Source organism: Pseudomonas sp. CAN1 (genome assembly GCF_030462585.1).
Classification (GTDB): domain Bacteria; phylum Pseudomonadota; class Gammaproteobacteria; order Pseudomonadales; family Pseudomonadaceae; genus Pseudomonas.
Window position 1 is genome coordinate 228,428 of the sequence record NZ_JASMRU010000004.1, and the last position, 55,493, is coordinate 283,920.

Consider the following 55,493-nt stretch of genomic DNA (forward strand, 5'->3'; position numbering starts at 1 on the left):
GCCCCTCGAAGAGCAGGACGATGCGCTGGCCGGTTTCCTTCACCCAGCTCTGTACCTTCAGCAGCTCGATCTGCAGCTCGGCCTTCTGCTTCTCGTAATCCTTGCGCTGCAGGCGCTTGCGGTAGGGATAGCCGGCGGGCAGCTCGGCCGCGGTGGAATCCTCATTGCTGCCGCGCGGGGCCATGGCGACGGTGAGCGCCACCGGGCCCTGGCTCTGCGCCTGGATCTGCGCTGCGCCCTCGCTGGGGGCTTCGGGCATCGGCACGGCGGCAGGTTTGCTGGCTATGGTTTGCGGCTTGGGCTCCTGGGACATGGTCTCCTCCTGTGAGACGCGGGGACGGCCCTCCACTGTGCAACCCATGCCGCGGGCGTTTCTTGACCCGCATCAAGCCCCGCCTAGAGCCAGCCTTTGTACTTGAACCAGTAGTACGGAATGATCGCCGAGACCACCATCGCCACCAGCGCCATGGGGTAGCCCTCGGCCCAGGCCAGCTCGGGCATGTGGGTGAAGTTCATGCCGTACACCGTGCCCACCAGGGTCGGCGGCAGGAACAGCACGGCGGCGATGGAGAACACCTTGATGATGCTGTTCTGCTCGATGTTGATCAGGCCCAGGGTGGCATCGAGCAGGAAGGTGATCTCCCCGGCCATCTTGGTCTGGTAGTCGCTCAGCGAACGCACGTCGCGCTCCACCGACTTCATGCCCAGCTTCACCTCGTCGCTGATCCAGCCATTGCTGCCCTGGCGGAAGTAACCCAGCGGCCGGCTGATGCTCAGCAGGCTCTCATTGAGCTTGGACAGCAGGGAGTTCTTGCGCCCCAGCTGCTTCACCACTTCCTGCAGGTCAGCCTTCTCGGCGGCGGCCTGGCCTTCGCGGAAGATGCTGTTGCCCAGGCTGTCGAGCTGCTTCTGCACGTTCTCCAGCACGTCGGCGATGCGGTCCACCACGCTGTCCATCAGGGTCACGAACAGCTGGTCGCTGCGTCCTTCGCAGCCGCCACGCTGGGTGCGCGTCTCGAAGGTGCGGAAGGCCATCAGATCGGTGTAGCGCACCGTCACCAGCCAGTGCGGGGTCAGCACGCAGGTGACCTCCGAGGTGGTGGGGTTGTGTTCGCGGATGCCGCCGACCACGGTGGTGGTCATGTACAGCGCGCCGTTGCTCTCGTAGAAGCGCGAGGAGTCCTCGATCTCGGCCATTTCCTCGCGGGTCGGCACATCCACCGCGATGATCGACTCCAGCAACTGCTCCTCTTCCGCCGTGGGCTGGAACAGGTCGATCCACAGCGTGTCCTTGGGCATGCCGTGGCACTCGCTGCCGTTGTGGCGCACCAGGCGGTCGCCGACGAGGGTGTAATAGGTGATCATGTCGCCCGACAATCCTTTTACGCACCTGAAGTTGCCCCGCAGGTTGGCCAACTTCCCGGCGCTTCACAAGCCCAGCGGAGCATCCCGTGATGAGCGAACAAGACGACAGCGAAGAATCCTTCGCCGAAGACACCCTGGTCCAGGCCATCGAAAACCAGATCGAAAGCGAGAGCCCGCCGGCCGCCCGCGCGGTGTTCAACAAGCTGACCCTGGTCGGCTACGAGCGCGAGGATGCGCTGCACCTGATGGCCCTGGTGCTCGCCCACGAGATCGAAGCGATGCTCGCCGAAGACCGCCCATTCAATGGCGAGTGGTACGAGCAGGCCCTGCGCGCGCTGCCGACTCTGCCCGACGGCACTGTTGCCGAATGAGACAGCGGCATCAAGACCGCTTGCCGAACCGGCCGGACTTGAGACTACACTGAGGCCTCATTGACCATCGGGAGTTAGAAGAATGGCTTTCACGAAAGAAATGGTTGAGGAACTGGACCTGCTGGCGCTGTTTGACCTGGAGAACAGCCAGGCGGGCTTGAAAGTCCACCACGACGCTTCCGCCGCAGCCCAGGCGGCAGCCGGCCGGCTGCACGCCAAGGGCCTGATCGACAAGCAGGACGGCGGCTATCTCACCAACCTCGGCCTCGACGCCGCCGAGCACGCCCAGGTCCTTCTCGGCATCCTGCGCAGCTGACCTCAAGTTCCCCCCTGGGCGGGCGATAAACTGGCACACTTCCGAGCGCCGCATTCCCTGATGCGGCGCCGCTGGCCAGACAGCAGTACGCCATGACGCTCACCCACGAAATCCGCCCGGACCTCGACGACGGCATCGACCGAAAAGTGCTGGCGCAGCTGCGTCAGCGTTTTCTCAAGGTCAACCAGGCGCGTCTGCAACGGGCCAGCGAGGCACTGTCCACACGCCAGGAGCTGGTGCTCAAGCTGCTGCCGCTGCTGCTGGACGTGAACCACCCGCTGCTGCCCGGCTACGTCTCGGCCAGCACACCCGCCGGGCTGTCCAACTTCGTCCCGGACGACGAGATTCTCGCCGAGGCCCAGCGCCTGACCCGCTCCTTCAGCTACAAGACCCGTCGCGGCAACCCACCGCTGCCGATCCATGGGCTGTTCCTGATGGGCAGCCTGGGCACCGTCGCCCAGGCCGAACAGAGCGACCTCGACCTGTGGGTCTGCCACGCCTCCGACCTCACCGAGCGCGAGCTGACGGAGCTGCGCCGCAAGTGCGAGCTCTTGGAACAATGGGCCGCAACCCAGGGCGCCGAGGTGCACTGCTTCCTCGTCGACCCGCTGCGCTTCACCCAGGGCGCGCGCGAAGCCCGGCTGACCTCCGACGACTGCGGCACCAGCCAGCACTACCTGCTGCTCGACGAGTTCTACCGCACCGCCATCTGGCTCGGCGGGCGCACGCCGCTGTGGTGGCTGGTGCCGGTCTATGAAGAAGGCCGCTACGCCGAGTACTGCCAGACCCTGCTGAGCAAGCGCTTCATCCGCGCCGACGATTTCCTCGACCTCGGTCACCTGGCGCACATTCCCCCCGGCGAGTTCATCGGCGCCGGCATGTGGCAGCTGTTCAAGGGCATCGAGTCGCCCTACAAATCGGTGCTCAAGCTGCTGCTCACCGAGGTCTACGCCAGCGAGCACCCGAAGGTTGCCTGCCTCAGTCTGCGCTACAAGCAGGCGATCTACTCCGGCCAGCTGGACGTGGAAGAACTCGACCCCTACGTGATGCTCTACCGCCGCCTGGAGGAATACCTGGTGGCGCGCGGCGAGCAGGAACGCCTGGAGCTGATCCGCCGCTGCCTCTACCTGAAGGTCGGCAAGAAGCTCAGCCGACCGCCACGCCAGGGCCACAAGAGCTGGCAGCGCAAGGTCATGGAGCGCGTCTCGGCACCGTGGAAGTGGGACAGCCGCGCCTACGGGGCGCTGGACAGCCGCAGCCAGTGGAAGGTCCGCCAGGTGCTGCTGGAGCGCCGCGCGCTGGTCAACGAACTGACCCACAGCTACCGCTTCCTCTCGCAGTTCGCCCGCCTGCAGCAGGCCGCCAGCGGCATCAACGCCCGCGACCTGGGCATCCTCGGCCGGCGCCTGTACGCCGCCTTCGAACGCAAGGCCGGCAAGGTCGAGTTCATCAACCCCGGCATCGCCCCGGACATGGCCGAGGACATCCTCACCCTCGCCCACCTGCCCGCTGGCGAAGCGGGCAAGCCGCCTTACTGGGCGCTGTTCGGCGGCAACCTGTCGCTGCAGGAAATGGCCGACTTCGCCCCGCTGCGCCGCGCCCGCGACCTCATGGAGCTGCTCGCCTGGAGCCACCGCAACGGCGTGATCGACGCCACCACGCGGCTGTCGCTGCAACCGGGTAGCAGCGACCTCAGCGAGTTCGAACTGCAGAACCTGCTGGGCTGCCTGCAGCAGGCCGTACCGCTGCCGCTGCACGAGGTGCCGGAAAGCGCCCTGCTGCGCAGCGCGGTGCCGTCCCAGGTATTGCTGCTGGTCAACGTCGGCATCGACCCGCTGCGCCAGCACAGCCAGATGAACGTGCACATGACCACCGAGCGCACCGACTCCCTCGGCTATTCCGGCGTGCGCGAGAACCTGGTGCTGACCCTCGACCAGATCACCCTGAACAGCTGGAACGAGCTGCTGGTCAGCCGCTACTCGGGGCCCCACGCGCTGCTCGACTGCCTGCGTGAATTCCTCAACGCCGTGCCCGGCGATGCACCGCCGCCACGCCTGCTGGTGCGCTGCTACTGCCGCAACCGCGCCACGGCGATTGCCCAGCGCGTGGAGGAACTGTTCCGCGACGCCCATGCGCAGCTCGCCAGCGGCAAGGGCGGGCGCTACCTGCTGCAGGTGCGCCAGCACTTCCACCTGCTGCACCTGGTGCCGGGCAACGTCAGCCACCGGGTGATCGACGGGCTGCCGGCGCTGGTCGAGCACCTGGGCGACACCCAGGACGACAGCGGCTTCCTGCAACTGGACCGGCACGCGCTGGAGGGCGACGACCTCGCCATGATCCTGCCGCTGGGCCGCGCCAACACCGTGCAGGTGTTCTACCGCCTGGACGAAGGCAGCGCGGAAATCACCATCCTCGACGAGCGCAACGCCCTCTGGCGGCGGCGCCAGGAATACGACAGCGAGGAAGGCCTGCTGCTGCCGCTGCAACGCTTCCTGCAGTCGGTGCAGTACCGCCGCAACGCGGTGATCTCGCTACTGGAGGCCCAGGGCCCGGTAGGCGCCGACATTCTCTTCTACGAACTGGTGACCAACGGTCACCAGCGTGCCCAGCGCATCGAACGGCGCAACGCTCCACAAGCGCTGGAAGCGCTGCCGTTCTACAACGTGCAGGCGATCGTCGAACCGGGCGAAGGCCAGCGCGCGCGCACCACGCTGTTCTGCAACCACCGCGAGTTCTCGGAACTGGAGTTCGGCAGCGAGCTGTTCCAGGCCGTGGCCCGGCACATCCTCGATCGGCGGCGCGGACAGGAGCGCTACCCGTGCTACATCACCGACATGGACCTGTCGGCCATGCGTGAAGGCGGAGAGCTGCAGACGGTGCATTTCCTGCGCTACAAGCAGAGCCTGGAGCAGGCTCTGAACCGGGCGCTGGCCGAAGCCTGAACGGCTGGACCGGGCGCCCGGGGAGGGAGGTTCCCGACGGGAACTCAGCGATCGAAGTCGCCGGCCGCCTCGGGCTGGTATTCCACTTCCAACAGGGTCAGCTTCAGCGTCTTGCCGCTGGGAGCCGGCCAGTCGATGGTCTGCCCGGTAGTCAGGCCCAGCAGCGCGGTGCCGACCGGCGCCAGGATCGACACCTTGCCCTCGCCCTTCATGTCGGCCGGGTAGACCAGGGTCAGGTGGTATTCCTTGCCACTGCCTTCCTCGCGGCAGCGCACGGTGGAGTTCATCGTGACCACGCCCGGCGGTATCTCGTCGTGGCCGACGACCGTGGCACGGGCCAGCTCGGCCTCCAGCGCCTCGGCAGCGGGGCCGTACTCATCCAGGCTGTCGAGCATGCGCTCCAGACGTTGCAGGTCGAGTCGAGTAACGGTGATGGGTGTCGTGGTCATGATGGTTGGCAGTCTCCTTACAGGAGAGCCCCGGACGCTCGCGCGTTCGGGGCCCTGGGTGTTCTGGCAGTAAAGACGTTCGCGGGCGAACGCGCAGTGAATTCCAAAAAAAGAAAAACCCCGCCCAAGGCGGGGTTTTTCTGGACACTAACACAGCACAGAAAATAAGCAACACCGACCAGTCACCACTTCGGTGAGTGGTTGTTTCGGCGCTTTTCGCAGTCCGCCAGGATCGCCCGGCGGCGCTCGCCGTCCGCCTCGTTCCACTCCAGGATTTCGCCCAGGGTGCGCCCGCAGCCGACGCAGATATCCGCATCGTCCAGGCAGCAGCGCCGGCAGCAGGGCGAGGCGACGCTCGCCTGCGGTTCAGATGCCGGGGAAGTCGACATCCTCGCCCGCCTGCTCCAGGGTCGCGCGATTGAGCAGCGCACCCAGCGGTTCGCGGGTGCTGTCGCAGATCCACAGCGAGCCGGATTCGTCGTAGTCGAAATGGAAGCCCCCGGAACGCGCCGCCACCCACAGCTGGCGCAGCGCCGGCTGGCGGCTGAGGATCAGCTGGGTGCCATTCTCGAAGCGTACGGTCAGCACGCCGCTGGAATTCTCCAGGTCGAGGTCCAGGTCGCTGTCGTCGAAGGCGTCCTCCACCGTTACCTGCAGGGCGTCCACCAGGTCATGGAAGCGGGCTTCGCTCAAAGTGCTCATGCATCGTCCTCGGGATCAGTCAAAGGCACCAGTTTACGCCGGTATTCGCCCAGACTCTGCCCCGTCCAGCGTCGGAACGCACGGGCGAGCGAGCCGGCTTCGCTGAAGCCCAGCAGGTAGGCGATGTCGGCGCTGTCCAGTGCGGGGTCGCGCAGGTAGTGCAGCACCAGCTGCTGGCGGGTTTCGTCCACCAGCTGGCTGAACGACAGGCCGGTGTCGCGCAGCCGCCGCTGCAACGTGCGCGGACTCAGCGCCAGGGTCTGCGACAGGCGCTCAAGATCGGCGCCCTGCTCCGGCAGCTGCCTCGCCAGCTCCAGGCGCGCACGGTCGAGGACGTTGTCGCCCTTGTTGATCTCCACCAGCAGGCGTTCGGCGTAGGCATCCAGGGTGCGCTGCACCTGGGCGTCGGCCTGACCCAGAGGCAGCGAGAGCAGGCGTTTGGGGAAGACCAGGGCGTTGTCCGCCTGATCGAACAGCACCGGGCAACGGAAGATGCGCTGGTGCTCGCTGATATCGGCCGGGGCGCTGTGGCTGAAGCGCACTTCCAACGGCGCCTCGTCGACGCCGCTGACCCAGTGGCCGAAGCTGACCCAGCCGGCCAGCGTCTCCTCGCTCATCTGCCTTTGCTGCTGCGGCAGCAGTGGCTCCCAGCTGTGCTTCACCAGCGCCTCGCAGCCTGGGCGCGGCGGCTCGTCGGCCAGCTCGACACGGCCGAGGTTGCCCACCAGCGCGGCATAACGCGCCTGCCGGTGCAGGGCGTCGGAGAGGGTCGCGCAACTCATGATCAGGTAACCCAGCACACCGTAGTAGCCGGGGCGGACGGCCTCGCCCAGATGCAGGCCGAGGTTGTCGTCGCCGCTCAGGCGCACGCCGGCACCCACCAGCTCCAGATAGGCGCTGGCGGCGATACGCTGGTCGCGCTGGGCAAGAATCGAGGGTTCCAGGTGCACGGTGGCCAGCAACTGCGCCGGTTCCACACCCTGGCGCTGCAGATGTTCGACCAGGCCCTGCAGGTAGGCCACCGACACCGAGCTGGGCAGGGGATCGCGATAATCCATCGGCATTTCCATTTTTGCCGCCATCATAGGGCCACTGGCCCTTCCGGCGCGAGCCGCAAGCCCCGCCGGGCGGGCGCCCGCTTGAATAGGCAAGGCGGCGGGGGGTCGGTATACTCCGGGGCAATTGACGCTTTATTACAAGGATTCCGCCATGAAGCGACTGCTGCTTCCCTTCGTCGCGCTCGCCGTGTTCACCGCCGCGCTGGCCGGCTGCGGCCAGAAAGGCCCGCTGTACCTGCCGGATGACCAAAAGGCCAAGAACGAACACAGCAAGGACCGCTACGGTCTCTGAGGGCGCTTCCCATGGACGCCTTCAACGTCCGCGACGGGCAACCGGTCGTGGGAGTGGCGCCGTTTTCGGTGTACGCCCCGCGTTTCGACCTGCCGTTCTGTGTGACCGGTGAGCCCCGCTCCCGGCTCCGCAGCCCCGCCCCGGAAGAAGGTGACCTGCTGGCCGTACCTGCGGTCGGCGCCTATGGTTTCGTCATGAATTCCAACTACAACACCCGGTGCCGCGCCGCCGAGGTGCTGGCGGATCGCTCGGCCGCGCAGGCGTCACATCGCCGCGGGCCACATCAAGAGCGACTCGCCAGCGTAAGCCTGCAGCCGGACTGAGGCCGAGACGACGATGCTTCTGCGCTTTACCAAGATGCATGGGCTGGGCAATGACTTCATGGTCCTCGACCTGGTCAGCCAGCACGCCCATGTGCAACCACGCCACGTCAAACAGTGGGGCGACCGCAACTTCGGCGTCGGCTTCGATCAACTGCTGATCGTCGAGCCGCCGAGCACCCCGGACGCCGACTTCCGCTACCGCATCTTCAACTGCGACGGCACCGAGGTCGAACAGTGCGGCAACGGCGCGCGCTGCTTCGCCCGCTTCGTGGTCGACAAGCGCCTGACCGCGAAGAAGACCATCCGCGTGGAAACCAAGGGCGGCATGATCGAACTGACCATCGCCAATGACGGCCAGGTCGTCGTCGACATGGGCCCGCCGCGCCTGACGCCGGCACAGATACCGTTCCAGGCCGAAGCTGAAGCGCTGAGCTACAGCCTCGAAGTGGAAGGCCAGGCCTACGAGCTGGCAGCCATCTCCATGGGCAACCCGCACGGCGTGCTGCGCGTGGATGACGTGGACAGCGCGCCGGTGCGCACCCTGGGGCCGAAGCTCGAAGTCCATCCAAGCTTCCCGCAGAAAGCCAACATCGGCTTCCTGCAGGTGGTGAACCCGAACCAGGCGCGCCTGCGCGTCTGGGAACGTGGCGCCGGCGAGACGCTGGCCTGCGGCACGGGCGCCTGCGCCGCCGCGGTCGCCGGCATCCGCCAGGGCTGGCTGCAATCACCGGTACAAATCGACCTTCCCGGCGGACGGTTGTCCATCGAGTGGGCAGGACCGGGTGAGCCCGTTATGATGACCGGGCCCGCCGTGCGGGTGTTCGAAGGCCAGGTACGTCTATAACCGGGACGCTTATGACCGATACTCCGCAGGACCCCACCGTTACGCTCGAAGCCGAACAGGTCGCCGATTATCTTCGCCGGCACCCTGAATTCTTCGTCGATCATGACGAGCTGATCCCGGAGATGCGCATTCCGCACCAGCCGGGCGATGCCGTGTCGCTGGTGGAGCGCCAGGTCCGCCTGCTGCGCGAGCGCAACATCGAGATGCGCCATCGGCTGTCGCAGCTGATGGACGTCGCCCGCGACAACGACCGCCTGTTCGACAAGACCCGCCGCCTGGTGCTCGACCTGCTCGACGCCACCAGCCTGGAAGAAATCGTCAGCACCACGGAAGACAGCCTGCGTCACGAATTTCTCGTGCCCTACGTCAGCCTGATCCTGTTCAGCGACAACAACCTGCCGGTCGGTCGTTCGGTGAGCAGCGCCGAAGCGCACCAGGCCATCGGCGGCCTGCTGTCGGGTGGCAAGACCGTCTGCGGCGTGCTGCGCCCCCACGAACTGGCTTTCCTGTTCTGCGAAAGTGAACGCGAGCAGGTCGGCTCCGCCGCCGTGGTGCCGCTGACCTTCCAGGGCCTGCATGGCGTACTGGCCATCGGCAGCCCCGACCCGCAGCACTACAAGAGCTCGCTGGGCACCCTGTTCCTCGGCTACGTCGCCGAAGTTCTCGCCCGGACCCTGCCGCGCTTCTCCACGCCACTGCGCTCGGTGCGCTGATCCCGCCGGGCCTTCACCGCTGGGAGCTGATCGCTTGTCGCTCGAAGCCGATCTGGATGCCTACCTGGAACACCTGCGCAGCGAGCGCCAGGTGTCCGTCCATACCCTCGACGGCTATCGCCGCGACCTGCTGCGCCTCGCCGCACTCTGCGAAAAATCCTCGCTGAACGAGTGGCCTGCGCTGCAAGTGCGCGACCTGCGCATGTTCGTCGCCCGCCTGCACCAGCAGGGCCTCGCCAGCCGCAGCCTGGCGCGCCTGCTGTCGGCCACCCGCGGGCTGTTCCAGTACCTGATCCGCGAGGGCCGCTGCCGGCACAATCCCGCTCACGGCCTGTCCGCGCCCAAGGGCGCCCGCAAGCTGCCACGCACGCTGGATACCGACCGCACCGCGCAGTTGCTCGATGGCGGCGTCGAGGACGACTTCATCGCCCGCCGCGACCAGGCGCTGCTGGAGCTGTTCTATTCCTCGGGCCTGCGCCTCTCCGAACTGGTCGGCCTCGACCTGGAGTGGCTGGACCTCAAGGATGGCCTGGTGCGCGTACACGGCAAGGGCAACAAGGTCCGCGAACTGCCAGTCGGCCGCGCCGCACGGCAAGCCATCGAGAACTGGCTGCCACTGCGCGCCCTCGCCTCGCCGCAGGACAACGCCGTGTTCATCGGCCGCAGCGGCAAGCGCCTGACGCCCCGTGCGATCCAGCTGCGCGTGCGCGAAGCCGGCGTGCGCGAGCTGGGCCAGCACCTGCATCCGCACATGCTGCGGCACTCCTTCGCCAGCCACATGCTGGAGTCGTCCCAGGACCTGCGCGCGGTGCAGGAGCTGCTCGGCCACGCCGACATCGCCACCACGCAGATCTACACCCACCTGGACTTCCAGCACCTCGCCACGGTCTATGACCAGGCGCACCCACGCGCACGCCGTAAACCCGGAGCAGAAGAATGAGTATCCGCCTGGTCACCTTCGACCTCGATGACACGCTGTGGGACGTCGCCCCGGTGATGAACAGCGCAGAAGCCACCCTGCGCGACTGGCTGGCGGTGAACGCCGCGCAACTGGGCCCGGTGCCCATCGAACACCTGTGGGCGATCCGCTCGCGGCTGATGGAGCAGGACCCGATGCTGCGCCACCGGCTGAGCGAGCTGCGCCGGCGCATCCTGTTCCACGCCCTGCTCGATGCGGGTTACCCACAGGCCGAGGCCAGCGATCTGGCCGAAGCCGGCTTCCAGACCTTCCTCCAGGCGCGGCACCAGGTAGCGCTGTTCCCCGAGGTACACCCGACCCTGGAGCAACTGGCCAACCGCTTCATCCTCGGCGTACTCACCAACGGCAACGCCGACGTGCGCCGCCTGGGCCTGGCCGACTACTTCCAGTTCGCCCTGTGCGCGGAAGAGCTGGGCGTCGGCAAGCCCGATCCGCACCCCTTCCAGGAAGCACTCAAGCGCGGCGGCGTCGCGGCGGAACACGCCGTGCACATCGGCGACCACCCCAGCGATGACATCGCCGGCGCACGCCGCGCGGGCATGAAGGCGATCTGGTTCAACCCGGCGCGCAAGCCGTGGGATGGCGAAGAGGCGCCCAGCGCGATCATCCACAACCTCTCAGAATTGCCGGACGTTCTCGCCAAACTCTGACGGCTTTTCGTAGGAGCGAGCTTGCTCGCGAACCAAAGCTCCCGGCCAGCACGGGATTCAAACGGTTCGCGAGCAAGCTCGCTCCTACAGGTCCGTTACAAACGGACATGAAAAAGCCCCGCCACTCCTCTCGGAGCAGCGGGGCTTTTCGTATCGCGTCAGATATCAGATAGGGCGGCTGCCGTATTTGCTATCCGGCTTCTTCGGCGGGTCGGCCACGACGTTCGGCTCGATCTCCTGCACCTTGCCGCCGCGAGTGAGGAATTCCTCCATCGCACGGGCCAGTGCATCACGATCCTTCTGCTTGGCTTCGACCGAGGGCAGTTCCTCTTCTTCCGCAGCGGCCTTGGCTTTCTTGCCACCGCCCTTGGGAGAAGGGGCTTCATCCCCATCGCCGCTGTCTGCTTCGGCGTCGCTGTCGTCCGCTGCGGCGAGTTCCTCGCCATCGTCCTCGTCAGCGCCGTCCAGCTCGTCCTGTTCCAGTTCTTCGTCGCTCATCGTTCAACCTCTGTGGTGCTGCAAAGCACGTTAGTTATAGCCCAGCTGCGCGCTTTGACGAACGCCGCCGGAAAAAATTCATACAAGCTCGCCCTGCCAGGTCGCCACTATGCTGCGCGGGCCGCCGTGGTCACGGTGCTCGCCCAGATAGATACCCTGCCAGGTGCCCATTGCCAAGCCTCCCCCCTGTATCGGCAGCGTCAGCTGACAGCCCAGCAGGCTCGACTTGAAATGCGCCGGAAGGTCGTCAGGACCTTCGTAGTCATGTTCATAGCCGCTCTCGCCCTGGGGCACCAGGCGATTGAAGAATCGCTCGAAATCGCGGCGCACCGAGGGGTCGGCATTCTCGTTCACCGTCAGCGAGGCGGAGGTGTGCTGCAACAGCAGGTGCAGCAGGCCGACCCGGCACTTCGACAGCTCTGGCAGCGCAGCCAGGATCTCGTCGGTGACCAGGTGGAAACCTCGCGGGCGAGGGCGCAGGGTGATGCTCTTCTGCTGCCACATGGCGGGCAATCCTTCCGTCGCTAACGGTGATGCGCGCGCATTCTAGCGTGCTGTCAAAAAAAACAAAGGGCGCCCGAGGGCGCCCTTCGTCGAACTTGCGCTAACCCTTACAGGTTGTAGCCACGCTCATTGTGCAGGGAGAGGTCCAGACCCACGGTTTCCTCTTCCTCGGTGACGCGCAGGCCCATGACCAGGTCCAGGACCTTGAGGATCACGAAGCTGACGATACCGGTGTAGACGATGGTGAAGGCCACGCCCTTGAACTGGGTGAACAGCTGCGCGCCGATGTCGGTCACGGTGCCGAAGCCGCCCAGGGCCGGTGCTGCGAACACGCCGGTGAGCAGGGCGCCGACGATACCGCCGACAGCGTGCACGCCGAAGGCGTCCAGGGAGTCGTCGTAGCCGACGGCACGTTTGAGGCTGGTGGCGGCGAAGAAGCAGATCACGCCAGCGGACAGACCGATGACGATGGCGCCCATCGGGCCGCAGGTACCGGCAGCCGGGGTGATGGCGACCAGGCCGGCAACCACGCCGGAAGCGATGCCCAGGGCGCTCGGCTTACCGTGGGTGATCCACTCGGCGAACATCCAGCCCAGGGCGGCGGCGGCGGTGGCGATCTGGGTGACCAGCATGGCCATGCCGGCGGTGCCGTTGGCGGCAGCGGCGGAACCGGCGTTGAAGCCGAACCAGCCGATCCACAGCAGGGCGGCGCCGATAAGCGTGTAGCCCAGGTTGTGCGGAGCCATGGCTGCGGTCGGGTAGCCCTTGCGCTTGCCGAGCACGATGCACGCTACCAGGCCAGCGATACCGGCGTTGATGTGCACCACGGTGCCGCCAGCGAAGTCGAGCACGCCCCAGTCCCACAGCAGGCCGCCGTCACCGCTCCAGACCATGTGGGCGATCGGTGCATAGACCAGGGTGAACCACAGCGCGGTGAAGATCAGCATGGCCGAGAACTTCATGCGCTCGGCGAAGGCGCCGACGATCAGGGCCGGAGTGATGATCGCGAAGGTCATCTGGAACATCACGAAGACGCTCTCAGGGAACAGCGCGGCGGCGGAAGTCAGGCCGCTGGTGGTCAGGCCGCTGAGGAAGGCCTTGTCGAAGCCACCGACGAAGGAGGCGAAGTTGACCACGCCCTTTTCCATGCCGACGGTATCGAAGGCCAGGCTGTAGCCGTAGACGACCCAGAGGATGCTGATCAGCGCGGTGATCGCGAAGCACTGCATCATGATCGACAGGACGTTCTTGGCGCGCACCATGCCGCCGTAGAACAGCGCCAAGCCAGGGATGGTCATCAGCAGCACCAGGGCGCTGGAAATCAGCATCCAGGCCGTGTCACCGCTGTTCAGGACGGGGGCCGCAGCCTCGTCGGCCAAGGCCAGACCGGGCATTGCGAGAGGCAATAGGGCGCCTAGCCCTGCGTATTTGCGCAGAGTCATTGTTGTTTCTCCTGGGGCGTGGGGTTCGGTGTGGGCTTGGCTTAGATCGCGTCGGTGCCGGTTTCGCCGGTACGGATACGAATCGCCTGTTCCAGATTTACGACAAAGATCTTGCCGTCACCGATCTTCCCGGTGTTGGCGGCCTTGGTGATGGCTTCGATAACACGATCCAGCTGGTCATCGGCGATGGCGACGTCGATCTTCACCTTCGGCAGGAAATCGACAACGTATTCCGCGCCACGGTACAGCTCGGTGTGACCCTTCTGCCGGCCGAAGCCTTTGACTTCGGTCACAGTGATGCCCTGCACGCCGATCTCGGACAGCGACTCACGAACGTCGTCCAGCTTGAACGGCTTGATGATGGCTGTGACTAGCTTCATGTAACTCTCTCCCGTGTTTTGGTGGACCCGCCCCAGGAAGAACGAACCCGGAGACAAGTCTAAGCGCAGTGTCTGGCTTTTGTAATGCGCCGGCCGCCCTACCTCAGCACTCCGACTGCCTTGTTCGAAGCGATCCACCGCCTCGCCTGCCGCACCGGAACTGCATCGGTGCACGCCATGTATGCCCCAAAGCATGAAGCTTGCCAGTTCGTGAAAAGGCCCGTGGCATCAGGCACTTGGCCTTAAACCGGGCTTTCTGGCGAATCGCCAGCGCCGCTCTGGCGCACCGAAAGCGCGCACGCCAAGCGGGCACACTGCTCAAAAAGCGTGCAACCCCGCACGCCGCAGCGGCCGCTGGCTGCGTGATAGACTGCGCTCTGATTCAATCCGGAACCCATGAACCATGCTGCCGCCCAAAGCCTTCCTCGATGCCATCAGCCAACAAGCCGGACGCCTGTTCGGTGGCGAATCGCCCCTGCCGAAGGCCGAGCTGGAAGCCCAGTTCAAGGTTCTGATGCAGAGCGCCTTCAGCAAGCTCGACCTGGTCAGCCGCGACGAATTCGACGGCCAGATGGTCGTCCTGGCGCGCACCCGCGCCCGCCTCGAAGCGCTGGAAGCCAAGGTCGCGGAAATGGAAGCCAGGCTCTCGCCCGCCGCACCTGCCCCCGCCGCCGAAGAATAAGCCCCGCCTGGCGGGCGGCATGGAATCCAGGAGTGATCCATGTCCCTCGCCATCGTCCATAGCCGCGCCCAGGTCGGCGTGGAAGCGCCCGGCGTCACCGTCGAGGCGCACCTCGCCAACGGCTTGCCTTCACTGACCCTGGTCGGCCTGCCCGAAGGCGCCGTGAAGGAGAGCAAGGACCGCGTGCGCAGCGCCCTGCTCAACTCCGGCTTCGACTTCCCCAACCGACGTATCACCCTCAATCTCGCCCCGGCCGACCTGCCGAAAGATGGCGGGCGCTTCGACCTGGCCATCGCCCTGGGCATCCTCGCCGCCAGCGGCCAGTTGGCCGACGCTGCCGGGTTGGATGAGCTGGAATGCCTGGGCGAACTGGCGCTCTCCGGCACATTACGACCGGTGCCCGGCGTACTGCCCGCCGCACTGGCGGCCCGTGCCGCCGGCCGCGCCCTGGTGGTGCCGAAGGAGAATGCCGAGGAAGCCAGCCTCGCCAGCGGCCTGACCGTCTACGCTGTCGGCCACCTGCTGGAGCTGGCCGCGCACTTCAGCGGCCAGGAGCGCCTGCGCCCCTACGAGGCCAACGGCCTGATGCGGGTGACACCGCCCTACCCCGATCTCTCGGAAGTGCAAGGCCAGGCCGCTGCCAAGCGTGCGCTATTGGTAGCCGCCGCTGGCGCGCACAACCTGCTGTTCAGCGGGCCGCCTGGCACCGGCAAGACCCTGCTCGCCAGCCGCCTGCCCGGCCTGATGCCGCCGCTGGATGAAGACGAGGCGCTACAGGTGGCGGCGATCCACTCCGTCGCCGGGCGCGGGCCGCTAACCCACTGGCCGCAACGCCCATTCCGCCAGCCCCACCACACCGCTTCCGCGCCCGCACTGGTCGGTGGCGGCAGTCGCCCGCAGCCGGGAGAGATCACCCTGGCCCACGAAGGCGTGCTGTTCCTCGACGAGCTGCCGGAGTTCGATCGCAAGGTATTGGAGGTGCTGCGCGAGCCGCTGGAAGGCGGCGAGATCGTCATCGCCCGCGCCAACGGCCGGGTGCGCTTCCCGGCGCGCTTCCAGTTGGTGGCGGCGATGAACCCCTGTCCCTGCGGCTATCTCGGCGACCCCAGCGGGCGCTGCCGCTGCTCGCCGGAGCAGATCCAGCGCTACCGCGCCAAGCTCTCCGGGCCGCTGCTGGACCGCATCGACCTGCACCTCACTGTCAGCCGCGAAAGCACCAGCCTCGCGCCCAGCGGGCCGAGCACCAGCAGCGCCGAACTGGCCGTCCAGGTCGCCGCCGCACGCCAGCACCAGCTCACCCGCCAGGGCTGCGCCAACGCCTTTCTCACCCTGAAGAAGATGCACCAATATTGTGCACTGACCCCGGAAGACCAGGCCTGGCTGGAGAAGGCCGGCGAGCGCCTGAACTTGTCACTGCGCGCCCTGCACCGGATTCTCAAGGTCGCCCGCACCCTCGCCGACCTGCAGCAGGCGGACGCTATTGCCCGCCCGCACCTGGCCGAAGCGCTGCAGTACCGCGCGGGGCACTAGCCGGGCAGGTCCTGCGCGACGGCGAGGAGGTTCAGCTCGACCGCCGCGCCCTTCGGCAGTTGATAGACGCCGACCGAAGTGCGCGTGTGCACGCCGGCCGTACCCAGCACTTCGTACAGCACCGCCGAAGCGCCATCGGCCACCTCGCTCAGCTGGGTGAATTGCTCGGCGCACTGCACGAACACGTTGAGCTGCAGCACCCTGCGCACCCGGTCGAGATCGCCCAGTGCCTGGCGCACCAGAGCCAGGGCACGCATCACGCAGACCTTGGCCGCCCGCTGGGCATCGGCCAGCGATACCTCGCTGCCCACTCGACCGGTGACGACGATCTCATCACCCACCCGAGGAATCTGCCCACTGATGTGCACCTGGTTTCCGTCGATGAGGAAGGGCACGTAGTTGCCGCCGATCTTCATTTCACCGCTGAAGTCGTAGCCGAGTTCGGCGGCGATCCTTTCGAACGCAGCAGCGCGCGTCTCGCTCATAAGCACTCCCTGTAGGGTCAATTTCTGATCAGCAGCGCCAGAACGGCCGCATCGCTTCGATCACCGCCTGCTCGCGGGTCACGCCGATATCCTTGAGCTGCGCATCGGACAGCTCCAGCAGCTGCTTGCGCGTGCGCACGCGGCGCCAGAACTGCTGCCAGCGGTTTTCCTGCGGGGCGCGCGAGGCTTCGCGCACGCCGGGGATTTCCAGCAGTTCCTGTTGGTAAAGGGTCAGCCGCACATCGCTCAGGCCGCTCATGACGTCGCTCCTCCAGTCGGGTCTTTCAGACGTGTGACTAGCGTGACGAATCGGCGAAAAGCATTACAGATTCAACCTGAGGAAGTTTTTTCCATACAGAAACGGGCGAAATCCTTCTGAATGGCGTATTTTCTGCCGATCTGTACTGCATTCCGTCGAGCCGATCCGGCACGGGAGATCTGTCATGAAACGCTACGCACAGCTGGCCGCCACCCTTGGCGAGCGCATCGAGCAGGGCCTGTACCGCCCCGGCGACCGCCTGCCCTCGGTGCGTGCGCTGAGCGAGGAGCACGGCGTCAGCATCAGCACGGTGCAGCAGGCCTACCGCGTGCTGGAGGACTCCGGGCTGGTGGAGCCGCGACCGAAGTCCGGCTATTTCGTGCCCGAACGCCGCGAGCTGCCGCCGATGCCGGCAATGACCCGCCCGGCGCAGCGGCCGGTAGACGTATCGCAGTGGGACCAGGTGCTGGAACAGGTACGCCGGGCGCCGGGCGGCGATTTCGTCCAGCTCGGGCGCGGCACGCCGGACATCGCCAGCCCGTCGCTCAAGCCGCTGCAGCGCGCGATGGTGCACGCCGCGCGCAAGACCGACCTGCAGAGCCTGGGCTACGAAGGCATCCAGGGCTCGCTGCCGCTGCGCGAGCAGATCGCCCGGCTGATGCTGGACTCCGGCTGCCAGGTGCCGCCCAGCGAGATCGTCATCACCACCGGCTGCCAGGAAGCGCTGGCCATCACCCTGCGCGCCATCTGCGAGCCGGGGGATATCGTCGCCATCGACTCGCCGAGCTTCCACGGCGCCATGCAGGCGCTCAAGGCGTACGGCCTGCGGGCGCTGGAAATCCCCACCGACCCCACCAACGGCATCAGCCTGGAAGCGCTGGAACTGGCCATGGAACAGTGGCCGGTGAAGCTCATCCTGCTCACCCCCAACTGCAACAACCCGCTGGGCTACATCATGCCCGACGCGCGCAAGCGCGCCCTGCTGACGCTGGCGGCGCGCTATGACGTGCCGATCCTGGAAGACGACGTCTACGGCGAACTGGCCTATGCCTACCCGCGCCCGCGCAGCATCAAGTCCTTCGATACCGACGACCGCGTGCTGCTGGCCAGCTCCTTCTCCAAGACCGTGGCGCCCGGCCTGCGTACCGGCTGGGTGGTGCCGGGGCGCTACCTGGATCGCATCCTCCACTTCAAGTACATCGCCAGCGGCACCTGCGCACCGCAGCCGCAGATGGCCCTGGCCGAGTTCGTTGGCGGCGGTCACTACGAGCCGCACATCCGCCGCATGCGCGCGCAGTACCAGCGCCATCGCGACCTGATGACCGAATGGGTCGGCCGCTACTTCCCCGAGGGCGCGAGGGTTACCCGGCCGCGCGGCGGCTTCATGCTCTGGGTCGAGTTCGACCCGCTGTTCGACAGCGTGCGGCTGAACCAGGAGCTGCGCCGCGACACCGTGCAGGTGGCGGCGGGTAACATCTTTTCCGCATCGGGCAAGTACCGTAACTGCGTCCGCATGAACTACTCGAACCGCGACCTGGCGGTGATCGAGGATGCGGTGCGCAAGGTCGGCGCCTGCGCCAGGCGGCTGACCGCCGAGCTGCGCGAGCAGCAGGCCGAGCCAATGCCGGCCTGAGGCGAAACATTTATCCACAGCCCGGCGCTGCCGCGGGGCAGCGCCCTGCTGTACCTTGGTTTCCTTTTGCCAGGCACCCGCTTTGACCAGTCTCACCCTCGGCCCGCTGGCCATTCCCCTGCCCCACGTGCTGCTCTACCTCGGCTTCTTCGGCGCCCTGCTGGCCGGCTGGCTGGCCGGGCGCAAGCGCGGCGCCAACCCGGAAGGCGCGCTGTTCGCCATGCTCATCGGCGGCCTGCTGGTGGCGCGGCTGGCCTTTGTCGCACGCTACTTCGAGCAGTACGCGGCGACGCCACTGAGCATCGTCGATATCCGCGATGGCGGCTTTCTCGCCCTGCCGGGGGTGATTGCCGCCGCGCTGATCGGCGCGCTGCTGGCCTGGAAGCGGACAGAGCTGCGCCGCCCACTGGCCGTCGCCGCTGTTGTGGGTGTGTGCCTGTGGGGTGGCGGCAAGGCGGTGACCTCAGCGCTGGACCGCAGCCAGCAGATTCCCGCACTCAAGGTGATGGACCTGCGCGGCGCCGCCGTCGACCTGCGCGCGCTGGACGGCCGGCCCATGGTGGTCAACCTCTGGGCCACCTGGTGCCCGCCGTGCCGGCGCGAGATGCCGGTGCTGGAGGCCGCGCAGAAGCAGCGCAGCGATGTGCGCTTCCTGCTGGTCAACCAGGGCGAGAACGCCGAGGCCGTGCAGCGCTTCCTGCGCGACCAGGGCCTGAGCGACGCGGCAGTGCTGCTCGACAGCGGCAACCGCCTCGGCCAGGCGACCGGTTCCTACGGCATGCCCACTACCCTGTTCTACGACGCCCAGGGGCGCCTGAAGCACAGCCAGATGGGCGAACTGTCCGCCGCCAGCCTGGAGTACGGGCTGGGCCAGCTCAAGGACTGACTCGCCCGGCGCTTCAGCGGAAGCGCCCGACCTCGTCGCGCAGGCCGGCGGCCAGGCTGTCCAGCTCGCGCACGGTGTGCGCCAGGTCCGCCACCACCTGACGCTGTTCGCTGTTGGCCTGGGCGATGCCCTGCAGGTTGCTGCTGAGCAGGGTCGCGGTGCGGCTCTGCTCCTGGGTTGCGGTGGTGATGGCGGCGAACTGCTCGCCGGCCGCGCTGCTCTGCTGGGAGATTTGCGCTAGCGCCGCGGCAACCTTCTCGTTCAGCGCCAGCCCGTGCTGCATCAGTTGGCTGCCCTGCTCGATGGTCTCGGTGGCGCTGCCGGTGTCCTGCTGGATGGCGCCGATCATCTGCGAGATTTCCGTGGTAGCGGCCTGGGTGCGCGCCGCCAGGCTGCGCACTTCATCGGCCACCACGGCGAACCCGCGGCCTTGCTCGCCGGCACGGGCGGCCTCGATGGCGGCGTTGAGCGCCAGCAGGTTGGTCTGCTCGGCAATCGAGGTGATCACCCCGACGATGCTGCCGATTTCCTGGGAACGAGCACCCAGGCGGCTCACCCGCTCCACGGTCTGCTGCAGCGCGCCGGCGATCTGCGCCAGCGCGGCGGAGGCATCGTCCATGGACTGCAGGCCGATGCGCGTCTGCCGGGTGTTCTCGCTGGCCATCCGCTCGGTGCTGCGCATGTTGTCGGCGATGTCCATCGAGGTGGCGCTGAACTCCTCCACCGCGCCGGCCATGCTGTTGATCTCGCCGGACTGCTGCTCCATGCCGGCATAGGCGCCGCTGGAGAGGCCCGACAGCGAACGTGAGCAATGCCCCACTTCCTCAGCCGCGCCACGCACGCGCTCGACCATGCTGGAGAGCGCCGCGCCCATCTGGTTGAAGCTTCGCGCCAGGTCGCCGATCTCGTCACGGCTGGCCACCGACAGGCGCGCGCCCAGGTCGCCAGCACCCAGCGCATGGGCCTGGCGCACCAGGTCGCCCAGCGGCCGCAGGCGACGTTGCAGCAGCCAGGTGGTGGCGATCACCGCCAGCAGCATGGCAATCAGGCTGCCCATGGCCAGTTGGCCACCGACGCGCCAGGTCACCGCGCGGATTTCGTCCTTGGGCATGCTCGCCACGACCGTCCAGGGGCCGCCGGCGAAGGGCTGCGCCACGCTGTAGAAGTCGTCCTGGCCGTCGCTCCAGAAGCGCCCACGGCCGGGGCTGTCCAGCAGGCCGGCGAGGTTGTCGGCGGCGCGCTCGGGATTGCGCGCACCGGCCGGCGGCACCAGCCAGTGGTGCTGTTCGTCCAGCAGCGCCAGCGAGCCGCCCTGGCCGAGGCGGAAGCGGCCGAGGTTGTCGAACTGGCGCTTCTGCGCGTCGGTGTAGTCGAAGCCGACGAACAGCACGGCGATCACCCGCCCGCTGGCATCGCGCACCGGGGTGTACTGGGTCATGTAGAAACGGTCGAACAGCAGTGCGCGGCCGACGTAGCTTTCGCCGCGCATCAGCAGCGGATAGGCCGGGCTGTTGTGGTCCAGCACGGTGCCCATGGCGCGGCTGCCGTCCTGCTTCATCAGCGAGGTGGTGATGCGCACGAAGTCCTCGCCATCGCGCACGAACACGGTGGCGACGCCGGCGGTGAGCTGGCGGAATTCGTCGACCAGGGTGAAGTCGCCATTCAGGCGGGTGTCGCCCAGGTACAGCGCCGGGGCTTGCAGTGCGGCGACCGGCACGCGCTCGTCCATGCGCGCTTTCAGGCCGGCGGCGAAGCGCTGCTCGAACAGGCCGGCGAGGCGCTGGGTGCTCTCGCGCAGGGTGCCGTGGAAGGTTTCCAGCTGGTCCGCCAAAAGGCGCGCTTCGCTGGCGAGGTGTTCTTCGCGGGTGGTCAGGGTAGCGCTGTCCAGCGAGCGCAAGGCAAACAGCGTGCTGCCGCTGATCAACAGGATCAGCAGCACAGCCAGGGCCATCGCCAACTGCAGGGCGATGCGGGAGCGGGGTTGAGTCATTTTCTGTTTCTGCACGCAACGGCAGGCCGTCGCCCGTGGTTCGAGGAGCGGCCAGCTTCGGTTCGAGGGGAGTGCCGGCGGGGTACGCCTGGCTGCCGAGGTTATCGGCGGGGGCGGATAATACTTGAGTCGTTCACCCGGAAATAGCGTGGGACGGGGGTTTCAGACGAGGTAACGGCCTTTGACGGTAGGAGCGGACCTTGTCCGCGAAATCCATCGCGGCGGAATCCGCACCACCAGGAAAGCACCACGGCCAGGCGCCCGCTTCGCCACCAAGGTCCCCGTCAACGTCAGGCGCGGCGGAAGGATTCGCGGACAAGGTCCGCTCCTACGGGGGAGTCCGGCGTTGGGCGGTTCGCGAGCAAGCTCGCTCCTACAGGTCGGTTCCGGTGCGTCCTTGTAGGAGCGAGGGGGACGCCATCGTTATTGCTCGCGAACATCACCACTCCAGACCGTAGGGCGGATAACCCGGAACGGGTTATCCGCCGATGGCACCACGGCGGATAACGCTGGCGCGTTATGCGCCCTACCAGAACACCCGCGCTCCGCTGATGACATCCGGCGCGAGGCGGGCCTATCGCGGACGGAGTCCGCTCCTGCGCGGTTGGAAATACCGGTGTCAGGCGTGCAGGTGGTGTTCCATCAGGCTCACGGCATCGCGCCAGCGCAGCCAGAGATTGCCCTGCCAATCCATCACCGGCAGCGATTCGCCGAGCAGGTGCTGCATGCGGCGGCGCGGCAGGCGGGTGTCGTGGTTGAACTGGTCGCGCAGTGCCGGCACCACTTCGTTGGTCAGCCATTGGCGCAGGCTGCGGTTTTCCGGGTGGTAGCAGTAGACCAGCAGTAGGSCATAAAGGCCGCTTTCGCTGATCAGCAGTTCCGGCTGTGCGCTGCCGGCGATGCGTTCGTGGCGGTGCTGGTCGCTGTCCAGACGAGAGAAGAAGGGCCCGGTGATCTTGTAGCTGAGCACTTTGCCGAGATCGCGCGCGACGAACCAGGCCTGCTGCTCGATCAGCAGCGCACGCAGTTGCCGGTTGTAGCGGACGAAGTGGCTCGGAATCAGGCCATCGTCGGCCGGGGAAATCGAGAGATTCATGCTGGAGCTCCTTGCTGATTCAAGAAGCCGCCGCCCGAACTGCCGAAAGGGGGAGGCGGACCGTGCAAGGGTAGAAAACCGGACATTAGACAGCACTAAACCGGCCGGGCCGAAGCCCGCCTCACACGGCCCGCCATGGAGAGCAAAGCGAGCCCGGCACCGAAGAGGTGCCGGACTGCCCCGCCCATGGCGATCACTGTCAAATGTTCAGGTTTCTACGCCTGGCCACGATGACGCTGTGGCAGGACGGAACGCTAAGCAGTGGACTCGTAGGACCGCAACGCCGCGGGAGTGTAGGGACCTTCCCAAGCACCCCACAGCGGCAGTACCGGATCGGTGCAGCGGCTTTCAGGAACTGCGAGGCCGTCGGGTATTTCCGCGCGAAATCCCCTGCGTCAGGGTCATCCTGTAGGAGCGGACCTTGTCCGCGATATCCATTGCGGCGGACTTGTCACCACCCGGTAAACGCCAAGGCTCGGCGCCCACGCAGCCCATCGAGTTCAGCCGATAACGCCCGGTGCGGCGGAAGGATTCGCGGACAAGGTCCGCTCCTACGGGGGGAGTTCGGCGTTGGGCGGTTCGCGAGCAAGCTCGCTCCTGCAAAAGCGCAGCGGAGTCAGCCTGATCCGCAGGAGCGAGGGGGACGCCATCGTTATTGCTCGTGAACATCGGCAACGCAGACCGAGGCCACCAACGCCTGGGGCCGCTCAAAGCTGTCAGACCGCCCCCTCGATCACCTGGGAACGACAGCCCCACTGAGTGGCTGATGCTCAGGCCAGGTACGCAGGCGCAGGATGGGCTTTTCGATGAAGTGATAAACCAGTGCGGACACCAGCAGTACCGTGAGCAGCGCAACGACGTTGATCAGCCGCTCCTGCCCGGCAAACCAGCCGGTGCCGCCAACCAGCGCCAGCACCGGCATATGCAGCAGATACAGTGCATAGGCCCAGTGCCCCAGAGCTTCCAGCCCGCGCCGCCACGCCACGCCACGCCACCACGCCAGACCGTCCGCACACGCGGCCCGGCATAGACCCTGGCAAAACCGAGGAACCACAAGCCGAGCAAGGGCAGCAGGAAGTACAGCGTGACGACATCCACCCGTCCTTGCTCGAACAGGCGGTCCCCTACGCTCCCGGTTCTTTCCAGCAACAGCAGCAGGCTAAGAATCAGACCCAGCTTGAGCAACGGCGACCAGCGCGACCAGCGCGGCCGGTCTTCCCGGCGCTCCAGGTGGATGGCTGCGATAGCCCCCAGGAAGAACACCTGGAAGTTGTACAGCGCATCCAGATGGGCGAGGCGGTTCCATTCCGCGCGGCCCAGCACCACGCTGCTTTCCTGGGGAATGCCACCAAACAGCTCCACACTGAACCCGCCATAAGCCAGGATTACCAGACTCAGCGAACCCAACAGCCCCAGCCGCCGGTAGCAGGCATTGCAGACCAGGTACACCAGGGGCGCGAGCAGGAAGAACAGCATCTCCACCGGCAGGCTCCAGTACACGTGGTTGAACACCACATCGCTCTGTTTGTAGGCGCCCATGAACCAGAACAGCGAGGCAACCTCATCCAGCCGGGCTTGTGCGCTCGGCCAGTAGAGGTAAAGGCAAACCAGGATAGACAGGTAGTACAGCGGCACGACCCGCAACACCCGGTTGATGTAGTAGCAATACAAGTCCGAAGGGGAGGCGGCATCGTACCGTCGACGCACGAAACCCTGGGTAATCAGAAAGCCGCTCAGGCAGAAGAACAGCAGGACCGGCACATACCCGAAGGGCCGCCACAACCACTCCAGGCCGGCCAGCCCGGGTATCTCGGCGAGGGAGAAGGAGTAATGGCGAAAGATCACCGCTACCGCGCAAAGCCCACGCAGCATGAGCAGGTAATCGAATGTCTGGGGGGTATTTCGAGGGTTCACTTGCAGGGTGCTCGCGCAGGGCATCGTCTGGCCGGTAGCGAGGCAGGTTATGTGATCGGGCTTGCGAACTTGGCCGAGACTCCTGACTGAAGCATCCGGAAGCCCCGCCCTATTCCGACGACGATGTGCCACGCCGGAGCGTTTTCTCTGGCAGACCGTAGGACGGATAGCCCAGAACGGGTTATCCGCCGCAAGCACCCAGGCGGATAACGCTGGCGCGTTATGCGCCCTACCAGAACGACTGCGCTCCGATGATGGGATAGGCGTAGGAACGGACTTGTCCGCGATGGCATCCGGCGCGAGGCGGACCTATCGCGGACGAAGTCCGCTCCTACGCAGGCGCTAAGCGCTTACTGGATTTCTTCCGGGGTGACGATCACCCAGTTCTTGTCAGCGGTGACCGGCTGGCCGAGCTTGGCCTGGGCTTCGGCATTCTTCTTGATCATGCCGTTCAACTGATCCATGTACTTGGCCTTGCGGTTGATCCACAGGTGTACGCCGTTCTCGGCGGTGCCGTTGAACAGCATGTAACCGTCGCTGCTGGGGGTGTCGCCGCCGACCAGGATGGGCTTCTTCCACTGGTCGATGTAGGTGAGGATCGCCGCCTGCTTGCCGGCCATCCAGGTTGCCGGGGTCCACAGGTAGGGGGTGATCTCCAGGTCCTGGTTGGCCTTGGGATCGTACTTGCCTTCGGCGATCTGCTTGCGTGCGGTGGTCAGGGCGCCGCTCTGGCGGTCCTTGAGCAGGGTGGTGACGCCGATGACGTTTTCCGGCTTCACGTTGTAGCCGTACTTCGGATCGCTGGCGACCATGCGAACCAGTTCCTCGTGGGCGGCGGTCATCACGTAGACCTCGATGCCGTTCTCCATCAGCTTGTTGTACAGCTCCTGCTGGCCGGTGAAGACCTTGGGCGGGTTGATCTCGATGGTCTTGACCACGTCGCCTTCGTAGTAGGTGCTGGGCACCGGCTTGCCGTAGGCCATCAGTTCGTCGACGTAGCCCTTGAGCTCCTTGAGGGTGAAGCCGGAGAACACCTGGGCGACCCACGGGTAGCAGACCAGGTCGTCGACTTCGCAGAGGCGGTAGTAGTAGCTGTTGAGGCTTTCCTTGTGGCCGTTGACGTCCTTGAAGGGGATCAGCTTGAGCGAGGGGTCGAGCTTCTCGCGGGTCAGCACGCCTTTCATTTCGAGGAAGGGCAACAGCGATTCCTCCAGGTCGTAGCGGTAGCTGGTGTTGTCCATGTCGAAGACCGCGAAGGCGCCCTTGTTGGCGTTGGCGGCGATCAGGGCGTCGAGCTGCTTGGCCGCCGGCGCGGGCCAGTGTTTCAGCTCGGTGGCAGCGAAAGAGGTGCTGGCGAGGCCGGCCAGGATCAGGCCGGCGAGCAAGGTGCGCATGGGCTTCATGGAGTTCCCCCGAGTGGTCTTGTGGGTATGGGGAAGGCCCATGGCGGGCCTTCACTGGACTAGTCCAGCAATGACCCTAGCAAAGCGCTGTTTCAGCTCTGCGACGGCAGCGACGTGAATCGTCGCGAGGGCGGCAGGACGTATCCATCCGCGCCAAGGAGGTTTCCCGGCCGCGACAGCTGGTCTAGCTCACCGCGCGGCGCAGGCGGCCGGGGGCGTCGCCGTAGGTTTCCTTGAATTTCTTGGTGAAGGACGCCTGGGACTGGTAGCCGACCTGGGCGGCAATATCGGTGAGGCTCAGCTGCGAGCTGCTCAGCAGGCGGTGGGCCAGCTCCATGCGCACCTTGGTCAGCAGCGCCCAGGGCGACAGCCCCGCCACCTGGGTGAACAGGCGCATGAAGGTGGCGCGGGACATGTTCGCGCGCTCGGCCAGCGCTTCGATGGTCCATTCGTGGGCGGGGTCGTCGAGCATCGCCTGCCAGGCGCGGCTCAGGCGCTTGTCGGCGAGCAGCGCCAGGGTGCCGCTGGCAGGAACGTACTCCTGCAGGTAGACGCGCAGGATCAGGGTGAACAGCGCCGAGGACAGCGCATCGACCAGGAAGCGCGCGCCGGCCTGGTTGCCATCCGCCTCGCCGCGTAGCAGGCCGACCAGCGCGGCCAGTTGCTCGCTGAGGCCCAGCTCCTGGCTGGAGATGTTGAGGAACGCCGGCAGCGCGCCGATCAGCAGCGAGTCGCGCTGGTAGTGGAAGCTGCCGCAGAGGATATCCAGCGCCTCGCCTGCGCTGCCGATGCGGTGCACCGGCAGCAGGCCGTCGTGGCTGACCTGGGCGGGCGCCGGGCTGACCTTCGGCCCCTGGCTGCGCAACAGGTGCGCGCCACCGCGGGGGAAGACCAGGATGTCGCCGGCTTGCAGCTGCAGGACCTGCCCGTCAGGCATTTCCGCCTGGCAGCGCCCCGACAGCAGGATGTGGTACTGCGCCACGCCGCCCGGCGCCTGTTCGTGATCCAGCGCCCAGTCGCCCTGGAGTTGGCAGCGCAGGTCGAGGCTGCCGCGCAGGCCGGCGAGCTGGATCAGGCGGTCGATGGAGTTCATGGCGTTCCACACGCAGGAAAGGGCCTACAGATTACCCGCGAGATCAGCCAAGTAAACGCCGCTACCTCCTTCCCTCCAGGGCAAGTCCTCCATCGGTGCCGGAAGCAATCCGAGAGCAACCGACAAAAACCCGAGCGCAACGCGCAAGAAGCCAAACGCCGCGATTTCGACAATGGCCACTCCTGATTTCAACCGACCCGCAAGGAGTTCTCCATGTCCTCTCCCATCACCCAGGGCCTGCAGGCACTGACCCGCCTCGACCACTTCGGCGCCAACCTGATGCGCGTGGCCATCGCCGTGGTGTTCATCTGGATCGGCGCGCTGAAGTTCGTGCCCTACGAGGCTGACAGCATCACCCCCTTCGTCGCCAACAGCCCGTTCATGTCGTTCTTCTACGAGCACCCCGAGGACTACCGCGCGCACCTCACCCACGAGGGCGAACTGGATGTGCAGAAGCGCGCCTGGCAGACAGAAAACAACACCTACGGCTTCTCCAAGGGCCTGGGCGTGGTGGAGCTGAGCATTGCGCTGCTGGTGCTGCTCAACCCGCTGTCGCGCCGTCTCGGCCTGTTGGGTGGGTTCCTGTCGTTCGGCACGCCGCTGGTGACGCTGAGCTTCCTGATCACCACGCCCGAGGCCTGGGTACCGGCGCTGGGTGATGCGCAGCACGGCTTCCCCTATCTGTCCGGCGCGGGCCGGCTGGTGCTCAAGGACACCCTGATGCTCGCCGGCGGCCTGCTGGTGATGGCCGATTCCGCCCGCTCGCTGCTGCGCGAACGCGCCTGATCAAATCTTCTGAAGGAAACACGCCATGAAAGCGCTGATCGCCCTGATCCTCACCACCCTGTTCGTCGCCGCCTGCGGCACCGTGCCGGCCCACGACAGGCCCGACGTGCACCGGGTCATCTCCATCACCGATACCCAGCAGGAGTGCGGCATCGTGCCGGTGACCATGGTCTACGAAGACGCCCAGGCCCAGCGGCACGAGCTGAACTACCAGGTGTGGGCCAACGGTTGCAGCGGCGATTGAGCCGCCACGTTCATTCGAGATAGTCCACCGGCGGCAACTGCATGGCCTGCATTTCCGCCTGCAGGAAGTCGCGTAACCGGCGCAGCCGCTCCTGATGCCGGCGCGCACGGGGCCAGACCAGGTAGTAGCTCTCGCCGCTGGCCACCGCGCTGGGCCAGGGCAATGCCAGGCGGCCCTGGTTGGCATCCTCGGCGACCATCACCAGGTCGCCGATGGAGACGCCGTAGCCACGGGTGGCGGCGACAATGCCCAGCTCCAGGGTGTCGAACACCTGCCCGCCCTTGAGCGACACCTGCTCCGCCAGGCCCATGCGCTGCAGCCAGCGTCGCCAGTCCCGGCGGTCCGGCGTGGGATGCAGCAGTTCGGCGTCGGCCAGCCGCTCGGCGTTCCACGGGCCGTCCGCCAGCAGCGCCGGCGCGCCAACCGGAATCAGCCATTCGGGGAACAGCAGGGTGGCCTCCCAGTCCGCCGGGAAGTGCCCGGAGCTGAGCAGCACCGCGCAATCGAAGGGCTCGTTGAAGAAGTCCACGCGGTCGACGTCCATCCAGGCGCTGGTCAGCTGCACCTCGATATCGCTGTGTTGCATGCGGAACTTGCTCAAGCGCGCCAGTAGCCAGCGCATGGTCAGGGTCGAGGGCGCCTTCAGGCGCAGCACGCCCTCCTCCGTGCGCAGGCTGGCGCAGGCGCGTTCCAGCGCATCGAAGCCATCGCGCAGGCCGGGCAGCAGGGTCCGCGCGGTTTCGGTCAGCTCCAGCTGGCGGCCGCGGCGCTGGAACAGGCGGCAGGCGAAGTGCTCTTCCAGGGTCTTGATGTGCCGGCTCACCGCGCTCTGGGTGATCGCCAGTTCCTCGGCCGCGCGAGTGAAGGACGCATGCCGGGCAGCCGCCTCGAAGGCGCGCAGGGCATAAAGGGGCGGCAACTGGCGGTTCATGGAAGGCTCCGAATGACTTCATGCATGAGTATGACTCATGGATGGCATCGCATTTTTCCTTTTGTGCCCGCATCCACGGGCACCGGAGAATGGGGAACTATCCAATGATGCGGCGCCTGCCGCTTGCTGAGCCTGACTCATGAAACGCCTGTACCGTGATGAACTTGCCGCCATCCTTCGCCTCGCCGGCCCGCTGATCGCCGCGCAGTTGGCCTATGTGGCCATGGTGTTCACCGACACCGTGATGATGGGCAAGCTCGGCCGCGAGGCGCTGGCCGCCGGCGGGCTGGGCGCGTCGACCTATGCGCTGGTGTCGACCTTCTGCGTCGGCGTGGTGGCAGCCACCGGCAACCTGGTGGCGATCCGGCATGGCGCGAAGGACGCACGCGGCGTAGTCCAGGCGACCCAGGCCGGCCTGTGGATCGGCGGCGCGCTGGCGCTGCTGGCGGGCCTGCTGCTATGGAACCTCGGGCCGATCCTGATCGCCTTCGGCCAGGCGCCGGAGACCGTCCACGGCACCTTGAGTTTTCTGCACAGCATCGTCTTCGCCCTGCCCGGCTACATGGCCTTCATGGTGCTGCGCGGCTTCACCAGCGCCATCGAGCGGCCCGGCCCGGTCATGGCCATCAGCCTGATCGGCGCGCTGGCCAACTTCGCTCTCAACTACGCCTTCATCGAGGGGCTGTTCGGCCTTCCTCGCCTGGGGCTGGCGGGGATCGGCATGGTCACCGCGGTGGTGATGAACGCGCTGCCGGTGATCTTCGCCCTGTACCTGCGCTGGCACCGCGCCTATGCGCCCTATCCGTTGCTGGCCGGGCTGTCGAAGCCGGACTTCAAGGTGATCGGCGAATCCCTGCGCCTGGGCATTTCCATCGGCGGCACCTATGCGGTGGAATCGGGCATGTTCACCGTGGCGACCCTGTGCATGGGCGTGATCGGCAGCACCGCGCTGGCAGCGCACCAGATCGCCATCCAGTCGGTGTACGTGGCCTTCATGGTGCCCATGGGGATTTCCTACGCGGTGACCTTCCGTATCGGCCAGCACTACGGCGCCGGCCGGCTGGTCGAGGCGCGCCGCGCCGGGCGGCTGGGCATCGGCTTCGGCGCCAGCTGCATGTTCGCCTTCGCCGCGCTCTTCTGGCTGGCGCCGGAGCTGGTCATCGGGCTGTTCATCGATCACCGCGACCCGGCCAACCGCGAGGTGGTGCAACTGGCCGTCAGCCTGCTGGCCATCGCTGCGTGGTTCGAGCTGTTCGACGGTACCCAGTGCATCGCCATGGGCGCGATCCGTGGCCTGAAGGATGCGCGCACGACCTTCTTCGTCGGCCTGGCGGGTTATTGGCTGGTGGGCGTGCCGATGGCGCTGCTGCTGGCCTTCCCGCTGAACTGGGGGCCGAGTGGCGTGTGGTGGGGGTTGGCGTCCGGGCTGGCCTGCGCGGCCATCGGCCTGACCCTGGCCTTCGAGGCAAAGACCTCACGCATGCTGCGTCCGCCGGCTGGAGGCGCGGCGCTGCTGGCTAGCTGACCGAGTCCTGGGTGCGCAGCGCGCGGTTGGCGCCGAACACCAGGTAGCGCGCCAGCTCCGCCAGCGGCAGCGGGCGGCTGATCCAGTAACCCTGCACCTGGTCGCAGCCGAACTGGCGCAGTTCGTCCTGCTGGGCGGCGGTCTCGACGCCTTCGGCGACCACTTCCAGGTTGAGGTTGTGCGCCAGGTTGATCATGGCGCGCACCAGTTGCAGGTTCTCCGGGCGCTCGTGCATGCCGCCGACGAAGCTCTTGTCGATCTTCAGCAGGGTGATCGGCAGGCTGTTGAGGTGCACGAAGGAGGAGAAACCGGTGCCGAAATCGTCCAGCGAGAAGCGTACGCCCAGCCGGCCGAGGGCCTGCATGGTCTGCAGGACCTGGTCACTGCGGCGCATCACGGCGGTTTCGGTGAGTTCGAATTCCAGCCACTGGGCGTCGACGCCGCGCTCGCGGATCAGGCGCTCCAGGGTCGGCAGCAGCTGGCTGTCCTGGAACTGGCGGAACGACAGGTTCACTGCCATGTGCAGCGGCGGCAGGCCGCGCCCGCGCAGCCACTGCATGTCGCGCAGGGCGCGGGAGATGACCCAGTAGCCCAGCGGCACGATCAGCCCGCTTTCCTCGGCCAGCGGCACGAAATCGCCCGGCGTCAGCAGGCCGCGCTCGGGATGGCGCCAGCGCACCAGCGCTTCGAGGCCGACGATCTGCCCGCTGTGCAGGTCCAGGCGTGGCTGGTAGTGCAGTTCCAGTTCGTCACGGCGCAGCGCCCGGCGCAGTTCACTTTCCAGGTCGGCGAGGCTGCGGGCGCCACGGTTGATGCGTTCGTCGAAGACGTGGAAGGTGCAGCCCTGGCGCGACTTGGCCTGTTGCATGGCGATGTGCGCATGCCACTGCAGCGGGTCGGCGGCCTCGCCGGCGCGGGCGTGGGCAACGCCCAGGCTGCAGCCCAGCAACAGGCTTTCGCCCTCTACCCAGTAGGGCTCGCCGAGGGCTTCGACGATGCGTTCGGCGATCTTCTCGACCCGCTCCGGGTCGCGGCGGGTGTCCAGCAGCAGGGCGAACTCGTCGCTGCCCAGGCGGGCAATGTCGTCGCCGCTGTCCAGGTGCGCCTTCAGGCGCGCCACCACCTGCAGGATCAGGCGGTCGCCGGCCTGGTGGCCGAGGGCGTCGTTGACGTGGCGGAAGTTGTCCAGGTCCAGATGGCCTAGCGCCAGGCCGCGCCCTTCGCTCTCGCTGAGGCGGGCGGCGAGCAGGGTCTGGAAGCCCTGGCGGTTGGCGATGCCGGTCAGCGGGTCCTGTTCGGCCAAGCTCTGCAGGGTCTGCTGCAGCGAAGCGCGCTCACGCACATAACGCAGGGTGCGGCGCAGGACTTCGACACTGAGGGATTCGGCCACCAGGTAATCGGCGACGCCGACCGGCTCCTCCGCGGGCTCGCGCTCCAGCAGCAGGATCAGCGGCAGGTGGCACTGGTGGGAGGACGGCAACTTGCCGGGGGTGGCGAGCACCAGGCCGACCTGGTCCTCGTCGAACAGGCTGCTGGCAGCCTGCCAGGACGGGGCCGTGATCAGCGAATAGCCCTGCCCCAACGCGGCCAGATGCCCGCGCAGTAGCTGGGCCCACTGCGGCGCTTCCGCCAGCAGGAGCAGGCGCGTTGGTTCAACCGACGCTGCCAAGCGACCCCCATGTCTCTAGAAAGGGGAGAAATTCCAGGCACCTTCCCTGCGCCCGCCTCTCCCAGTTTTGAAGCCACGCCCTCCAGGCTCCCCCGGATGTAGACGAAACTTCAGAGAAACTCTTAAGAGTTTTCTTCAAGTATTGCTGTCACAAGCCTAATACATGTACAGATTTATCCAAAACACATAAGTACGATCGTGTCACAGATCGCCGCTATTCCGAGCGGCACCCCGACGCCCGGCACGGCCTGCTAGAATACGCGCCCGCTTCACTACAGACCCCCGCCCTTCATGTCCCGACTCAATCCCCGGCAGCAAGAGGCCGTGAACTACGTCGGCGGCCCGCTCCTGGTGCTGGCCGGCGCCGGCTCCGGCAAGACCAGCGTGATCACCCGCAAGATCGCCTACCTGGTGCAGCAGTGCGGCATCCGCGCCCAGTACATCGTCGCCGTGACCTTCACCAACAAGGCCGCCCGCGAGATGAAGGAGCGCGTCAGCACCCTGCTGCGCCCCGGCGAAGGCAAGGGCCTGACCGTCTCGACCTTCCACAACCTGGGCCTGAACATCATCCGCAAGGAACACGCGGCCCTGGGCTACAAGCCCGGCTTCTCGATCTTCGACGAGAGCGATGTGAAGGCGCTGATGACCGACATCATGCAGAAGGAGTATTCCGGCGATGACGGCCTGGACGAGATCAAGGGCCTGATCGGCAGCTGGAAGAACGACCTGATCCTTCCGGAAGAGGCGCTGGAAAAGGCGCGCAATCCCAAGGAACAGACCGCCGCGATGGTCTACCTGCACTACCAGCGCACGCTCAAGGCGTACAACGCGGTGGACTTCGACGACCTCATCCTGCAGCCGGTGAAGCTGTTCCAGGAGCACCCGGAGATCCTCGACAAGTGGCGCAACCGCGTGCGCTACATGCTGGTGGACGAATACCAGGACACCAACGCCAGCCAGTACCTGCTGGTGAAGATGCTGGTGCAGCAGCGCGCGCACTTCACCGTGGTGGGCGATGACGACCAGTCGATCTACGCCTGGCGCGGCGCGCGCCCGGAAAACCTGATGCAGCTGAAGGACGATTTCCCGTCGCTGAAGGTGGTCATGCTGGAGCAGAACTACCGCTCCACCAGCCGCATCCTCAAATGCGCCAACATCCTCATCGCCAACAACCCCCACGTGTTCGAGAAGCAGCTGTGGAGCGAGATGGGCGAAGGCGACCCGATCCGGGTGATCCGTTGCCGCAACGAGGAGTCCGAGGCCGAGCGGGTGGCGATGGAAATCCTCACCATCCACCTGAAGACGCAGCGGCCCTACAGCGAATTCGCCATCCTCTACCGGGGCAACTATCAGGCGAAGCTGATCGAGCTGAAGCTTCAGCACCACCAGATTCCCTATCACCTGTCAGGCGGCACCAGCTTCTTCGGACGCCAGGAAGTGAAGGACCTGATGTCCTACTTCCGCCTGCTGGTAAACCCGGACGATGACAACGCCTTCCTCCGGGTGATCAACGTGCCGCGCCGCGAGATCGGCTCCACCACCCTGGAGAAGCTCGGCAACTACGCCACCGAGCGCGGCTGCTCGATGTTCAACGCCTCCGGCGAGCTGGGCCTGTCCGAGCACCTGGACGCCCGCTACATCGAGCGCCTGCAGCGCTTCAAGCGCTTCATCGACAAGGTCCGCGAGCAGTGCGCCGGCAGCGACCCGATCGGCGCGCTGCGCAGCATGGTGATGGACATCGACTACGAGAACTGGCTGCGGCAGAACGCTTCCAGCGACAAGATCGCCGATTTCCGCATGGGCAACGTCTGGTTCCTCATCGAAGCGCTGAAGAACACCCTGGAGCGCGACGAAGAAGGCGACATGACCATCGAGCAGGCCATCGCCAAGCTGGTGCTGCGCGACATGCTGGAACGCCAGCAGGAAGAGGAAGAAGGCGCCGATGGCGTGCAGATGATGACCCTGCATGCGTCCAAGGGACTGGAATTCCCCTACGTGTTCATTCTCGGCGTGGAAGAAGAAATCCTCCCGCACCGCTCCAGCATCGAGGCCGACACCATCGAGGAAGAGCGGCGCCTGGCCTACGTCGGCATCACCCGGGCGAAGAAGAACCTGGCCATGACCTACGCCGCCAAACGCAAGCAATACGGCGAGATCATCGACTGCTCGCCCAGCCGCTTCCTCGACGAACTGCCGCCCGAGGACCTGGTCTGGGAAGGCCAGGAAGACGCGCCGCAGGAGGTCAAGGTGGCCAACGGCAACTCGGCGCTGGCGGATATCCGGGCGATGCTCAAGCGCTGACCCTGGTCTCGCCTTACGCCAATGGTGGGCTGAAGCGTAGGAGCGGACTCCGTCCGCGATCGCCATCCAGCGGGCACCGGCCTATCGGCCGGATCGCGGATGAATCCGCTCCTACGCAGGCGAAGCCCCTCACCTGACTGTGCGCCCCGCTCCGCAAGCAGAAGAGCGGACCGTTCGGTGCAGGATGACACCACAGCGTCAGCCGATTCGGACGGCTCCCTCTCCCTCCGGGAGAGGGCTGGGGTGAGGGCTAAGCCCAGGCACAGATTTCCCGACAGGCAATCCCCCAAGCTTCCATCCATCGAAAAACTGTCCACTCGATCAGCAATTGCATTGGTCGGAACGTCGCGCAGAAGGCCAATGGCGTTGTAGAATTACGCGCTTCATCAGCGACAGCCGCTCCGGAAGCACCCCCCGTGAACACTCTCAAAGACAAAATTCGCAGCGAAGGCATCGTTCTTTCTGAACAGGTCCTCAAGGTAGACGCCTTCCTCAACCACCAGATCGACCCGGCGCTGATGAAGTTGATCGGCCACGAGTTCGCCGAACGCTTCAAGAACCAGGGCATCACCAAGATCGTCACCATCGAGGCCTCGGGCATCGCCCCTGCCGTCATGGCCGGCCTCGAACTGGGCATCCCGGTGATCTTCGCCCGCAAGTTCCAGTCGCTGACGCTGAAGAACGACCTGCTGATCTCCAAGGTCTTCTCCTTCACCAAGCAGACCGAAAGCACCATCGCCATCTCTGCCAAGCACCTGACCGCCGCCGACCACGTGCTGGTGGTGGACGACTTCCTCGCCAACGGCCATGCCGCCAAGGCGCTGATCGACCTGATCCAGCAGGCAGGCGCCAGCGTCGCCGGCCTGGGCATCGTCATCGAGAAGTCCTTCCAGGAAGGCCGCGCCCTGCTGGAAAGCGAAGGCTACCGCGTGGAATCCCTGGCTCGCGTGAAGTCCCTGGCCAACGGTCAGGTCGAGTTCCTCGAGGACTGATCCCACGCGCTCCACAAAAAAGGCGGGCACCGACAGGGCCCGCCTTTTTTCATGCCCGCCCGGAGCGCTCTTGTAGGAGCGGATCTTATCCGCGATCCGCCGGCAGGCGGCCGTTCAGCGGGGCAGGTTCGCGGACAAGGTGCACTCCTACCTGGATAATCCTGTGCCGGCCTCAGCCCCCTCCCCCGCCCTGGCTGCGCGCCCTGCTCCGAAGGGAGGGGGAGCCGCTCGGTATGGCCGGGAGGCACGGAGTTCCGCTTGATGCCGTACAGTCCCCTCTCCCTTCAGGGAGAGGGTTAGGGAGAGGGAAACCCCGGCAAGGATTTTCAGAAGAGGCCAGTTGCCCCTACGACGACTGCTCGGCGCTGGCTTTCAGGCCGGCCAGCACCAGGCGCTGGTAAAGCTCCTCGCGAAGCCCGTCAGGCTTGGCCAAACCCATGCGTTCCAGATGCGCGGGGTACGCCTCCGGCTCCGGTGCATCCAGGGTCGCCTTGCCCAGCTTGAGTATCTCGCTCAAGCGCAGCTTGCTCTTCAGCCAGCCCAGCGCCCGCAGCAGGTCGCGCTCGTGCTCGGTGAAGTCGCAGCCCAGCGGGAATTCCGGCAACAGCTGGCGCAGCCCCTGAGTCGCTTCGCGCAGGCGCTCCGGCGTGTTGTGGCGGTAACGCTCGTCCAGTTCGAAATCCCTCGGCAGCTTGCCGGCCTCCCGGGCCTGAGCGATCAGTTCGTCCTGGAAGCGCGAGTCGGCGATGGCCAGCAGTGCGGCGATCACCTCGGCGTCGTTGCGGCCGCGCAGGTCGGCGACTCCGTACTCGGTCACCACCATGTCGCGCAGGTGCCGGGGAATGGTGGTGTGGCCGTAGCTCCAGACGATGTTGGAACTCAGCTCGCCCTCGGATTCGCGCCAGCTGCGCAGCATGATGATCGAGCGCCCGCCCTCCAGCTCATGGGCCTGGGCAACGAAGTTGTACTGCCCGCCGACACCACTGAGCACCCGCCCATCTTCCAACTGGTCGGCCACGCCGGCGCCCAGCAGGGTGACGGTGAAGGCGCTGTTGAGGAAGCGCGCGTCGCGGCGCTGCGCGCGCTTGAGCTCCTCGTCGCGGTAGAGGTTGTTGACGAAGCCGATGCCGGTCATGCCAATCCCGGCCAGCTCCTCGCGCGGCATCTCGCGCAGGCGCCGGTAGAAGGCCTGCGGGCCGAGGAAGAAGCCGCCATGCAGCCAGACGCCCGGCTCGGTAGGCGACGACCCCGGACGCGCCGCAACGCGCCGGTTCAGCACGCCCGCCTCGGCCAGCGCCAGCAGGCCGGGAACGAACATCTCGCTGCAGCCATAGAGGCCCTGCTCGAACGTACCCAGACCGCCATCGCGCTCGATCAGCCCGGCGTGGCGGGTGGCGGAGTCGAGGCTGTCGAGCAGCGCACGGTAACCGGCGTTGTCGCGCTGGCGGGTGAGCAGCGCCGAAGTCAGCGCGTCGCCCATGGAGCCGATGCCGACCTGCAGGGTGCCGCCGTCGCGCACCAGGGCGCTGGCGTGCAGGCCGATGCAGTGATCCTGCAGGCCCACCGGCAGGTTGGGCGTAGAGAACAGCGTGCTGCTATCGCCCGGTGCGTCCACCAGCAGGTCGAAGAAGTCCTCGTCCACCTCGGCGTCGCCGGGCATGTAGGGCAACTGGTCGTGGACCACGCCGATGGTGACGATGGTTTCCCCCGCCGCGCGGCGGCGCTGCAGCATCGGCAGCAGGTCGAGGGTGATGTCCGGGTTGCAGGCCAGGCTGAGCTTGCCCGGCCGCGCCGGGTCGCGCGCCACCAACTGGGCAACGGCATTGACGCCCTTGGCGTTGATATCGCGCGCCACGTGGCTGTAGTTGCAGCTGATGTAGTTCTGTTGCGCCGGGGCGCTGTCCAGCAGGCTGCCGGGCTGCAGGTAGAACTCTTCGACGCGGATGTTCTCCGGCAGGCTGCCGCTGCGCAGGTCGTGCAGGTAGTCCAGCTCGGGATAGTCGCCGTAGATGCGCTCGACGAAGGGTTCGAGGAAGCGCCGCTGCAGCTCGCCGCCAGCCTGCGGGCGGCCCAGCGACAGCGCGGTGTAAAGGGTCAGCTGGCGGCGCGGGTTCTCGCGGATGTGCCGGTACAGCGCGTTGGCCAGCTGGTTGGGCTTGCCCAGCCCCAGCGGCAGGCCGAGACGGATGTGTCCATCCAGGCGTTGCAGCAGTTCTTCGACGGCGGTTTCTATCGAGCAGGATTGCACCTGGCTTCCCTCCTGGTTCGCTTCAACGACAGGAGTTTGGACCGGCTTTACGCAAAAGTTGCTCCCGCGACTCACGCGGTGACAAATCGCGGGCATGAAAAAGCCGCCCTCGGGCGGCTTTTTCGCACAGGTTCGGCGCTTACAGGCCGGACATGTGGTGAATCGCAGCTTTCAGCTCGTCATCGGAGCAATCAGCGCAGGTGCCTTTGGGCGGCATGGCGTTGATACCCGAGATGGCCTTGGCCAGCAGGCCGTCGAGACCGCCCTGCTCTTTCGCGCGCTTGCCCCAGTCAGCCTTGTCGCCAACCTTCGGCGCGCCCAGCAGGCCGCTGCCGTGGCAGTTGGTGCAGACCTTGCCGACAATCTCTTCGCCCGAACGCGGCGCACCGCCACCACCGGCAGAAGCGACGGCGCCAACACCTTCGCATTCCTTGCCTTGGACGCAGACTTTGCCGACAGGTTCGAGACGCTTGGCAATGGCATCATCGTTGGTCGCGGCCTGAACGCTCACTGCCCAAAGGGCCAGTACGGCAGCTTGGGCTGCCAGGATTTTTCTAATCAGGTTCACCCTTTCACCCTCATCGTGGCTTATCACGCCCGGTCGCGGTATGGATGCAGTCACAGTCTCGGGCCGCGCGAGCGGGCGCAAGTATAACGGCAAAGGCGGCGAGCTCGAAACAATTGCACCGCCTGTCCGGGCTTTGCGGCATTAGGTCGCAGCTGATCTGGCCGGTCCTACCGGCTGTTCAAAAATTTGCCGGTGTGGTCGCGCTGATCAGCCGTGCCGGGGCTTCGAACGGATTGCGGAAGCGGTGCGGCTTGGTGCTGTCGAAATAGTAGCTGTCGCCGGATTCGAGGACGAAGGTTTCGTCGCCGACAGTCAGTTCCAGGCGGCCTTCGACCAGTACGCCGGTCTCTTCGCCTTCGTGGGCGTACATGTCGTCGCCGGTATCGGAGCCCGGCGGATAGGTCTCGTCGAGCAGGGTGATGGCGCGACTGGGGTAGTCCTTGCCGATCAGCTTCATGATGATCGAGCCGCTGGACAGGTCGCTGAGTTCGTCTGCCTTGTACACCACCGGAGTGTTGCTGCTCTGCTCAAGATCGAGGGAGAAGAACTCGACCAGGGACATCGGAATACCACCCAGCACTTTCTTCAGCGAGCTGATGGAGGGGCTTACGCTGTTCTTCTCGATCATCGAGATTGTGCTGTTGGTCACACCCGCCCGTTTGGCGAGTTCGCGCTGGGACAAACCTTTGAGCTTACGGATGGCTTGCAGACGAGCACCGACGTCCAAGGGTGGGGTCCTCCTTATTCTTGTGATCAGGCAGGCTCTGAAAGGCAGAACCCGCAACGGCTTGTGCCGAGCGGGTTCCAAGTGCCACGTATCATGGCAACACCGTTCAGTATTTACAACAGATCGCCTGTCGATCCTGCGCAAACTTTACGGGCGGTACTCACTCGCCGGAGTAGACCCGCGGCACCCGCTTGAGGTTGCAGAACAGCTGATAAGGAATGCTGCCACACAGCGCGGCGAGCTGGCTGGCGGGCACGTTCGGCCCCCAGAGTTCGACGCGGCTGCCCAGGCCTGCGCTCGGCAGGTCGGTCAGGTCCACGGTGAGCATGTCCATGGACACGCGACCGATGATGCGGCTGGGCTTGCCGTCGATGAACACCGGCGTGCCGTCCGGCGCGTGGCGCGGATAGCCGTCGGCGTAACCCATGGCGACCACGCCGACGCGTACCGGACGGTCAGCGATGAAGCGCGCGCCATAGCCCACCGGCTCGCCGGCCGGCAGTTCGCGGATGCTGATCACCTGGGATTCCAGGGTCATCACCGGGCGCAGCTGGTCAGCCAGCGGGTGCGCCTGTTCGAAGGGGGTGGCGCCGTAGAGCATGATGCCGGGACGCACCCAGTCGCTGGGCACGTCGGACCAGCCGAGGATGCCGGGGGAGTTGCGCAGGCTGATTTCGTGGCCCTGGCCTGCGGCTTCGCGCACGGCCTGGAAGGCGGCGACCTGCTCCTCGGTGCGCGAGCAATCCAGTTCGTCGGCGCGGGAGAAGTGGCTCATCAGCACGACCTTGGCCACGTGGGGCAGCGCCTTCAGGCGCGCCAGCGCGGCGGCGTAGTCCTGCGGGAAGAAGCCGACACGGTGCATGCCCGAGTCCATCTTCAGCCAGACGGTCAGCGGCTTGCTCGGGCGCGCGCGCTCGATGGCCTCCAGTTGCCAGGCCGAGTGCACCACGCACCAGAAGTCGTGGGCGTCGATCAGTTCCAGCTCGCTGGCCTCGAAGAAGCCTTCGAGCAGCAGGATCGGCGCGCGGATGCCGGCTTCGCGCAGTTCCAGCGCTTCCTCGATGCAGGCCACGGCGAAGCCGTCGGCTTCACCTTCCAGTGCCCGCGCGCAGACCACCGCACCATGGCCGTAGGCATCGGCCTTGACCACCGCCAGCGCTCGGGCGCCGGTCACTTCACGGGCCAGGCGGTAGTTGTGGCGCAGGGCGACGAGGTCGATCAGGGCACGGGCGGGACGCATGGCGAGGCTCTCTTATGGTCTGTGTGGAACAATAACGACGGACGAAAAAAACCCGGCGCTCAGGCCGGGCCACGCAAAAACGATCAGGGCAGTGCGGCGACGATGGAGACCTCGACGAGGATCTCCGGGTAGCACAGCGCCGCCTGGACGGTGGCGCGCGCCGGGGCGCAGCCCTGCGGGACCCACTGGTCCCAGACGCCGTTCATGCCGGCAAAGTCGGCGGCGACGTCCTTCAGGTAGATGGTTGCCGAGAGCACCCGCGACTTGTCGGTGCCGGCTTCTTCGAGCAGGCGCTCGACGCTGGCGAGGACTTCGCGGGTCTGTTGTTCGACGCCAGCGCTGAGGTCATCGGCCACCTGGCCGGCGAGGTACACCGTGCCGTTGTGGACGACGACCTGGCTCATGCGCTGGTTAGTGTGCAGGCGCAGGATGGCCATTGTGGGCCTCCGAGGCAGAGCCGTAGCGGGAGATATCCAGGCCTTCGGTGCTGATCTGCGGGCGCTTCTTGGCCATCAGGTCGGCGAGGTAGCGGCCCGAGCCGCAAGCCATGGTCCAGCCCAGGGTGCCGTGGCCGGTGTTGAGGAACAGGTTGCGGTAGCGGGTGGCGCCGACGATCGGGGTGCCATCCGGGGTGGCCGGGCGCAGGCCGGTCCAGAACTCCGCCTTGCTCACATCGCCGCCTTCCGGGTAGAGGTCGGTGGTGATCATTTCCAGGGTGGCGCGGCGGCGCGGGTTCAGCGACAGGTCGAAGCCGGCGATTTCCGCCATGCCGCCGACGCGGATGCGCTGGTCGAAGCGGGTGATCGCGACCTTGTAGGTCTCGTCGAGGATGGTCGAGGTCGGTGCCATGTCCGGGTTGGTGATCGGCACGGTCAGCGAGTAGCCCTTGAGCGGGTAGACCGGGGCGTTGATGCCCAGCGGCTTGAGCATCTGCGGCGAGTAGCTGCCCAGCGCCAGCACGTAGCGGTCGGCGGTGACCAACTGGCCATCGACCCAGACGCCGTTGATGCGGTCGCCGGCGAAGTCCAGGCGCTGGATGTCCTGGCCGAAGCGGAATTCCACGCCCAGGGCCTTGGCCATCTCGGCCAGCTTGGTGGTGAACATCTGGCAATCGCCAGTCTGGTCGTTGGGCAGGCGCAGGGCGCCGACCAGCTTGTCGGCAACCTTGGCCAGGGCCGGCTCGACGCGGGCGATGCCGGCGCGGTCGAGCACTTCATAGGGCACGCCGGAGCTTTCCAGCACCGAGATGTCCTTGGCGGCAGCGTCGAGCTGGGCCTGGGTACGGAACAGCTGGGTGGTGCCCAGGGAACGGGCTTCGTAGCCGATGCCGGTTTCGGCGCGCAGCTCGTCGAGGCAGTCGCGGCTGTACTCGGACAGACGCACCATGCGCTCCTTGTTCACCGCGTAGCTCTTGGCGTTGCAGTTGCGCAGCATCTGCCACATCCAGCTGTACTGGAAGGGATCGCCGGTCATGCGGATGGCCAGCGGCGCATGGGTCTGCAGCAGCCACTTCATGGCCTTGAGCGGGATGCCCGGGGCGGCCCAGGGCGAGGCGTAGCCAGGGGACACCTGGCCGGCGTTGGCGAAGCTGGTCTCCAGGGCCGGGCCGGGCTGGCGGTCGACGACCACCACTTCGAAGCCCGCGCGGGCGAGATAGTAAGCACTGGCGGTACCGATCACACCGCTGCCGAGCACCAGAACACGCATCTTTGCCTCCTACGTCGCGCCGGGGGCGCTGACGTTTCTTATTCTGAACGTAGATGCGCGCAGTATAGGAAGTCAGGGTCAGCGATATTCACTGATTGCGATGCGGTATTTGAGGATAATTCCTGGCAAAACCGCCTTTCACGGAGGGACATCCACCAGGTTACTAGTGTTTTTACCTGAGACTGGATGGTCGAGGATCTGGCGAAATTTTCACCAGATCCAGAGGAAATAGCGAACAGCAGGGGATTGGCCAGAACTTCTCGCGCCGGCCTCATCGCGAACGGGATTTACCTGCTCCCGAGGGCACCCTCCCCACCTGCCCCGACCAGCGGCGACAGGCAGGGAAATTCCCTTGGCAAGCCTACTTGCGCACCCACTGACCATTGACCTGCACGTACTGCCCCGACGGTGTACGTTCTATGGCCTTCTTGCCGGCCAGGGATTCCACGTCCTTCAGGGTGGCGCCGCTCTGGCTGGCGACCTTCTGGTATTCGGCGCGGCGCGCGGCGTTGATCTGCGCGGCGATATCGGCGGCTTGCCCGCCATTGCTGACGACGCCCAGGTAGCCGTCGGCCTGCTCGCCGAGCTGGCCCTGGGACTTGGCGCCGCCCAGGGCGGACATCGCCTGCTCCAGGCTCATGGCCATGACCGGCAGGCTCAGGCAGAGGGCGACCAGCGCGACGCCCAGTTTGCGGTGCAATCTCATGCAAAGGCTCCTTCTTTAGAACAGGCCGCTGTTCTCGTTGATGATGCCATCGAGCGCCTTGTCGACCTTGATATAGATCTCGTGCTCGATCTTCACGTTGAGGTTGATGTTGATCGGCTCCTTGGGCGCCGCCAGCTGCACGGTAGGCGTGCAGCCCTGGGCGAGGCCGGCCAGGAGCAACAGGGTGGTCAGGGCGCGAAGGCGCATGTCTTGGGTCTCCTTGCGGTCATGGCGCGGCGGCCGGGTCGTTGCGCAGGCGGTCCTGCACGCGCTTGCGGATGGTGTCGCTGACCCGGTCGCTCAGTTGCAGGCTGGTGAGCAGCTTGGGCACGTTCTCCTCCAGGTTGACGTTGAGGTTGATCGGCCGGCCCTGCTCCAGCTCGGGGTTGCGCCCGCTCAGGCTCAAGGCCAGGAGCAGCTTGCCGGATTCATCATAATCCACACGACTGGCGAGCTTGTCGTAGCGGAAATCGTCGATGGCGGTGGCCACCAGTTGCATGGCCGGGTTGCTCTGGCCCAGCGCCTGGATCTTCGCCGAGCGGAACTGCAGCACGCCCGGCTGCCGCGCGGCCACCTCGCCGCCGTGGATCACCAGCTTGCCCTGGTTCAGCGCCAGCGGCAGGTTGCCGTCGATGATGCCGTTGCCGGACAGCCCTTCCGCCGGATACGCCGCGAGGATTGCCTCCAGCGCCAGCCCTTCCAGCTTCAGGGTCAGGTCCTGCCCGCGGTTGGCAAGGTCCACTGCCCCCGCCGGCAGCCAGGCGCGGCCGTTGAACAGGCCCAGCTCGGCCTGTTGCCAGTCGACACGGCCGGCCAGCGGCGCGCCGAGCGCGGCCCTGTAGCTGCCCTGCAGGGATAGCGGCCCCAAGGTAACGCCGGGGTTGAGCGAGGCGACTTTCACCTGGGGCAGCTGCAGCTCCATCTGCGAGCCCTTGAGGGCGAACTTTGCCTGCAGGTCGAGGCCATGGATTTCGCTGCGGTCGTAGACGCCTTCCAGCCCGCTACCACGCAGGTTGAGGTCGAGGCTCTGCGGCGCGCTACCTGGCGGCAGGCGCCAGTCGAGGTCGAGGCTGGCCTTGCCGTTGTTCAGGCTGAGCAGGCCCGGCCAGTCACCGAGGGATTTTTCCAACGGGTTGCCGGTGCGCAGGAAGAACTCCGGCTGCCGCGCCGCCAGGGCGACGCCCTGCTTCGCCGAGTTGTTCAGCTCCACCTCGGCATTCAGCCCGCCGCTGTTCAGCAGCCGGCCCTTGAACTGTTGGGCGTCGAGACTTGCCGCAAGGGTGCCCAGGGCATTCCAGGACAGGGTTTTCACGTGGGCCTGGCGCAGCTCGCCGACAGCCAGTTTCAGCGGAGCGTCCAGTTGCAGGCTAGCCGCTGCGTCAGGGGCATAGCCCAGGCTCAGCGAGCCTTTACCGAGGGTGGCGGCAAGCTTGCTCGCCTTCAGCGCCTGCGGGCCAGCCAGGGTGCCGACCTGCAGTTGCGCGCCATCGGCGAAGTCGAAGCGCGCCGCCTGCTGGTCGACGCGGGCAGCAAAGCTCAGGTCGATGCGACTGTTGTCGCCGCGCAAGCCAGCCAGTTCCAGATGCGGGACCTTGCCTTCCAGGCGCGAATCGCTCAGCTGCAGGGCCAGCGGCGTGGCTTCCAGCAGAGCCACACGGGAGCGCAGGCGCAGATCGGCAGCACCGGTGGCATGGAGATCGGCGCGCACGCTGCCGGCCTCTTCATCCACTCCGGGTTCCAGGTGCAGGGTCAGGCGTGCCGGGCGCAGGCCGACCGGCAGCGCCTGCAGCCAGTCGCCATACAAGTCGGACAGGCGCAGGTCGCCGCCAACCACCGAGGGGCGCCAGCCGGCGTCGGTAGCGCTGGCGATCAACCGCAGGTCGCCCTGCAGGTTGCCCACGCCCGGCAGCGGCCAGGGCTGCGGCAGTTGCAGGGAGAGATCGATGCTGCCGCGGCCGTCGCGCAGACCCGGCCAGTCCGGCCAGGCGGCGTCACCGGCCAGCTGGGTGTCCCAGCTCAGGCGCAGGCGCCCGGCTTCGGGGATCGGCAACGGCAGGTTCGGCGTCGGCAACCACATGCCCAGCCAGTTGCGTACCGCCTGCACCGGCGGCACCGCCGGGCTGGCGATGCTGCCGCTGAGCTGGCGGCTGGCGGGCGACCAGCTGGAATCCAGGGTCAGCAACTGGTCGTTGTCCAGGTAGCTTTCCAGGTGCAGGCGCCACTGGCCGTCACCGGGGCGCAGCAGGCCGTTGAAGGCGAGTTGCTGGCCGCCCTGGCGCAGCTCGCCGCCCAGTGCTGCGGCGCCATCCTGCAACTGCTGCCAATGCGCGCTGCCATTGAGGGTGCAGCGTTGCTCGCGGGCGCAGGGCAATTCAAGGAATACCCGCTCCAGCGCCAGCCGCCCCGGCAGCAGCGCCAGCCAGCGGTTGAGCTGGGCAATATCCGGCAGCGCGGCGTCTTCTTCCGGCGCGCCCTGCCCCGGCCACTGGCGCACGTCGATGCTGCCGGCAGCCAGTTCCCGCAGGCGCCAGCGCCCGTCTGCGTGCTCGGGCCAGCCGACGCGCAGCTCCTGCAGCTGGACCGCCAGGCGCGCACCGTCCGCCGCCTGTTGCTGGATCGCCAGGTTTTCCAGGGTCAGGCCCTCGCGGGAAAAGCCCAGACCCTGCCATTGCTCGACGCTCACTCCGGCATTCGCCAGCAGGCGCGGAACCGCCAGCCACGCCGCGCCGACCGCCAGTGCCAGGAGCAGCAACAGCAGCAGGAGAACGGTGCGCAGGCGGGGAAGCGACATGCGAAAGCCTCTGCGGAAAACGACCGGTTTCGCCCGGCAAGGGCGAAGCGTTGGCCTACAGGCTGGCCGTCCGGCGCGGGAAGTTCAAGGGATGCCAGTGATATTCCCTGCACAAGGGACTATATTGCCGACATTCCCCCAAAGCTCATCGCTCGACTTCAGAGTGCTATCCCTAGAGTCCTATCCATGAGAACCCAGCATCAAAGCCGCCGCGAACTGGACAAGATCGACCGCAATATCCTGCGCATCCTGCAGGAAGAGGGTCGCATCTCCTTCACCGAACTGGGCGAGCGCGTCGGCCTCTCCACGACGCCGTGCACCGAGCGCGTGCGCCGACTGGAGCGCGAGGGGATCATCATGGGCTACAACGCCCGGCTGAATCCGCAGTACCTCAAGGCCAGCCTGCTGGTGTTCGTCGAGATCAGCCTGGACTACAAGTCCGGCGATACCTTCGAGGACTTCCGCCGCTCGGTGCTCAAGCTGCCTCACGTGCTGGAGTGCCACCTGGTGTCGGGCCACTTCGACTACCTGGTGAAGGCGCGCATCTCGGAGATGGCCTCCTACCGCAAGCTGCTCGGCGACATCCTGCTCAAGCTGCCCCACGTGCGAGAGTCCAAGAGCTACATCGTCATGGAAGAGGTGAAGGAAAGCCTCACCCTGCCCATCCCGGACTGATTCCCGGCCCGCTCGACCGATCCATTTACGACTTCCCGGCGCTTTTTGCCGCCCGGCTATTGGCTGGGCGGGAAGTCGGCGTTTATCCTGCGTAAAATTTTAACAACATAAAAATCAGGATATCGCACATGAACGCCCGCGTTCACCAGCCGGTGCACACCGACCAGCACGCCCCTTCCTACTATGCCGCCAGCGCCAATCGCCGCCTCGAAGTACCGTCCCTGGCCGGCGACGAGCAGGCTGACGTGTGCATCATCGGCGGTGGTTTCTCCGGCCTGAATACAGCGATAGAACTGGCCGAACGCGGCTTCTCGGTGATCCTGCTGGAAGCCCACAAGATCGGCTGGGGCGCCAGCGGGCGTAACGGCGGCCAGCTGATCCGCGGCGTTGGCCACGGCCTGGAGCAGTTCGAGCCGGTAGTCGGCGCCGACGGCGTCCACGCCATGAAGCTGATGGGCCTGGAAGCGGTGGAGATCGTCCGCCAGCGCGTCGAAAAATACGCCATCGACTGCGACCTGACCTGGGGCTACTGCGACCTGGCCAACAAGGCCTCCGACGTCGCCGGTTTCCAGGAAGACTTCGACGAACTGAAAAGCCTCGGCTACCGCCACGAGCTGCGCATGGTGGCGAAAGAGGACATGCACAGCATCGTCGGCTCGGACTTCTATGTCGGCGGCATGGTGGACATGGGCTCGGGCCATCTGCACCCGCTCAACCTCGCCCTCGGCGAAGCCGCCGCGGCGCAGAGCCTCGGCGTGCGGCTGTTCGAGGACTCCGCCGTCACCGCCATCGACTATGGCAGCGAGGTGCGCGTACGCACCGCCAGGGGCAGCGTGCGCGCCAAGTCCCTGGTCATCGCCTGCAACGCCTACCAGAACGGCCTGAACAACTATCTCGACGGCAAGGTACTGCCAGCCGGCAGCTACGTGATCGCCACCGAGCCACTGTCCGCCGAACAGGCCCACGCCCTGCTGCCGCAGAACATGGCGGTGTGCGACCAGCGCGTGGCGCTGGACTACTACCGGCTTTCGGCGGACAACCGCCTGCTGTTCGGCGGCGCCTGCCACTATTCCGGGCGCGACCCGGCGGACATCGCCGCCTACATGCGGCCAAAGATGCTCAATGTGTTCCCGCACCTGGCCAATGTGCGCATCGACTACCAGTGGGGCGGCATGATCGGCATCGGCGCCAACCGCCTGCCACAGATCGGCCGCCTGCCCGACCAGCCCAACGTGTACTTCGCCCAGGCCTACGCCGGCCACGGGGTGAACGCCACCCACCTGGCCGGCAAGCTGCTCGCCGAGGCCATCGCCGGGCAGCAGGGCAGCGGCTTCGAGCTGTTCGCCAAGGTCCCGCACATCACCTTCCCCGGTGGCAAGCTGTTGCGCTCGCCGCTGCTGGCACTGGGCATGGCCTGGTACCGGTTCAAGGAAGCGCTGTCGGGCTGACCGCATCCGTCGACCAGCGGCTAGAATCTCCGGCAGCCCGCCACCGGCGCGCTTGCCGGAGAACCTCCCGTTGCTGCCACGTTTCCTGCTGCTGATCCTGCTGACTCTGGGTGGCTGCGCCAGTGCGCCGCCACCGGAGCCGTCGCACGTGCTGCCGGTACAGGACAGCACGCTGGCCAACGACATCGAGCAGCGCGCCGCAGCCCACCCCGGCCAGTCCGGCTTCCACCTGCTGGCTTCCAGCGTCGACGCCTTCCTCGCCCGCGCCGAGCTGATCCGCAAGGCCCAGCGCAGCCTCGACCTGCAGTACTACATCGTCCACGACGGCCTCACTACCCGCGCGCTGATCCGCGAGCTGATCAAGGCCGCCGACCGCGGCGTGCGCGTGCGCATGCTGATCGACGACACCAGCAGCGATGGCTGGGACTACGAGCTGGGCACCCTGGCCGCCCACCCGAATATCCAGGTGCGCCTGTTCAACCCGCTGCACCTGGGCCGCAGCACCGGCGTCACGCGTAACCTGGGGCGGCTGTTCAACCTCTCCGAACAGCACCGGCGCATGCACAACAAGCTGCTGCTGGCGGACAACAGCCTGGCCATCGTCGGTGGGCGCAACCTGGGCGACGAGTACTTCGACGCCAAGGCCGAGATGAATTTCAGTGACCTCGACCTGCTGGGCGTCGGGCCGGTGGCGCAGTCGTTGGGGCAGAGCTTCGACCAGTACTGGAACAGCCGCATCAGCCGGCCCATCGAGGACTATCTGTGGAGCGAACCGGACCTCGACGAACTACAGAGCGTGCGCCACAAGCTGGACCGTTACCTGGCCAAGGAGCGGGTGAAGAGCTCCAGCTACATCGCCCGACTGAACCGCAACAGCGACCGCCCGCACCTGCAGAACTGGCTGGATGACCTGGTCTGGGCGCCCGGCAAGGCGATCTGGGATACGCCGCTGAAAGTCCTCGACCAGGGCGACCCGAAGGGCGAGCAGTTGCTCAGCACCCAGCTGCAGCCGCTGTTCGATGGCGTATCGAAGGAACTGATCCTGGTCTCGGCCTACTTCGTGCCGACCAGCACCGGCGCCGATTACCTGACCCAGCGCGCCGACCGCGGCGTCAGCGTGCGCCTGCTGACCAACTCGCTGGAAGCCACCGACGTCCCGGCGGTACACGCTGGCTATGCGCCCTATCGCCTGGAGTTGCTGGAACACGGGGTGAAGCTCTACGAGCTGCGCGCCGACCCGGACCAGCGCCTGTCCGGAGCACCGTGGATGGTGCGCGGATCGAGCAGCGCCAGCCTGCACAGCAAGGCGGCGGTATTCGACCAGCGGCAGGTGTTCGTCGGCTCGCTGAACTTCGACCCGCGCTCGGTGTTGTGGAACACCGAGGTCGGCATCATCGTCGACAGCCCGGAGCTGGCGGACCAGGTGCGTCGCCTGGCGCTGGCCAGTATGTCGCCCAGCGTCAGCTACCAGGTGAAGATTGCGCCCGACAGCACTCCGCCGAAGCTGGTCTGGATCGAGGAGCGCAACGGCAAACTGGTGGCGCTGGAGCGCGAGCCGGGCAGCGTCTGGCGCCGGCTCAACGCCTGGGTTGCCGGCGCCATCGGCCTGGAGAAGATGCTCTAGGAGCGCTCCTGCTGCAGCTGCGCATCCGTGGTCCGCATCACCGGCGGCAGCCCGCGCAGGCTCACCAGGATGACGAAGCCGAACGCGCCCAGGGCCATCACCAACGGCAGTGCGTGGCCGCTGACCCACTGACTGACCGCGCCGGTGGTCAACGGCCCGATCAGACAGCCGATCCCCCAGAGCTGGGCGATGTGCGAGTTGGCGCGGACCAGTGCATCGTCGCGGTAACGCTCGCCGATGAGGATCAACGACAGGGTGAACAGCCCGCCCGCACTGGCGCCGAACAGCACCAGCACCGGCCAGATGGCGATGTGGTGCAGCAGCAGCGGCATGGCCAGGCTGCTCGCGCAGAGGACGATGCCGCAGCCCTTGAACAGCTTCTGCCGTGAAATACGATCGGCCAGCCAGCCGATGGGCAGCTGCAGCAAGGCATCACCGACCACCACGGTGCTGACCATCGCCAGCGCCACTGACTGGGTGAAGCCCTGCTGGATGCCGTAGACCGGCAGCAAAGTGAGGATCATCGCCTCGAAACCGGCGAACAGCACCACCGCCCAGGCAATCGCCGGCAGTTGGCCGCAGAAGTCGAACAGCCCACGGCCGTTGGCGCTGTGCGGGTCGACCTTGGGCGCGCCGGTGCGGCCCAGTAGCAACAGCGAGCCGCCCACCAGCAGGCAGACGCTGAACCAGAAGCCGCGGTTGTCGGCGGTACCGATGAAGGTCAGCAGCACCGGGCCGGACAGCTGGCTCAGCGCATAGCCGGTGCCGTACAGGGCGACGAGACGACCGCGCCATTTCTCGATGGCCAGCTGGTTGATCCAGCTCTCACCGAGGATGAATACGACAGTCAGCTGCACGCCGATCAGCAGGCGCAGGAACAACCAGATCGGGTAACTCTGCAGCAACGCCAGCAGGCCGACCGAGAAGGCCCCGGAGATCAGGCACAGGCGCATCAGGCGCGGCGTGCCGACGCGTGCGGCGAGGCGCCCGGAAATCATTGCGCCGAGCAGCACGCCGACTGCCGGCGTGGAAGCCATGACGCCGATGGCAAAGGTGCCGTAGCCCCAGCCTTCCAGGCGCAGCGAAACCAGCGGCATGGTCAGGCCGAGGGCCAGGCCGATGCTGATCACGGCAGCACAGACAGCGAAATACGGTCCCCAACGCATTGTTTTTCTCCTGTCGGAGCGCACGCCGGGCGCGTGGGTGCCCGATACGCAAAGCACAGCGGCCGGGCTTCCCTGAGGGAAACCCGGCCGCGGGTGTGGCTCTGTATCAGAGCCGGCCCCAGGCTCGGGGCCGACCTGCTTCAGGCGCGGATCAGAGTTTGATCCAGGTAGCCTTCAGCTCGGTGTACTTGTCGAACGCGTGCAGCGACTTGTCGCGACCGTTGCCGGACTGCTTGAAGCCACCGAACGGAGCGGTCATGTCGCCGCCGTCGTACTGGTTCACCCACACGCTGCCGGCGCGCAGCGCCTTGGCGGTCAGGTGGGCCTTGGACAGATCGCTGGTCCACACCGCAGCGGCCAGGCCGTACGGGGTGTCGTTGGCGATGCGCACGGCTTCTTCGGCATCGGTGAACTCGATGACCGACAGCACCGGGCCGAAGATCTCTTCACGGGCGATGCGCATGGCGTTGGTCACGCCGTCGAAGATGGTCGGCTCGACGTAGGTGCCGCCGGTCTCTTCCAGGGTGCGCTTGCCGCCGGCTACCAGCTTGGCGCCGTCGTCGTGGCCAGCCTGGATGTAGCTCAGCACGTTGTTCATCTGGGTGGTGTCGACCAGCGCACCGACGTTGGTTTCCGGGTCCAGCGGGTTGCCCGGCTTCCAGCCCTTGATGGCTTCGACGACCATCGGCACGAACTCGGCCTTGATCGATTTCTCCACCAGCAGGCGCGAGCCGGCGGTGCAGACTTCGCCCTGGTTGAAGGCGATGGCGCTGGCAGCGGCTTCGGCAGCGGCTTTCAGGTCCGGGGCGTCAGCGAAGACGATGTTCGGGCTCTTGCCGCCGGCTTCCAGCCAGACGCGCTTCATGTTCGATTCGCCCGCGTAGATCATCAGTTGCTTGGCGATCTTGGTCGAACCGGTGAACACCAGGGTGTCGACGTCCATGTGCAGCGCCAGGGCCTTGCCCACGGTGTGGCCGAAGCCCGGCAGGACGTTGAACACACCTTTCGGAATGCCGGCCTCGATGGCCAGCTGAGCGACGCGAATACCGGTCAGCGGGGACTTCTCGGAGGGCTTGAGGATCACCGAGTTACCGGTGGTCAGCGCCGGGCCGAGTTTCCAGCAGGACATCAGCAGGGGGAAGTTCCACGGCACGATGGCGGCAACTACACCGACCGCCTCGCGGGTCACCAGACCCAGCTCGTTGTGCGGGGTGGCAGCCACTTCGTCGTAGATCTTGTCGATGGCCTCGGCGCTCCAGCGCAGGCTGTTAGCCGCACCGTAGACGTCCACGTTCAGCGAGTCGCTGATCGGTTTGCCCATGTCGAGGGTTTCCAGCAGGGCCAGTTCCTCGGCGTTCTCCAGCAGCAGCTCGGAGAAGCGGATCATGACCTTCTTGCGCTTGGCCGGAGCCATGCGCGACCACACGCCGGAATCGAAGGTGGCACGGGCAACCTGCACGGCACGCTCGGCATCGGCCAGGTCGCAGCTGGCGACCTTGGCCAGGAAGCGGCCATCCACAGGGCTGAGGCAATCGAAGGTGGCGCCGGATGCGGCGTCGACGTATTCACCGTTGACGAAGGCGCGGCCTTCGATCTTCAGATCCTTGGCGCGAGCTTCCCAATCGGCGCGAGTGAGGGTACCCATGACAACGTGTCCTCTTATTAATGTGCTTATCAGATGCAGGCGCCCGGCGGGCGCACTGTCAAAAATTCCGCAAGGCGGAGCAAACGCATGCTGTTGGCAACCCTAAACCGGAGGCTGCCAATTTTCAATATTTTTTACACTAAGCGGCCAAATGGCCTTGTCACGTTCGTTTTATTAAACATAGACTGCCCTGATTCGTCGGCTGATGGTTTTCCGACAGCCGCTTCGGAGTAAATATCCAACAGCGCTGCGCGTGCCCGCACGCACTCTCGCCAACAACTCTAAAGAACCGAGACCGCCATGAACGTCGAGCAGATCGTCGATTTCGCCCAGGCCACCACCGCCCCGGAACACTACCGCCCCGCCCCGGACCGCATCATCAAGGGTGACCCGGCGCAGAACGTGCGCAACCACTACGCCAGCGACTGCGGCCAGTTCAACGTGGGCATCTGGGAAGGCGAGCCGGGCCAGTGGAACGTCAGCTACACCGAGCACGAATACTGCGAGATCCTCCAGGGCGTGTCGGTGATCCGTGATGCCAACGGCGGCGCCAAGACCGTGCGCGTCGGCGACCGCTTCGTCATCCCGGCCGGCTTCAGCGGCACCTGGGAAGTGCTGGAGCCCTGCCGCAAGGTCTACGTGATCTTCGAACAGAAGGCCTGAGCACCCGAACACGAAAAAGCCCGCCAATCGGCGGGCTTTTTTTCGTCCGCGATCCTTGCAAGGGGCAAATCTCGGGCAAGAAAAAACCCGCCACGAGGGGCGGGTTTCTTCACAAGGGCGAAGATCAATTACTTGATCTTGGCTTCCTTGTAGATCACGTGCTTGCGAACAACCGGATCGAATTTCTTGATCTCGATTTTCTCAGGCTTGGTGCGCTTGTTCTTGTCGGTGGTGTAGAAGTGGCCGGTACCGGCGCTGGACACCAAACGGATCAGTTCACGCATGACTGCAGCTCCTTAGAATTTTTCGCCGCGGGTGCGCAGGTCGTTCAGAACGGCCTCGATACCACGCTTGTCGATGATACGCATGCCTTTAGCGGAAACGCGCAGACGCACGAAACGCTTCTCGGATTCTACCCAGAAACGGTGGTGCTGCAGGTTCGGCAGGAAACGGCGACGGGTTTTGTTGTGTGCGTGGGAAATGTTGTTCCCGGTAACCGGACCCTTACCGGTCACTTGGCAAACTCTCGACATGGCTCAGCCCTCTGTAAACCACATGCCAAACCCGGCATGGGTTGGCTGCTTAACTCAATAGGATTCTCAGTTTCACCGGGGTCTTAACTGCCGCTTCGCCGCGATCGAGTCGCAGGATCAGAGCAGGGCCCCAGAAAAGAGCGCAGCTTTATATCAGAAAGACACTTGCAGCTGCAAGGGAAAGCATGACTCGAAAAGGCCAGGCCCAGCCCCCGCGGGCCGCGGCACCGCTGCCGTTCGTCGCTTGCCATCGTTGTGACGGGCGGCGGCTTGGTCTAGGGTAGCTCCTTCGAGGCTGCCAACAGCCTTGCATGACCCGCCCAGCCTCGCGGATGGGCATCTTGCCAGCTTACACGGAGTCCGTCATGCGTCTTGCCCTTCTCGCCCTCCTGCTCACCCCGGCTTTTGCCAGCGCCGCCTCGCTGAGCGTGTGCACCGAAGCCAGCCCCGAAGGCTTCGACGTGGTCCAGTACAACTCGCTGACCACCACCAACGCCTCAGCCGATGTGCTGATGAACCGCCTGGTGGACTTCGACGCCGCCCGCGGCGAAGTGGTGCCGAGCCTGGCTGAGAGCTGGAAGGTCTCCGACGACGGCCTGACCTACGACTTCCAGCTGCGCGACGGCGTGGCCTTCCACCACACCGACTACTTCAAGCCGAGCCGCGCCCTGAGCGCCGACGACGTGGTGTTCAGCTTCCAGCGCATGCTCGACGCGGCGCAGCCCTGGCACAAGGTGGCGCAGAGCGGCTTCCCGCATGCCCAGTCGATGCAGTTGCCGAGCCTGGTCAAGGCGGTGGAGAAGGTCGATGCGCAGCACGTGCGCTTCACCCTCAATCACCCCGACGCAACCTTCCTGTCGATGCTCAGCATGGGCTTCGCCTCCATCTACTCCGCCGAGTATGCCGACCAGCTGATGAAGGCCGGCACCCCGGAGAAGCTCAACGCCCAGCCCATCGGCACCGGCCCCTTCGTCTTCAAGCGCTTCCAGAAGGACGCCGTGGTGCGCTACAGCGCCAACGCCGAGTACTTCGGCGGCAAGCCGGCTGTGGATAACCTGATCTTCGCCATCACCCCCGACGCCGCCGTGCGCCTGCAGAAGCTCAAGCGCAACGAGTGCCAGATTGCCCTGTCGCCCAAGCCGCTGGACGTCGAGGAAGCGACCAAGAACGCCGACCTCAAGGTCGAACAGACCCCGGCCTTCATGACCGCCTTCGTCGGCATCAACAGCCAGCATCCGCCGCTGGACGACCCGAAGATCCGCCAGGCGATCAACCTCGCATTCGACAAGGCCAGCTACCTCAAGGCCGTCTTCAATGGCACCGCGACTGCCGCCGACGGCGTCTACCCGCCCAATACCTGGAGCTATGCCAAGGACATTCCGGGCTACGCCTACGACCTGCAGCAAGCGCAGAAGCTGATCGGCGAGACCGGCCGCAAGCAGGGCTTCAAGACCACCATCTGGACCCGTCCCTCCGGCAGCCTGCTCAACCCCAACCCGGCGCTGGGCGCGCAGATGCTCCAGGCCGACCTGAAGAAGATCGGCATCGACGCGCAGATCCAGGTGATCGAATGGGGCGAGCTGATCCGCCGCGCCAAGGCCGGCGAGCATGACCTGCTGTTCATGGGTTGGGCCGGTGACAACGGCGACCCGGACAACTTCCTCACGCCGCAATTCTCCTGCGCCAGCGTCAAGTCCGGGCTGAACTTCGCACGCTACTGCGACGCGAAGCTCGACGGCCTGATCAGCCAGGGCAAGGCAGTGGCCGACCAGGCCAAACGCAGCGAGCTGTACCACCAGGCCCAGCAGATCATCCACGACCAGGCGCTGTGGCTGCCGCTGGCGCACCCGACCGCCCTGGCGCTGACCCGCAAGGACGTGAAGGGTTACACGGTCAGCCCGTTCGGCCGCCAGGACTATTCCAAGGTGCAGCTCTGAAAGGTGCAGCTCCGAGCAGCGAACTGCTCGACCACCTGCTGCCGGAGTTCCAGTTTGCCGAGCGGCACTCGCTGGCGATGCGGGCGACACCTGCGCAGGTGCTGGATGCGGTGAGCCAACTCACCGCGGAGCACGACCCGCTGGTGCAGCGCTTCCTGCAGATTCGCGAAGCGCCGGCCCGGCTGGCATTGCGCCTGGGCCTGCGCAACGCCCTGGCGCAGCGGCCGCGTTTCGGCCTGCACGAATTCACCCTGCTCGGCCGCACGGGCGATAGCGAAATTGCTTACGGCCTGATCGGGCGCTTCTGGCGCAGTGACTTCGGCCTGCGCCCGTGCGCCGACGGCGAGAGCTTCCAGCGCTTCGCCGAATCCGGGACGGCGCGGCTGATCCTGCATTTTTCCTGCGAACCGGGCGAGCGCGAGGGAGAAGTGCGCGTGCAGACGGAAACCCGTGTGCACTGCCCGGATCGTCGCAGCCGCCTGCTGTTCACCCCTTACTGGCTGGCGATCCGCCCGGTCAGCGGGCTGATCCGCCGGCGCCTGCTGCGCGATATCCAGCGCCGCGTCTC

At 66.1% G+C, this 55,493-nt stretch carries 55 protein-coding genes and 2 pseudogenes (3 of these 57 only partly in view); 24 read left to right on the top strand and 33 right to left on the bottom strand.

Annotation, left to right across the window (positions count from 1 at the left end):
- A protein-coding gene (gene ppk2 / locus QO207_RS08305) for a polyphosphate kinase 2 (protein WP_301532081.1) crosses the window boundary here: on the bottom strand, window positions 1–202 show its 5' portion. Its footprint begins 719 nt before the window's first position; only the first 202 of its 921 coding nucleotides appear in the window; it begins with the start codon at window positions 200–202; its stop codon lies beyond the left edge, outside the window.
- A 194-nt stretch (window positions 203–396) separates the two neighbouring features.
- Window positions 397–1,365 (bottom strand): magnesium transporter CorA family protein, encoded by a 969-nt coding sequence (locus tag QO207_RS08310; RefSeq protein WP_301531991.1) that lies wholly within the window; start codon window positions 1,363–1,365, stop codon window positions 397–399.
- A gap of 89 nt (window positions 1,366–1,454) precedes the next feature.
- Between QO207_RS08310 and QO207_RS08315 the strand changes: the two genes are divergently transcribed.
- The 3 genes from QO207_RS08315 (at window position 1,455) to QO207_RS08325 (ending at window position 4,994) form a co-directional block, all read left to right on the top strand.
- Window positions 1,455–1,736 carry a hypothetical protein gene (locus tag QO207_RS08315; protein WP_301531992.1) on the top strand — a complete coding sequence of 94 codons (282 nt, stop codon included), beginning with the start codon at window positions 1,455–1,457 and terminating at the stop codon, window positions 1,734–1,736.
- Window positions 1,737–1,818: 82 nt separating this feature from the next.
- Complete coding sequence (locus QO207_RS08320) at window positions 1,819–2,052, top strand: TIGR02647 family protein (RefSeq protein WP_301531993.1); 234 nt, start codon at window positions 1,819–1,821, stop codon at window positions 2,050–2,052.
- Between the two features lie 92 nt (window positions 2,053–2,144).
- On the top strand, window positions 2,145–4,994 hold the full coding sequence (locus QO207_RS08325; protein ID WP_301531994.1) for a class I adenylate cyclase: 2,850 nt from the start codon (window positions 2,145–2,147) through the stop codon (window positions 4,992–4,994).
- A 44-nt stretch (window positions 4,995–5,038) separates the two neighbouring features.
- On the opposite strand, the gene rnk is transcribed toward QO207_RS08325, so the two are convergent.
- The 4 genes from rnk to QO207_RS08345 all read right to left on the bottom strand — a co-directional run bounded on the left by rnk (window position 5,039) and on the right by QO207_RS08345 (window position 7,203).
- The gene (gene rnk / locus QO207_RS08330; RefSeq protein WP_301531995.1) at window positions 5,039–5,443 is read right to left on the bottom strand and encodes a nucleoside diphosphate kinase regulator; all 405 of its coding nucleotides are present in this window, start codon (window positions 5,441–5,443) and stop codon (window positions 5,039–5,041) included.
- A gap of 182 nt (window positions 5,444–5,625) precedes the next feature.
- Window positions 5,626–5,832, bottom strand: a complete 207-nt coding sequence (locus QO207_RS08335) for a DUF1289 domain-containing protein (protein ID WP_301531996.1) — start codon at window positions 5,830–5,832, stop codon at window positions 5,626–5,628.
- Window positions 5,810–6,145, bottom strand: coding sequence for an iron donor protein CyaY (cyaY, locus tag QO207_RS08340; RefSeq protein WP_301531997.1), 336 nt, complete (start codon window positions 6,143–6,145; stop codon window positions 5,810–5,812). The genes QO207_RS08335 and cyaY overlap by 23 nt, the downstream gene beginning before the upstream one ends.
- Window positions 6,142–7,203 (bottom strand): AraC family transcriptional regulator, encoded by a 1,062-nt coding sequence (locus QO207_RS08345; protein WP_301531998.1) that lies wholly within the window; start codon window positions 7,201–7,203, stop codon window positions 6,142–6,144. The genes cyaY and QO207_RS08345 overlap by 4 nt, the downstream gene beginning before the upstream one ends.
- A gap of 151 nt (window positions 7,204–7,354) precedes the next feature.
- On the opposite strand from QO207_RS08345, the gene QO207_RS08350 reads away from it, so the two are divergent.
- From QO207_RS08350 to QO207_RS08375, 6 genes and pseudogenes are all read left to right on the top strand, one after another.
- The gene (locus tag QO207_RS08350) at window positions 7,355–7,495 is read left to right on the top strand and encodes a lipoprotein (protein ID WP_301531999.1); all 141 of its coding nucleotides are present in this window, start codon (window positions 7,355–7,357) and stop codon (window positions 7,493–7,495) included.
- Window positions 7,496–7,587: 92 nt separating this feature from the next.
- Window positions 7,588–7,752, top strand: a pseudogene (locus tag QO207_RS08355) (diaminopimelate decarboxylase); the annotation flags it as partial.
- 79 nt (window positions 7,753–7,831) lie between these two features.
- A complete protein-coding gene (gene dapF / locus QO207_RS08360) occupies window positions 7,832–8,662 on the top strand; it encodes a diaminopimelate epimerase (protein ID WP_301532000.1) in 831 nt (276 codons plus the stop codon).
- Between the two features lie 11 nt (window positions 8,663–8,673).
- Window positions 8,674–9,375, top strand: a complete 702-nt coding sequence (locus QO207_RS08365) for a DUF484 family protein (protein WP_081515190.1) — start codon at window positions 8,674–8,676, stop codon at window positions 9,373–9,375.
- Window positions 9,376–9,409: 34 nt separating this feature from the next.
- Window positions 9,410–10,315 (top strand): tyrosine recombinase XerC, encoded by a 906-nt coding sequence (gene xerC / locus QO207_RS08370; protein ID WP_301532001.1) that lies wholly within the window; start codon window positions 9,410–9,412, stop codon window positions 10,313–10,315.
- Entirely contained in the window at window positions 10,312–11,004 is a 693-nt protein-coding gene (locus tag QO207_RS08375; protein WP_301532002.1) for an HAD family hydrolase, read from the top strand. The genes xerC and QO207_RS08375 overlap by 4 nt, the downstream gene beginning before the upstream one ends.
- 165 nt (window positions 11,005–11,169) lie before the next feature.
- Here the strand turns inward: QO207_RS08375 and sutA are convergent, their stop codons facing one another.
- The 4 genes from sutA to glnK form a co-directional block, all read right to left on the bottom strand.
- A complete protein-coding gene (gene sutA / locus QO207_RS08380) occupies window positions 11,170–11,502 on the bottom strand; it encodes a transcriptional regulator SutA (RefSeq protein WP_045215410.1) in 333 nt (110 codons plus the stop codon).
- Between the two features lie 78 nt (window positions 11,503–11,580).
- Window positions 11,581–12,006 carry a secondary thiamine-phosphate synthase enzyme YjbQ gene (locus tag QO207_RS08385; protein ID WP_253447487.1) on the bottom strand — a complete coding sequence of 142 codons (426 nt, stop codon included), beginning with the start codon at window positions 12,004–12,006 and terminating at the stop codon, window positions 11,581–11,583.
- A 107-nt stretch (window positions 12,007–12,113) separates the two neighbouring features.
- Window positions 12,114–13,448, bottom strand: a complete 1,335-nt coding sequence (locus QO207_RS08390; RefSeq protein ID WP_301532003.1) for an ammonium transporter — start codon at window positions 13,446–13,448, stop codon at window positions 12,114–12,116.
- Between the two features lie 41 nt (window positions 13,449–13,489).
- Complete coding sequence (gene glnK / locus QO207_RS08395; protein WP_003457590.1) at window positions 13,490–13,828, bottom strand: P-II family nitrogen regulator; 339 nt, start codon at window positions 13,826–13,828, stop codon at window positions 13,490–13,492.
- A 403-nt stretch (window positions 13,829–14,231) separates the two neighbouring features.
- Here glnK and QO207_RS08400 point away from each other — a divergent pair, with 403 nt between their 5' ends.
- Both QO207_RS08400 and QO207_RS08405 read left to right on the top strand, forming a co-directional pair.
- Complete coding sequence (locus QO207_RS08400; RefSeq protein WP_301532004.1) at window positions 14,232–14,510, top strand: accessory factor UbiK family protein; 279 nt, start codon at window positions 14,232–14,234, stop codon at window positions 14,508–14,510.
- 39 nt (window positions 14,511–14,549) lie between these two features.
- A complete protein-coding gene (locus tag QO207_RS08405; RefSeq protein WP_301532005.1) occupies window positions 14,550–16,040 on the top strand; it encodes a YifB family Mg chelatase-like AAA ATPase in 1,491 nt (496 codons plus the stop codon).
- Here the strand turns inward: QO207_RS08405 and QO207_RS08410 are convergent.
- Together QO207_RS08410 and QO207_RS08415 are read right to left on the bottom strand one after the other, a co-directional pair.
- Window positions 16,037–16,525 (bottom strand): RidA family protein, encoded by a 489-nt coding sequence (locus QO207_RS08410; RefSeq protein WP_301532006.1) that lies wholly within the window; start codon window positions 16,523–16,525, stop codon window positions 16,037–16,039. The genes QO207_RS08405 and QO207_RS08410 overlap by 4 nt on opposite strands.
- A gap of 28 nt (window positions 16,526–16,553) precedes the next feature.
- A complete protein-coding gene (locus QO207_RS08415) occupies window positions 16,554–16,784 on the bottom strand; it encodes a DUF1127 domain-containing protein (protein WP_301532007.1) in 231 nt (76 codons plus the stop codon).
- A gap of 184 nt (window positions 16,785–16,968) precedes the next feature.
- On the opposite strand from QO207_RS08415, the gene QO207_RS08420 reads away from it, so the two are divergent.
- On the top strand, window positions 16,969–18,417 hold the full coding sequence (locus QO207_RS08420; protein ID WP_301532008.1) for a PLP-dependent aminotransferase family protein: 1,449 nt from the start codon (window positions 16,969–16,971) through the stop codon (window positions 18,415–18,417).
- Window positions 18,418–18,499: 82 nt separating this feature from the next.
- Complete coding sequence (locus QO207_RS08425) at window positions 18,500–19,303, top strand: TlpA disulfide reductase family protein (protein ID WP_301532009.1); 804 nt, start codon at window positions 18,500–18,502, stop codon at window positions 19,301–19,303.
- A 13-nt stretch (window positions 19,304–19,316) separates the two neighbouring features.
- Here QO207_RS08425 and QO207_RS08430 read toward each other — a convergent pair whose 3' ends face one another.
- The 5 genes from QO207_RS08430 to QO207_RS08450 form a co-directional block, all read right to left on the bottom strand.
- Window positions 19,317–21,293 carry a methyl-accepting chemotaxis protein gene (locus tag QO207_RS08430; protein WP_301532010.1) on the bottom strand — a complete coding sequence of 659 codons (1,977 nt, stop codon included), beginning with the start codon at window positions 21,291–21,293 and terminating at the stop codon, window positions 19,317–19,319.
- A gap of 619 nt (window positions 21,294–21,912) precedes the next feature.
- Window positions 21,913–22,389: a BRO family protein gene (locus tag QO207_RS08435; RefSeq protein ID WP_301532011.1), complete on the bottom strand. Its 477-nt coding sequence runs from the start codon at window positions 22,387–22,389 to the stop codon at window positions 21,913–21,915.
- Window positions 22,390–23,253: 864 nt separating this feature from the next.
- Window positions 23,254–24,261, bottom strand: coding sequence for an acyltransferase (locus tag QO207_RS08440; RefSeq protein ID WP_301532012.1), 1,008 nt, complete (start codon window positions 24,259–24,261; stop codon window positions 23,254–23,256).
- A gap of 392 nt (window positions 24,262–24,653) precedes the next feature.
- Entirely contained in the window at window positions 24,654–25,697 is a 1,044-nt protein-coding gene (locus tag QO207_RS08445) for a haloacid dehalogenase-like hydrolase (protein WP_301532082.1), read from the bottom strand.
- A gap of 193 nt (window positions 25,698–25,890) precedes the next feature.
- The gene (locus QO207_RS08450; RefSeq protein ID WP_301532013.1) at window positions 25,891–26,799 is read right to left on the bottom strand and encodes an AraC family transcriptional regulator; all 909 of its coding nucleotides are present in this window, start codon (window positions 26,797–26,799) and stop codon (window positions 25,891–25,893) included.
- A 213-nt stretch (window positions 26,800–27,012) separates the two neighbouring features.
- On the opposite strand from QO207_RS08450, the gene rclC reads away from it, so the two are divergent.
- The gene (rclC, locus tag QO207_RS08455) at window positions 27,013–27,585 is read left to right on the top strand and encodes a reactive chlorine resistance membrane protein RclC (RefSeq protein WP_301532014.1); all 573 of its coding nucleotides are present in this window, start codon (window positions 27,013–27,015) and stop codon (window positions 27,583–27,585) included.
- 25 nt (window positions 27,586–27,610) lie between these two features.
- Entirely contained in the window at window positions 27,611–27,829 is a 219-nt protein-coding gene (locus tag QO207_RS08460) for a DUF2790 domain-containing protein (protein ID WP_301532015.1), read from the top strand.
- A gap of 10 nt (window positions 27,830–27,839) precedes the next feature.
- On the opposite strand, the gene QO207_RS08465 is transcribed toward QO207_RS08460, so the two are convergent.
- Window positions 27,840–28,760 (bottom strand): LysR substrate-binding domain-containing protein, encoded by a 921-nt coding sequence (locus QO207_RS08465; RefSeq protein WP_301532016.1) that lies wholly within the window; start codon window positions 28,758–28,760, stop codon window positions 27,840–27,842.
- 139 nt (window positions 28,761–28,899) lie between these two features.
- On the opposite strand from QO207_RS08465, the gene QO207_RS08470 reads away from it, so the two are divergent.
- Window positions 28,900–30,285 (top strand): NorM family multidrug efflux MATE transporter, encoded by a 1,386-nt coding sequence (locus QO207_RS08470; protein ID WP_301532017.1) that lies wholly within the window; start codon window positions 28,900–28,902, stop codon window positions 30,283–30,285.
- Here the strand turns inward: QO207_RS08470 and QO207_RS08475 are convergent.
- A complete protein-coding gene (locus tag QO207_RS08475; RefSeq protein WP_301532018.1) occupies window positions 30,278–31,954 on the bottom strand; it encodes a bifunctional diguanylate cyclase/phosphodiesterase in 1,677 nt (558 codons plus the stop codon). The two genes, QO207_RS08470 and QO207_RS08475, sit on opposite strands and share 8 nt — an antisense overlap.
- A 291-nt stretch (window positions 31,955–32,245) precedes the next feature.
- On the opposite strand from QO207_RS08475, the gene rep reads away from it, so the two are divergent.
- Window positions 32,246–34,255, top strand: coding sequence for a DNA helicase Rep (gene rep / locus QO207_RS08480; RefSeq protein WP_301532019.1), 2,010 nt, complete (start codon window positions 32,246–32,248; stop codon window positions 34,253–34,255).
- Window positions 34,256–34,671: 416 nt separating this feature from the next.
- Window positions 34,672–35,247 carry a xanthine phosphoribosyltransferase gene (locus QO207_RS08485; RefSeq protein ID WP_081515169.1) on the top strand — a complete coding sequence of 192 codons (576 nt, stop codon included), beginning with the start codon at window positions 34,672–34,674 and terminating at the stop codon, window positions 35,245–35,247.
- A gap of 346 nt (window positions 35,248–35,593) precedes the next feature.
- Here QO207_RS08485 and QO207_RS08490 read toward each other — a convergent pair whose 3' ends face one another.
- From QO207_RS08490 to QO207_RS08530, 9 genes are all read right to left on the bottom strand, one after another.
- A complete protein-coding gene (locus tag QO207_RS08490; RefSeq protein ID WP_301532083.1) occupies window positions 35,594–37,435 on the bottom strand; it encodes an acetyl-CoA hydrolase/transferase C-terminal domain-containing protein in 1,842 nt (613 codons plus the stop codon).
- A gap of 199 nt (window positions 37,436–37,634) precedes the next feature.
- Window positions 37,635–38,063, bottom strand: coding sequence for a cytochrome c5 family protein (locus QO207_RS08495; RefSeq protein ID WP_311197214.1), 429 nt, complete (start codon window positions 38,061–38,063; stop codon window positions 37,635–37,637).
- A gap of 178 nt (window positions 38,064–38,241) precedes the next feature.
- Entirely contained in the window at window positions 38,242–38,790 is a 549-nt protein-coding gene (locus QO207_RS08500) for a cupin domain-containing protein (RefSeq protein WP_184596604.1), read from the bottom strand.
- 160 nt (window positions 38,791–38,950) lie between these two features.
- Window positions 38,951–40,030 (bottom strand): alanine racemase, encoded by a 1,080-nt coding sequence (gene alr, locus QO207_RS08505; RefSeq protein ID WP_301532020.1) that lies wholly within the window; start codon window positions 40,028–40,030, stop codon window positions 38,951–38,953.
- A gap of 83 nt (window positions 40,031–40,113) precedes the next feature.
- On the bottom strand, window positions 40,114–40,467 hold the full coding sequence (locus tag QO207_RS08510) for a RidA family protein (protein WP_081515166.1): 354 nt from the start codon (window positions 40,465–40,467) through the stop codon (window positions 40,114–40,116).
- Window positions 40,442–41,737: a D-amino acid dehydrogenase gene (gene dadA / locus QO207_RS08515; RefSeq protein WP_301532021.1), complete on the bottom strand. Its 1,296-nt coding sequence runs from the start codon at window positions 41,735–41,737 to the stop codon at window positions 40,442–40,444. The genes QO207_RS08510 and dadA overlap by 26 nt, the downstream gene beginning before the upstream one ends.
- A gap of 361 nt (window positions 41,738–42,098) precedes the next feature.
- Entirely contained in the window at window positions 42,099–42,443 is a 345-nt protein-coding gene (locus QO207_RS08520) for a YdbL family protein (RefSeq protein ID WP_301532022.1), read from the bottom strand.
- A 15-nt stretch (window positions 42,444–42,458) separates the two neighbouring features.
- Complete coding sequence (locus tag QO207_RS08525; protein WP_301532023.1) at window positions 42,459–42,650, bottom strand: YnbE family lipoprotein; 192 nt, start codon at window positions 42,648–42,650, stop codon at window positions 42,459–42,461.
- A gap of 19 nt (window positions 42,651–42,669) precedes the next feature.
- Window positions 42,670–45,234, bottom strand: coding sequence for a YdbH domain-containing protein (locus QO207_RS08530; protein WP_301532024.1), 2,565 nt, complete (start codon window positions 45,232–45,234; stop codon window positions 42,670–42,672).
- Window positions 45,235–45,420: 186 nt separating this feature from the next.
- Here QO207_RS08530 and dadR point away from each other — a divergent pair, with 186 nt between their 5' ends.
- From dadR to QO207_RS08545, 3 genes are all read left to right on the top strand, one after another.
- Window positions 45,421–45,909 carry a transcriptional regulator DadR gene (gene dadR, locus QO207_RS08535; protein ID WP_015479539.1) on the top strand — a complete coding sequence of 163 codons (489 nt, stop codon included), beginning with the start codon at window positions 45,421–45,423 and terminating at the stop codon, window positions 45,907–45,909.
- Window positions 45,910–46,037: 128 nt separating this feature from the next.
- Complete coding sequence (locus QO207_RS08540) at window positions 46,038–47,357, top strand: FAD-binding oxidoreductase (RefSeq protein ID WP_301532025.1); 1,320 nt, start codon at window positions 46,038–46,040, stop codon at window positions 47,355–47,357.
- Window positions 47,358–47,427: 70 nt separating this feature from the next.
- A complete protein-coding gene (locus QO207_RS08545) occupies window positions 47,428–48,981 on the top strand; it encodes a phospholipase D family protein (RefSeq protein WP_301532026.1) in 1,554 nt (517 codons plus the stop codon).
- On the opposite strand, the gene QO207_RS08550 is transcribed toward QO207_RS08545, so the two are convergent.
- Together QO207_RS08550 and QO207_RS08555 are read right to left on the bottom strand one after the other, a co-directional pair.
- A complete protein-coding gene (locus tag QO207_RS08550) occupies window positions 48,978–50,147 on the bottom strand; it encodes an MFS transporter (protein WP_301532027.1) in 1,170 nt (389 codons plus the stop codon). The two genes, QO207_RS08545 and QO207_RS08550, sit on opposite strands and share 4 nt — an antisense overlap.
- Before the next feature lie 151 nt (window positions 50,148–50,298).
- Window positions 50,299–51,792 (bottom strand): aldehyde dehydrogenase, encoded by a 1,494-nt coding sequence (locus QO207_RS08555; protein WP_301532028.1) that lies wholly within the window; start codon window positions 51,790–51,792, stop codon window positions 50,299–50,301.
- 300 nt (window positions 51,793–52,092) lie between these two features.
- Between QO207_RS08555 and QO207_RS08560 the strand changes: the two genes are divergently transcribed.
- Window positions 52,093–52,455: a cupin domain-containing protein gene (locus QO207_RS08560; RefSeq protein ID WP_301532029.1), complete on the top strand. Its 363-nt coding sequence runs from the start codon at window positions 52,093–52,095 to the stop codon at window positions 52,453–52,455.
- Between the two features lie 128 nt (window positions 52,456–52,583).
- Here the strand turns inward: QO207_RS08560 and rpmG are convergent, their stop codons facing one another.
- Window positions 52,584–52,739: a 50S ribosomal protein L33 gene (gene rpmG, locus QO207_RS08565; RefSeq protein ID WP_009614117.1), complete on the bottom strand. Its 156-nt coding sequence runs from the start codon at window positions 52,737–52,739 to the stop codon at window positions 52,584–52,586.
- Between the two features lie 12 nt (window positions 52,740–52,751).
- Window positions 52,752–52,988: a 50S ribosomal protein L28 gene (gene rpmB / locus QO207_RS08570; protein WP_015479545.1), complete on the bottom strand. Its 237-nt coding sequence runs from the start codon at window positions 52,986–52,988 to the stop codon at window positions 52,752–52,754.
- A gap of 365 nt (window positions 52,989–53,353) precedes the next feature.
- Here rpmB and QO207_RS08575 point away from each other — a divergent pair, with 365 nt between their 5' ends.
- Both QO207_RS08575 and QO207_RS08580 read left to right on the top strand, forming a co-directional pair.
- The gene (locus QO207_RS08575) at window positions 53,354–54,925 is read left to right on the top strand and encodes an ABC transporter substrate-binding protein (RefSeq protein ID WP_301532030.1); all 1,572 of its coding nucleotides are present in this window, start codon (window positions 53,354–53,356) and stop codon (window positions 54,923–54,925) included.
- Window positions 54,926–55,035: 110 nt separating this feature from the next.
- Window positions 55,036–55,493, top strand: partial view of a hypothetical protein gene (locus QO207_RS08580; protein WP_367620473.1) — the 5' portion only. Its footprint extends 25 nt past the window's final position; only the first 458 of its 483 coding nucleotides appear in the window; the start codon lies at window positions 55,036–55,038; its stop codon lies beyond the right edge, outside the window.
- Window positions 55,492–55,493 (bottom strand): annotated as a pseudogene (locus QO207_RS08585) (JAB domain-containing protein) (its annotated part continues 151 nt past the right edge of the window); the annotation flags it as partial. The gene QO207_RS08580 and the pseudogene QO207_RS08585 sit on opposite strands and share 27 nt — an antisense overlap.

Bases quoted from the DNA above. Each gene is read 5' to 3' on its own strand.
- QO207_RS08350 (WP_301531999.1), top strand. From the start codon at position 7,355: ATGAAGCGACTGCTGCTTCCCTTCGTCGCGCTCGCCGTGTTCACCGCC.
- QO207_RS08420 (WP_301532008.1), top strand. From the start codon at position 16,969: ATGAAACGCTACGCACAGCTGGCCGCCACCCTTGGCGAGCGCATCGAG.
- QO207_RS08540 (WP_301532025.1), top strand. From the start codon at position 46,038: ATGAACGCCCGCGTTCACCAGCCGGTGCACACCGACCAGCACGCCCCT.
- QO207_RS08310 (WP_301531991.1), bottom strand. From the start codon at position 1,365: ATGATCACCTATTACACCCTCGTCGGCGACCGCCTGGTGCGCCACAAC.
- QO207_RS08560 (WP_301532029.1), top strand. From the start codon at position 52,093: ATGAACGTCGAGCAGATCGTCGATTTCGCCCAGGCCACCACCGCCCCG.
- alr (WP_301532020.1), bottom strand. From the start codon at position 40,030: ATGCGTCCCGCCCGTGCCCTGATCGACCTCGTCGCCCTGCGCCACAAC.
- cyaY (WP_301531997.1), bottom strand. From the start codon at position 6,145: ATGAGCACTTTGAGCGAAGCCCGCTTCCATGACCTGGTGGACGCCCTG.
- QO207_RS08390 (WP_301532003.1), bottom strand. From the start codon at position 13,448: ATGACTCTGCGCAAATACGCAGGGCTAGGCGCCCTATTGCCTCTCGCA.
- QO207_RS08440 (WP_301532012.1), bottom strand. From the start codon at position 24,261: ATGCTGCGTGGGCTTTGCGCGGTAGCGGTGATCTTTCGCCATTACTCC.
- QO207_RS08430 (WP_301532010.1), bottom strand. From the start codon at position 21,293: ATGACTCAACCCCGCTCCCGCATCGCCCTGCAGTTGGCGATGGCCCTG.
- dadA (WP_301532021.1), bottom strand. From the start codon at position 41,737: ATGCGTGTTCTGGTGCTCGGCAGCGGTGTGATCGGTACCGCCAGTGCT.
- QO207_RS08400 (WP_301532004.1), top strand. From the start codon at position 14,232: ATGCTGCCGCCCAAAGCCTTCCTCGATGCCATCAGCCAACAAGCCGGA.
- QO207_RS08510 (WP_081515166.1), bottom strand. From the start codon at position 40,467: ATGGCCATCCTGCGCCTGCACACTAACCAGCGCATGAGCCAGGTCGTC.
- rnk (WP_301531995.1), bottom strand. From the start codon at position 5,443: ATGACCACGACACCCATCACCGTTACTCGACTCGACCTGCAACGTCTG.
- glnK (WP_003457590.1), bottom strand. From the start codon at position 13,828: ATGAAGCTAGTCACAGCCATCATCAAGCCGTTCAAGCTGGACGACGTT.
- QO207_RS08550 (WP_301532027.1), bottom strand. From the start codon at position 50,147: ATGCGTTGGGGACCGTATTTCGCTGTCTGTGCTGCCGTGATCAGCATC.
- QO207_RS08315 (WP_301531992.1), top strand. From the start codon at position 1,455: ATGAGCGAACAAGACGACAGCGAAGAATCCTTCGCCGAAGACACCCTG.
- QO207_RS08470 (WP_301532017.1), top strand. From the start codon at position 28,900: ATGAAACGCCTGTACCGTGATGAACTTGCCGCCATCCTTCGCCTCGCC.
- QO207_RS08320 (WP_301531993.1), top strand. From the start codon at position 1,819: ATGGCTTTCACGAAAGAAATGGTTGAGGAACTGGACCTGCTGGCGCTG.
- dapF (WP_301532000.1), top strand. From the start codon at position 7,832: ATGCTTCTGCGCTTTACCAAGATGCATGGGCTGGGCAATGACTTCATG.
- QO207_RS08465 (WP_301532016.1), bottom strand. From the start codon at position 28,760: ATGAACCGCCAGTTGCCGCCCCTTTATGCCCTGCGCGCCTTCGAGGCG.
- QO207_RS08445 (WP_301532082.1), bottom strand. From the start codon at position 25,697: ATGCGCACCTTGCTCGCCGGCCTGATCCTGGCCGGCCTCGCCAGCACC.
- QO207_RS08555 (WP_301532028.1), bottom strand. From the start codon at position 51,792: ATGGGTACCCTCACTCGCGCCGATTGGGAAGCTCGCGCCAAGGATCTG.
- sutA (WP_045215410.1), bottom strand. From the start codon at position 11,502: ATGAGCGACGAAGAACTGGAACAGGACGAGCTGGACGGCGCTGACGAG.
- QO207_RS08460 (WP_301532015.1), top strand. From the start codon at position 27,611: ATGAAAGCGCTGATCGCCCTGATCCTCACCACCCTGTTCGTCGCCGCC.
- rpmB (WP_015479545.1), bottom strand. From the start codon at position 52,988: ATGTCGAGAGTTTGCCAAGTGACCGGTAAGGGTCCGGTTACCGGGAAC.
- QO207_RS08520 (WP_301532022.1), bottom strand. From the start codon at position 42,443: ATGAGATTGCACCGCAAACTGGGCGTCGCGCTGGTCGCCCTCTGCCTG.
- rpmG (WP_009614117.1), bottom strand. From the start codon at position 52,739: ATGCGTGAACTGATCCGTTTGGTGTCCAGCGCCGGTACCGGCCACTTC.
- QO207_RS08325 (WP_301531994.1), top strand. From the start codon at position 2,145: ATGACGCTCACCCACGAAATCCGCCCGGACCTCGACGACGGCATCGAC.
- QO207_RS08375 (WP_301532002.1), top strand. From the start codon at position 10,312: ATGAGTATCCGCCTGGTCACCTTCGACCTCGATGACACGCTGTGGGAC.
- QO207_RS08365 (WP_081515190.1), top strand. From the start codon at position 8,674: ATGACCGATACTCCGCAGGACCCCACCGTTACGCTCGAAGCCGAACAG.
- QO207_RS08385 (WP_253447487.1), bottom strand. From the start codon at position 12,006: ATGTGGCAGCAGAAGAGCATCACCCTGCGCCCTCGCCCGCGAGGTTTC.
- QO207_RS08575 (WP_301532030.1), top strand. From the start codon at position 53,354: ATGCGTCTTGCCCTTCTCGCCCTCCTGCTCACCCCGGCTTTTGCCAGC.
- QO207_RS08450 (WP_301532013.1), bottom strand. From the start codon at position 26,799: ATGAACTCCATCGACCGCCTGATCCAGCTCGCCGGCCTGCGCGGCAGC.
- rclC (WP_301532014.1), top strand. From the start codon at position 27,013: ATGTCCTCTCCCATCACCCAGGGCCTGCAGGCACTGACCCGCCTCGAC.
- rep (WP_301532019.1), top strand. From the start codon at position 32,246: ATGTCCCGACTCAATCCCCGGCAGCAAGAGGCCGTGAACTACGTCGGC.
- QO207_RS08410 (WP_301532006.1), bottom strand. From the start codon at position 16,525: ATGAGCGAGACGCGCGCTGCTGCGTTCGAAAGGATCGCCGCCGAACTC.
- QO207_RS08415 (WP_301532007.1), bottom strand. From the start codon at position 16,784: ATGAGCGGCCTGAGCGATGTGCGGCTGACCCTTTACCAACAGGAACTG.
- dadR (WP_015479539.1), top strand. From the start codon at position 45,421: ATGAGAACCCAGCATCAAAGCCGCCGCGAACTGGACAAGATCGACCGC.
- QO207_RS08525 (WP_301532023.1), bottom strand. From the start codon at position 42,650: ATGCGCCTTCGCGCCCTGACCACCCTGTTGCTCCTGGCCGGCCTCGCC.
- QO207_RS08335 (WP_301531996.1), bottom strand. From the start codon at position 5,832: ATGTCGACTTCCCCGGCATCTGAACCGCAGGCGAGCGTCGCCTCGCCC.
- QO207_RS08345 (WP_301531998.1), bottom strand. From the start codon at position 7,203: ATGGATTATCGCGATCCCCTGCCCAGCTCGGTGTCGGTGGCCTACCTG.
- QO207_RS08405 (WP_301532005.1), top strand. From the start codon at position 14,550: ATGTCCCTCGCCATCGTCCATAGCCGCGCCCAGGTCGGCGTGGAAGCG.
- QO207_RS08530 (WP_301532024.1), bottom strand. From the start codon at position 45,234: ATGTCGCTTCCCCGCCTGCGCACCGTTCTCCTGCTGCTGTTGCTGCTC.